Below are 56,841 nucleotides of genomic sequence, written 5' to 3'. Positions count from 1 at the left end.
GCCGATCTCGATACGCCAGGCGGCACGCTGGCTGCGGAACGGGCCATCGCGCATGTCTTCGATCCCCGAGCTGGACAACGGCCCGCGGAACGGGAACAGTGGCTTGCCTTCGGGCATCAGGCCCCAGGCCAGGTACACCGGGTGGTCGGCCAACGCCTGGCCGACCTGGCCGCTGTTGTTGGCGACCCCTTTAGGGCTGTGCGGGCCGATGGAGTTGAGCAGCAGCTTCGGCGTTTCGATCGCGTGGGCGGCGATCACGTAGCGCTTGCCCTGGGCCGTGCCGTTCTGGTGCGTGCCGTTGTTCTGGTACTGGATGAAATCGATACCCGTGACCCCGCTGGCATCGACCTGCACCTGGCTCGCCACGGCCTGGTAGAGGATACGCACGTTGCCGGTATCCAGTGCCTTGGCCATGGTCACGGTGGCATCGTACTTGGCCTGGATCGGGCAGATCGGCGTGCAGCTGGTGTTGCCGGCGCACACCCGGCGGCCGTTGTCGTTCTGCGAGTTGCGCCCGGCCGGAGTCTGCCGCACGTTGAGGGTGATGCCCAGGTACTGCGTGCCATTGATGCCCTTGCCCAGGCCCTGGTCGACCAACGACGGCGGGATGCCGTGCATGCTGTATTGATAGCCCTGGGGGAAGGTCACGCCCAGGTAGGTCTGCGAAGCGACATCGGCGGAGACGCCTATCTCTTGCTCGGCGCGGCAGTAGGCGGTTTGCAGATCGTCGTAGCTGATCGGCCAGTCGACCCCGACGTTGTACGCAGTGCGCATGCGAAAGTCGTTGGGCAACAGGCGCAGGGCCGTGCCCATCCAGTGCCACATGGTGCCGCCGCCCACCCGCTCGTAGGTGCTGGCGAACAGGTGCGGCCCCTTCTGTACCAGGTAGCTCTTCTGCACCTTGTTCGGGTCGTCGCTGCCGGCAGTGATCAAGTCCTGGATAGTCGCTCGCGGGGCGAACTGTTTGGCCGGGGTTTGCTCGGTCTGCTCCGGTGGGTAGGGCGACTCCGGCGACTTGAACACGGCAGTATAGAAACGCTCCAGGTACTCGCTGCGGTTAGGCGGAATCGCCGGGCCCGACTCGAGCACCAGCACTTTCAAGCCGGCCAGGCCCAACTGATAGGCCATGACGCTGCCGGCCATGCCGGCGCCCACGACGATTACATCGGCGGTTTCGATGTTCTGGGTGTGTAGAGTGCTCATGGCTGCTGCCCTTCCTTGGCGTCGACACCGGTGAATTGCTTGAGGGTCGGTGGCTGCTCGGCCCAGTAGCCGAAGTGGTACTGGCTGTAGCCCATGGGGTGGGATTGGGCGATCTTCCACGCCCAGCTTTCCTTGTAGGCCTGGTCGGAGACCACGCGGGTGTCACCCTTGTGGGCGGTGCCCTGGTCATAAGGTTGGTACCAGCTGCCAAGCAGCCACAGCTTCATGATCGAGCGGGCGCCCTGGGCGATCTGCGGGTCCGAGTTGCCGAGCACGGCGTTGGCGATTTGCGCAGGCGGTTGGTTCTTGATGCTGGCGTACAGCGTCAGCAAATTGCTGAACGCGGCGGTGCCCATGCCTTGCTGGGCCGTGGCGAAGAACAGCGGCGGTAGTTTGATCGGGTCGAGGGTCGGCGCGAGCAAGTCGGCGGCAAGGCCGGTGAGCACGGCGGACAGGTCGATGAAGTTTTGCAGGTTCGGGTCGCTCATGGCATCACTCCTTGGCGCCAGTGGATTGGGCACGTTCAAGCAGGAAGGTGAAATCGGCGAAGCTGGTGCGCGGGGACTGGGTCACCCGGGTGGTCGCGTTGTTGTGGCACTCCATGCAGCTGGACGAGGCCTGTGGTGTGGTGCCCTGGTTGTAGGTTTCCAGGGTGGCGTTGGCCAGGAAGGACGGGGCAGGCGTGCCCAGCGGGTTGGTTGGCGACGGCAGTTGGCAGTCATCGGCGGGGGCGGTTGGCCACTGGGTGCTGATCAGCTGGTAGTTGGCCCACACCGTGCCCTTCAGCGCGCCTTGCCACTGCGCGTTGAGCTGGTGGGTTGCGGCGGTGAGCGGAATTTCCCGCACGATCTGCGACGGCGTGGCTTTCTTCGATGGGTCCCACGGGCGCGCTGGCGGCTCGTTCACCGGGCGGTCGCTGGCCTGGGCGTCGTAGAACAGGTAGGGGCCCTTGCGCTCGTTCATCGGCGTGGTCTTTTCCGGCACGTTGCGCACGTGCTCGAAGGTCGACCATACCCACTGCGGCGCACCTTTGGTCTTGTGCACGATATGCAGGCCGACCAGCCCGACCTTCTGTGCGCTGCACGACTCGGGGATCACCGCGCCCGTGTTCGGGTCGGTGTTGCCGGGGGTGTAGACCAAGGCGTCGACGGCATGGAATTCCTGCGGGTTGTCGTTGCCGCCGAGTACCTTCCAGGCCGACTTGACCATGATCGCGCCGACCTGCTTGTCCTTCACGCCGCAGGAGAAGGCGATGCGGTTGTCGGCCTTGCCCAGGAACGCTTGCTGGCCTTCCTTGCTGTAGAGACCCTTGTTGACGATGTCGTCGAACATCGGCTGGTTGACCATGATCGCGTTGCGCGTGTAGGTGCCGTTCTGGTCCACCAGCGGGCCGGTCTTGAACGGCTGGATGAATTCGTCGAGCACACCGGCGACCTTGCCCATCTGTTGCAGTACGGGCAGGTTACCTTTGCCTTGGCAGGCGGCGGGCGGCGGCGTGGCCTGGTCCCAGGGGAGTGGCTTCTGGCCTTGTGGCAGGAAAATCGCGTAGCTCTCCTTCCACGACTCCCAAACCGTCTGCCCCGGCGTGCCGATTTTCACCGAGGTGTCGGCGCTGCCGTCGGCCTTTGCGGGCCAGTTCAGGGCGACGAAGGTCTGCCACGACAGCACGTCGAAATCGTGTTGCAGGTTGTCCAGGGTGAAGGGAGGGTTGGCGGTGACGTCGAAGGGGATCGCAGGTGACAGCACTGGCGGGCCGGCCGCATCGGCCATGGCGAGCGCGCTGGTGAAGCTTGCACCCAGGCACGCCAACCGTTTCAAGGTTATTTTCATTATCGTCTCCTCAGCAGATAAAGCGTCGGGACGACGAGGCGTACTGGCCCTTCATGGACCGAATGTTCAGCGTTATCCCTTACGCTAGGCTGAAGGCTAGCCGTTGCGTCAGTACCCTCAGATATATCCGACTAAAGGTAGGGATAAGCAGGATCGTCGCACGGCGTGGCTTGGCATTTTCGCGAGCAAGCTCGCTCCTACAAGTCCAGTAACGTGCCCAGTACGCCGCAACCTATCACCACCAGCCAGGGCGGCAGCTTCCAGGCCATCAGCGCGACCAGTGCGAGCACGGCCAGGGCAAAGTCATACCCGCTGAAAATCGCGCTGGTCCACACCGGCCGGTACAGCGCCGCCAGCAACAGCCCGACCACCGCTGCATTCACCCCGGCCAGGGCGGCTTGGGTGCGCGGGCTTGTGCGCAGGCTGGCCCAGAAAGGCAAGGCACCGCAGATCAGCAGGAACGACGGGGCGAAGATCGCCAGCAGGGCGATCATGCCGCCGAGCCAACCGCTGGGGGCGTGGGTCATCGAGGCGCCGAGGAAGGCGGCGAAGGTGAACAGCGGGCCGGGCACGGCTTGGGTGGCGCCGTAGCCGGCGAGGAATACGTCATTGCTCACCCACTGCGGCGGCACCACTTCGGCTTGCAGCAGCGGCAGCACCACGTGGCCACCGCCGAACACCAGGGCGCCGGTGCGGTAGAAGGCGTCCACCAGGGCGAGGGTGGAGTTGGGCAGCCCGTCGGCCAGGATCGGCAAGCCCACCAATAGCACCACGAACAGCGCCAGCCACATGGCCCCGGCGCGGCGGCTGATGGCGATGGGCAGGCTGTCGGGCTCTGTATGGGTTTGGGGCTTGAACAGCAGCAGGCCGGCCACGCCCGCGGCGGCGATCACCCCGACCTGGCTCCAGGCGGACGGCGCCAGCAGCACGATGCATGCGGCGATCAGCATCAGCGTGAGCTTCACGGCACCTCGGCATAGGTTGCGCGCCATGCCCCATACGGCCTGGGCGACGACGGCCACGGCGACGACCTTGAGGCCATGCAAGACTCCGCCAGGGATGGCGGTGCCGTAGCGCGAGAGGCCGACGGCAAAGAGAATCAAGGCGATGGCCGACGGCAAGGTAAACCCGGCCCAGGCCGCTGCGGCGCCGCCGTAGCCTGCACGGGACAAGCCCAGGGCAATGCCGACCTGGCTGCTGGCCGGGCCGGGGAGGAACTGGCACAAGGCGACCAGTTCGGCGTAGCTGCGCTCGCTCAACCACTGCCGCCGAGTGACGAACGCCTCGCGGAAATAGCCCAGGTGCGCAATCGGCCCGCCGAAGGAGGTCAGGCCCAGGCGCAGGAAGATCAGGAACACCGACCAGGGGCTGTCAGGATGATCGGTAGTGGACTTGGCCAAGGTCAGGCTCTCTGCTGTAGGGTAGGCTTAGCCGGCATTTTGCAGACCCTACCCAATTTTCATGACGCGCAGAAGAGAGGGTATTTTTTGGCGAATGCATTGAATTTATGCGCAGGTGTTTGAGTCACTCAAGCATAGCGTTGCTTTCTATATCACTCGACCTCAAGGACCGACCATGACCTTCTTTATCTTCCTCCTGGCCTGCGCCGCCGCCGCCAGCACCGGTGTGATCTTCAAGCCCGGCGCCTGGTACGAATCCCTGGTCAAGCCCAGCTTCACGCCGCCTAATTGGCTGTTCCCGGTGGCATGGACCATCATCTATCTGCTGCTGGCCTGGGCCGGTTATCGTTTGACCTTGATCCCCGGCAGCGAAATGGTGCTGGCGCTGTGGGCGGCGCAGATTGCCCTGAATACCTTGTGGACACCGGTGTTCTTCGGTGCCCACCGACTGCTGGCCGGGATGGTGATTATCGTGCTGCTGTGGCTCACCGTGGCGGCGATGGTGGTGCTGGCCGTGCGCCTGGACCTGATCACCGGTTTGATCCTGTTCCCTTACCTTGCGTGGTTGTGTGTAGCCGCGGCGTTGAACTTCTCAATCTTGCGCAACAATCGCTGATGGCTTACCAACATTGGCCCGCCAGCGAGTCCGAGCTGGTTCAGATGCGCCGCTTCAATCAGAAGCTTGGGTGGATGCCGCGCTTTAAAATCCGCAACCGCGTCACGCCGCGTTTGATCCAGGCGCTGTTGCGTGCCAGTCAAGCGCTGAAAAAGGCGCCGGTGGCAGAGCGCAAAAAGGTGGGCTCGGTGCCGGTGCGCATCCTGCGGCCCAGCGGCACGCCCAAAGGCGTGGTGCTGGATATCCACGGCGGTGGCTGGGTAATCGGCAATGCGCAGATGGATGACGACCTCAACCTCGGCATGGTCAACGCCTGCGGCGTGGCGGTGGTGTCGGTGGATTATCGGCTGGCGGTGGACACGCCGATAGAAGGATTGCTGGAAGACTGCCTGGTCGCTGCACGCTGGCTCCTGGGGGATTGCCCGGAATTTGCCGACCTGCCGGTGTTCGTGGTCGGCGAGTCGGCCGGTGGTCACTTGGCGGCGGCCACCTTGCTGGCGCTCAAGCAATGGCCCGAGTTGCTCGAGCGGGTAAGCGGCGCGGTGTTGTATTACGGCGTCTATGACTTGACCGGCACGCCAAGCGTGCGCACGGCGGGGCCGGACACCTTGTTGCTGGACGGGCCGGGCATGGTCCAGGCCCTGCGCCTGCTGACGCCGGGCATCACCGACGAGGCGCGCCGGCAGCCGCCGTTGTCACCGTTGTACGGGGATTTTGCAGGGTTGCCGCCAGCGCTGATGTTCGTGGGCGAGCTGGACCCGCTCAAAGACGACACGCTGCTGATCGCCGAGCGCTGGAGCGGGGCAGAAGCGCACCTGCTGCCGGAGGCGGCCCATGGTTTCATTCATTTTCCGCTGGAGATGGCAGGCAACGTGTTGGCCTATAGTCGCAAATGGATAACGCAGCATCTGCATCGAGTGGGAACTAAAAAACTGATCGCTGAGTCAGGTTAATCAGTTGCGCCTTCTCTCCCTACAAGGATTCCCGCATGCGTGCCTACACCCTGAACTACCTCTTCAATGATGAACCTCGTACTCACAGGTTTGACCTCAAGCAGACTGAATTGCCTGTGCATGAGGCGGCGATGCACCTGCTGGCGTTGCATTTCGGCGACGCGGAAAACGGCCTGATCATGCCGGCGGCAGATGCAACGCCGGAGGAGATCCTGGAGCAGGCGCAGGTGGTGGGGATTACCCGGATCGAGGTGGTATGAGGCCGAAAATCCAGGTCGTCACCCCGGCTGATCTGCCCGAAGTGCTCAGCTTCGCGTTGCAGGCGCGTGATGAACTGTTCCCAAAGCTCAGCGCAACCGGGGTACCGGATGACCTGGCGCAGTTCGAAGCCATTTACCTGCAGGGCGACGGGCAGTTTCTGATTGCTCGTGCCGAAGGCCAGGTCGTTGCGGCGGTGGGTTATCTGCCGTACGACGGCCGCTTTGCACAGTTGAACTACCAAGGCTGCAAGACAGTGGAGGTGGTGCGCCTGTACGTACATCCGGCATTTCGTCGCTGCGGTCTGGCGGGTGAGCTATACCGTTTGCTGGAAGCGCTGGCGCGGGCGGACGGGGTGGAAGTGGTTTACCTGCATACCCACCCGTTTCTGCCCGGGGCGATTGATTTCTGGATCCGGCAAGGATTCGAGGTGGTGGATGTGGAAGCTGACCCGGTATGGCAGACCACACATATGCACCGGTCTCTGTAGATCAAATGTGGCAGGGGCGGCGGCCTGGCTGACACCCCTGGGTCAAAAATGTGGGGGCTTGCACCCCGATGGCGGTGGGTCAGCCCCAGGTGTATTCATTGACACTCCCTCATCGGGAGCAAGCCCCCTCCCACATTTGGCTCAGGTGTGTCAGGTAGGGCGTCGCTGCGGTCTGGTGGGTGAGTTATACCGTTTGCTGGAAGCGCGGGCGCGGGCGGACGGGGTGGAAGTGGTTTACCTGCATACCCACCCGTTTCTGCCCGGGGCGATTGATTTCTGGATCCGGCAAGGATTCGAGGTGGTGGATGTGGAAGCTGATCCGGTATGGCAGACCACACATATGCACCGGTCTCTGTAGATCAAATGTGGCAGGGGCGGCGGCCTGGCTGACACCCCCTGGGTCAAAAATGTGGGAGGGGGCTTGCCCCCGATGGCGGTGGGTCAGCCCCAGGTGTATTCACTGACACTCCCTCATCGGGAGCAAGCCCCCTCCCACATTTGTCCCAGGTGTGTCAGGTAGGGCGCAGGCGCAGGATTTGCGCGCCGTCGAACGGGTCCGTGAGGTAATGCCCCTGTACCCCGAAGGTCTCTTGCAGGCGCTCCGGCGTCAGCACTTCCAACGGCGTGCCCAATGCCACCAACCGCCCGCGATCCAGCACGGCCAGGCGATCACAGGTCAGTGCCTGGTTCAGGTCATGCAGGGCAATCAAGGTGGTCACCGGCAAGCCTTGCACGCCTTTCAAGATCGCCAGTTGATGCTGGATATCCAGGTGATTGGTCGGCTCATCCAGCAACAGAATCCGCGGTCTTTGCGCCAGGGCGCGGGCGATGTGTACGCGTTGGCGTTCGCCGCCGGAGAGGCTGCGCCAGGCGCGGTGGCTCAGGTGGGTGGCGTCTACGTCGTGCAGGGCCTGGCGGACGATGGCGTCGTCTTCGCTAGACCACGGGCTCAGCGCCGACAGCCATGGCGTGCGGCCCAGGGCCACGGCGTCGAACACGCGGATGGCATCGTCGGTGTCGGCCTGCTGTTCAACCACCGCCAGCTGTTGCGCGATGGCGCGGCGCGACAGCTCACCCACGCGCTTGGCGCCCAGGCGTACTTCACCACTGGCCGGGGCGCGCAAGCCAGCGAGCAATTTGAGCAGGGTGGATTTGCCCGAGCCGTTGGGCCCGACGATGCCGAGGGTTTCCCCTTGCTGCACGTCCAGGTGAATATCGCGCAGCAACTCAGCGTCTCGCACCTTGAAACCCAGGCCGGTGCAACTGAGCACACTCATCGCGCGTTCCTGCGGCCAATCAGGATCAGCGCAAACACCGGTGCGCCCACCAACGCCGTGACCACACCTACGGGAATCACCTGGCCCTTGATCAAGGTGCGCGACAGCACATCGGCCGCAATCAAGAACAACGCGCCACCAAGAGCGCTCGCCGGCAGCAACCGCGAATGCCCGGTGCCCAGCAGCAGGCGCACCGCATGGGGAATCACCAGGCCGACAAAACCGATGGAGCCAACGATGGACACCATCACTGCCGTCACCAGCGCAGCGCAGGCCACCAGCACAAATTGCACGCGGCGCACCGGGATGCCCAGGGACGCCGCCGAGTCGCTGCCGAAAGTAAAGGCATCCAATGCGCGACGATGCCACAGGCACACCGCCAGCCCAACGATCGCCACCGGCACCGCCAGCCACACCGACGGCCAACGCACGCCGCTGAGGTTGCCCAGCAGCCAGAACATAATGCCGCGGGCTTGCTCGGAGCTGGCCGACTTGGTGATCAGGAACGCGGTCAAGGCATTGAACAATTGCGAGCCGGCGATGCCCGCGAGGATGATCTGCCCGGTGCCGCTGGACGAGCCACTGGCCCGCGCCAGCAGGATCACCAGCGCAAACGCCGCCATCGCCCCTGCAAACGCCCCCGCCGACAGCGACACCAGCCCGCCGCCGACGCCGATCAAGGCAACGAGGACCGCGCCGGTCGACGCGCCGGCGCTGATGCCGAGCAAGTAAGGATCAGCCAGCGGGTTACGCAGCAACGATTGCAGGATCACGCCACAGGTCGCCAACCCCGCACCGCAGGCAGCGGCCACCAGTGCGCGGGTCAGGCGATAGTTCCACACCACGCCTTCATCGATGGGGTCGAGCACGAAGCCCGCGGCGCACAGTTTGTTGGCGAGCACCTGGAGCACCACCTGTGGCGAGATGGCCGTTTCGCCGATGGCCACGCCGGCGAGCAGGGCGAGCAACAGCAGTGTGAGGGCGAGCAGGGTACGCATCATTTCGGCAGGTCATAGCCGTCGATGGCGGCGGCCAGTTGTTCCAGGCCATCGAAGGTACGCAGGCTGGCCTGCAACGCCAGGGCATCGAGGATGATGATGCGGTTGTGTTTCACCGCGTCCATGTTGCGGGTCACCGGGTCGCTGCGCAGGAAGGCGAGTTTCTTTTCATGGTCGTCGGCGGGGTAGCGGCGCCGATCCATGCGTGCGATCACCAGGAACGTCGGGTTGGCCTTGGCGATGGTTTCCCAGCCGACGGCGGGCCATTCTTCATCGGACTGCACCACATTGCGCAGGCCGAGGGTTTGCAGCATGAACTGGGGAATGCCCTTGTGCCCGGCCACATAGGGATCGCTGGCCATTTCGGCACTGGAGAACCACACCAGCGCGCTGGCTTGCTTCAAGCCTTTGCCTTGCGCGGTGGCGATGGACTTGACCAGGCGCGCCTGCAGTTCATCGTTGAGCTGCTGGCCGCGATCCTGGACGTCGAAAATCTGCGCCAGTTGGCGGATGCTTTTATAAATCGTGTCGATGCGGAACGGCTCCAGTCGCGTGCCGTCGGCACCCACCAGGTTGTCCTTGCCTTCGCAATCCGAGGGCAGCAGGTAGGTGGGGATCTGCAGCTCATGGAATTGCTCGCGGGTGCCGACCACGCCTTGGGGCCCCACCACCCATTCCAGCTCGGCGGCCACCAGTTGCGGGCGCTTGGCGATCACCGCTTCGAAGCTCGGCTCGTTGTTGGCCAGGCGCTCGATGGTGGCGTCCTGTGCCTTGTACTGCGCCAACACGTTGTTGAACCACAGCGAAGTGCCAACCACTTTATCGCCCACGCCCAAGGCATAGAGCATCTCGGTGGCGGCCTGGCCGATGGTGACGCTGCGTGCAGGCGCGTGCTGGAAGGTCAGGGTACTGCCGCAGTTTTCCAGGCTCAGCGGGTAATGGGTGGGCGTGGCCTGGGCCATTGCACAGGCACCCAAGCCTGCGATCAGGGCGGTAACGCGTGGCAGCATGGGGAGATCTCCGAGTGCAGCAGGGGCGGTACGGCTCGGAAATACAGCCTCGAACGCTGCCGATCAGGCAGGCAAGGATGTCCTTCCCGGACACCCCGCCGGTTAGTGGTTTTGCTGGGCCGGCAGGTCTCCTGACTGATGCGTCGTCACCTTGCTCCCGCCTTCCCGGACAGGGTCCAGTGGCAGTGGGGAGCAGGCTCGGCACCTACAGTTGCGGGGGCAGTTTCGATTGACGTCGCGGGCGGCGTTTCGAATTCCCTGTTAGTCCCATACGGGAACCGGCGGCGGTATGGTAGTCGATCACGCCCTGTAGGAGCGAGCTTGCTCGCGAAGGTCGTCAACGATGACGCGGGGAACCTGATGCTCCGCGGTGCGCTCAGGTGCTTCGCGAGCAAGCTCGCTCCTACAGAGGAATGGCTCAGAGTCGTATGTCTTGGGGGCCGCGAATCAGCGCCTCGATGCGCGTTCCTGTGGCGCGTTCTTCATTGCTGAACCCGTCATAGTCGGCCAGGTTGGCGAAGCGGATGCCGGTCAGTTGCTCGATATGGATCACGCTGCGCTGGTAGGTGCGAAGCTGGCCGAACACCAGGTCGAGCTGCCCCAGCTCACGGCTTTGGTCGATCATGTAGGCGCTGGCGGAGGGTTTGCCGTCGTCGCTGAGGTAAGCCACGACTTTCCAGAACGCCTTGGGGATTTTCACCCCACGATAAAGTCGGTCGTCATCGGCGAATACCGGGCCGGTAAACACCGTGGCCCGGGCTTCCCAGCGTTGGGTGTTGTCAAGAATGTAGTCTTCGAGTTCCAGCCAGGTCTTCTGGTTGAAGCCGCTCATTTGCGGCGAGCAGTTGGTGAAGTGGAAGGTGTCGAAGTTGGCGGTGTTGGCCTCGTCGCCCCAGTTGGGGTCCTGGCGCCGCACCAGGTGGCCGCGGTCCAGGCCATTGCCGGCGTAGAGGTCTTCACCTACCTGCGCATCCAGGGGCAGGCGACCATCGTAGGCCCAAGTGTCGTTGCTGCGCGTGATGTCCACATGCTTTGAACCGTCGATATTCACCCCCACGTAGAGCGCCAGTCGTCGGGAGCGCGACATAGTGATGGAGAAATGCGTGTAGTCCAGGCGCTTGGGTTGCACGTCGCCCGCCAGTGGCTGGTCAACCGTGGGCCATGGCACCACGAAGTCGTTGAGGAAGTCGTCGGCATAGCCAGCGCGGTTTTTGAGGTCCGTGGCCGCGGTGACGCGCGGCGTCGCGGTTCTGGCTTCCAGCAGGGTGGGGCTGAGCGCGACCAATGGGCGCAGGTCAGCAAGCCTGGGGCGGTGGGAAAGGTCGATTTTGGCTGTGCGGGCGGGCATGGGCATGTTCCTTATGGGCCTCGGATAAACACCACTGCAACACAAACTCATGACAATTTGGCCCAGGTGGCGAACACAGGGCTATCCTGAAACCGCTACCCGGACGTTCATCACACGCCAAAAAGGAGCCAGCTTATGTGTGTTCGCCAGCCGCGCAACCCGATTTTCTGTCTGATCCCACCCTACATGCTCGACCAGATCGCCCGCCACGGGGATAAAGCCCAACGGGAAGTCGCATTACGCACTCGCGCCAAGGACAGCACGTTCCGCTCGTTGCGCATGGTCGCTGTACCCGCCAAGGGCCCAGCCCGCATGGCGTTGGCCATGGGAGCCGAGAAACAGCGCTCGATCTACAGCGCTGAAAACACCGACAGCCTGCCTGGCAAGCTGATCCGCGGCGAAGGGCAACCGGCCAGTGGCGATGCCGCGGTGGACGAAGCCTATGACGGCCTGGGCGCCACCTTCGATTTTTTTGACCAGGTGTTCGACCGCAACTCCATCGACGATGCCGGCATGGCCCTGGACGCCACGGTGCACTTCGGCCAGGACTATAACAACGCGTTCTGGAATTCGAGCCAGATGGTCTTCGGCGACGGTGACCAGCAACTGTTCAATCGCTTCACCGTGGCGCTCGACGTGATTGGCCATGAGTTGGCCCATGGCGTTACCGAGGATGAGGCCAAGCTGATGTACTTCAACCAGTCCGGCGCGTTGAACGAGTCGCTGTCCGACGTGTTCGGCTCACTGATCAAGCAGTATGCGTTGAAGCAAACCGCCGAGGAGGCTGATTGGCTGATTGGCAAAGGGCTGTTTACCAAAAAGATCAAGGGCACCGCCCTGCGCTCGATGAAAGCGCCAGGCACTGCGTTTGATGACAAGCTGCTGGGCAAAGACCCACAGCCTGGGCACATGGATGATTTTGTGCAAACTTATGAGGACAATGGCGGGGTGCATATCAATTCCGGCATTCCCAACCACGCGTTCTATCAGGTGGCGACCCGGATTGGCGGGTTCGCCTGGGAGCGTGCAGGGCGTATCTGGTATGACGCATTGCGCGATTCGCGGTTGCGACCGAACTCGGGGTTCCTGCGTTTTGCGCGTATTACCTATGATGTGGCCGGGCGTCTTTACGGCGCGAACAAGGATGAACAGAAAGCGGTCAAGGAGGGGTGGAAAGCCGTGGGCATCAATGTTTGACCAGCCGCTTGGGCGGCGAGGAACAGCCATGCGAATCTCAATCAAGGAAAGCGGTGGGCCGGCGTTTTTTCCGGGGCTGGCCAAGCCGCGTACGGTAGAGCTGGAGAAGTTACCCGAGCCGGACCAGCAGGAATTGCGGCAACTGATCGAAGCTGCGGATTTTTTTCAGTTGCCACAAAGCACCGTGCCCGAAGCCGGTAACCCCGGCCGAGTGCACTACACCCTGACAGTGGTGGAGGGCGAGCGCGAGCACACGGTCTGTGTGCTCGCGCCGGTGAAGTCGCAGGCGCTGGAAGGGTTGGTGCAATGTGTGCGACGGCACATCCGCAGTTGATGCAGGACTCGGGGTGCTGCGCAGCCAGCGCAGCCGCCCCTGTCTGGCTATTTGCGATCCAGCCACACTGTCTGCGCATTGCAGAACTCGCGTACGCCGAAGTGCGACAGCTCGCGGCCGAAGCCGCTTTTCTTCACGCCGCCAAACGCCACCCGAGGGTCCGACACGCTGAACGCGTTGACGAATATCCCGCCTGTGTCCAATTGGTCGGCAATATCGCGGGCCTTCGCTGAGTCGGTGGTGAAGATGCTGGCGGTGAGGCCAAACTCGCTGTCATTGGCCAGGGCCACGGCATGCTCGGCATCGCGGGCGGTGATGATCGACGCCACGGGGCCAAACAATTCCTGCTTGAACGAGGTCATCTGGTCGGTGACGTCGGCCAATACGGTCGGTTCGTAGTAGTTGCCCGCGCCTGGGACTTTGTTGCCGCCCAGCAGCAGGGTCGCGCCTTCCTCCAGGGTCGCCTGGACCTGGCCGTGCAGTTCGTCGCGCAGGTCGAAGCGGGCCATGGGGCCGATATAGGTAGTGGTCGAGGTCGGCTCGCCCATCACCAGGGCACGACTGGCCTCAAGGAATTTGGCGGTGAAGGCTTCAACCACACCGGCTTCGATGATCAGGCGCTTGGCAGCGGCGCAGACTTGGCCGCTGTTCTGGAAGCGGCCGATCACGGCGGCTTGCACGGCGGCGTCGAGGTCGGCGTCGTTGAGCACGATAAGTGGGTCGGAGCCGCCCAGTTCCAGCACGCATTTCTTCAGCGCGGCCCCGGCCTGGGAACCGATGGCGATACCGGCGCGCACGCTGCCAGTGAGGGTCACGGCGGCGATGCGTGGGTCGGCGATGGCGCTGGACACGCCGTCCTGGGTCACGTTGATCACTTCGAACACGCCTTCAGCGAAACCGGCTGTGCGCAACGCTTGCTGGATCAGGTAGGCGCTGCCCATCACGTTCGGCGCGTGTTTGAGCACGTAGGTGTTGCCGGCAAGCAAGGTCGGCACGGCGCCGCGCAGCACCTGCCAGACCGGGAAGTTCCACGGCATCACCGCGAGGATCGGGCCCAGCGGGCGGTATTCGATCCGGGCGCTGCCGTTGTCCACCAGTGTCGGCTCCGGGGTGAGCATGGCCGGGCCGTGGGCGGCGTACCATTCGTTGAGTTGGGCGCATTTTTCGATCTCGGCGCGGGCCTGGGCGATGGGCTTGCCCATTTCCAGGGTGATCATTTGCGCCATGGCTTCGGCTTGCCCGCGCAAGGCGGCGGCCAGGGCCAGCAGCAATTCTGCGCGCTGACTGACCGGCTGGCGGCGCCAAGTGCGGTACGCGCTGGCCGAACGGGTGAGGGCGGCGTCCAACTGCGCCGCAGTTTCATAGGCGTAGCTGGCGACTGTTTCGCCGTTGGCGGGGTTGATCGACAAGGCGTGGGTCTGGTGGGTCATTGCGTTCATGGCACCGTCCGGCTGAATAAGTGGAATGGGACCAGCGTACGGGGCTGTATCTTTTCTGGAAACTGAATAATATTAAGCAATACGTTCACGATTGGAGAATGAAGTGGATCTGGTGCAGCTGGAAATTTTCAAGGCCGTTGCCGAGCAAGGCAGCATCAGCGCTGCCGCGCAGCTGATTCATCGGGTGCCGTCAAACCTCACCACGCGCATCAAGCAATTGGAACAGGACCTGGGCGTGGAGTTGTTTATCCGCGAGAAAAGCCGTTTGCGCCTGTCCCCGGCCGGTTGGAATTTCCTCGGTTATACGCGGCGTATTCTCGACCTGGTGCAAGAGGCCCGCGCTACGGTGGCGGGGGAGGAGCCCCAAGGTGCGTTTGCCCTGGGCTCCCTGGAGAGCACGGCGGCGGTGCGCATCCCCGCCTTGCTCGCGGCGTATAACCAGCAGTACACCAAGGTCGAGCTGGACCTGAGCACGGGGCCGTCGGGCACCATGATCGAAGGCGTGTTGTCCGGGCGCCTGACTGCGGCTTTCGTCGATGGGCCAGTGCTGCATTCCACCCTGGAAGGCGTGGCGGTGTTCGAAGAGGAGATGGTGGTGATTGCGCCGCTGCATCACGCGCCGATCACCCGTGGGCAGGATGTAACTGGCGAAAACATCTATACGTTTCGCTCCAACTGTTCGTACCGGCACCACTTCGAGCGCTGGTTCTCACAGGATGGCGCGATGCCGGGCAAGATCTTCGAGATCGAGTCCTACCACGGCATGCTCGCCTGCGTCAGCGCCGGGGCCGGGCTGGCGCTGATGCCGCGCAGCATGCTTGAGAGTATGCCGGGGTGTGCGGCGGTGAGTGTGTGGCCGCTCAGTGATACATTCCGCATCCTCAATACCTGGCTGATCTGGCGGCGGGGCACGGTGTCACAGAGCCTGAACAGTTTCGTAAAACTGCTGGAAGAACGCAATCTGCCAGCATCCTAGATCAAATGTGGGAGGGGGCTTGCTCCCGATAGCGGTGGGTCAGTCAGCTTATGCCCAGCTGACCCACTGCAATCGGGAGCAAGCCCCCTCCCACATTTTGTTCTTCATCAGCCGCCGAATTGGAAGGTGCCCATGGCCAATTTGGCCATGATCGCCGTCGCACCCAGTTGCACCAGCCACAACGCCAAACCACCGAGGAACACCCCCAGCGCCACTTGCAGCACCAAGCTCTTCTGGCGTTTGGCTTGCGGCGCACGTGGGGCGTAGTCGTGCAATTCGTCACGGTCGGCACGCAGGTCCAGGTCGTCGTTTCTCATAGGGCTCTCACAGCAAAGGGGCGGTCAAGGTTCAGTCTAGGGGCTGGACACAAAAAAGGGGAAGCCATGGCTTCCCCTTCTGTGCAACGCCAGCAGGTTTACAGCACCTGAACGATTGCTTGTGTGACCGCACCAATGTTCGACTGGTTCAGCGCCGCCACACAGATACGCCCGGTATCCAGTGCATAGATGCCAAACTCGGTGCGCAGGCGGGTGACTTGCTCAACGGTCAGGCCGGAGTAGGAGAACATCCCACGCTGGCGACCGACGAAGCTGAAATCATGACCTGGAGCCGCCTTGGCCAGCTCAGCCACCATCTGTTCGCGCATGCCGCGGATGCGCAAGCGCATTTCAGCCAGCTCGGCTTCCCACTGGGCACGCAGTTCAGGGTTGTTCAGCACAGCTGCAACGATGGCCGCGCCGTGGGTCGGCGGGTTGGAGTAGTTGGTGCGGATCACACGCTTGACCTGAGACAGGATGCGCGCGCTTTCTTCCTTGGACTCGCTGACAATCGACAGCGCGCCCACGCGCTCGCCGTACAGGGAGAACGACTTGGAGAACGAGCTGGACACAAAGAAAGTCAGGCCCGATTCAGCGAACAGACGTACGGCAGCGGCGTCTTCGTGGATGCCATCGCCGAAGCCCTGGTAGGCCATGTCGAGGAACGGCACCAGGTTCTTGGCCTTGACCACCTCCAGCACGTTTTGCCAGTCGGCCGGGCTCAGGTCGACGCCGGTCGGGTTGTGGCAGCAGGCGTGCAGCACCACGATGGACTGTGGCGGCAGGGCGTTGAGGTCTTCGAGCAGGCCGGCACGGTTGACGTCGTGGGTGGCAGCGTCGTAGTAGCGGTAGGTCTGCACCGGGAAACCGGCTTTTTCGAACAGCGCCTGGTGGTTTTCCCAGCTCGGGTCGCTGATGGCGACCACGGCATTGGGCAGCAATTGCTTGAGAAAGTCTGCGCCGATTTTCAGCGCGCCAGTGCCGCCTACCGCTTGGGCGGTGATCACGCGGCCAGCGCTGAGCAGGGGGGATTCAGCGCCGAACAACAGCTTTTGCACCGCCTGGTCGTAGGCCACGATGCCGTCGATCGGCAAGTAGCCTCGGGCGGCGTGTTGCGCCACGCGAATGGCTTCCGCTTCGGCAACGGCACGCAAGAGTGGAATTTTCCCCTCCTCGTTGCAGTAAACGCCCACGCCAAGATTGACCTTGGTGGTTCGTGTGTCGGCGTTGAATGCTTCGTTGAGGCCCAGGATTGGATCGCGTGGTGCCATTTCGACAGCGGAAAACAGGCTCATTTTTGCGGCAGCTCTATGGGGGAAGGGAGGGACGTGTCGCGCTCCAGCCGAATGCACTAGAGCGGTGCACAAACGGGGAGCTAGTATAGAGGCCATCACCGCTTAGGGCGACAACCGAAACGGCTTTTCGGCCATGTTTTTCGGTTTATTTGTTGACCGTTAGTCTTATTGCAACATTGAAGGCAAAGGTCATGTAGGACGATAGCCTTGAAACCCATCACATTCGTCTCCACTTCTACAGCTATCATGGTTTTTTCCTGCAACCGGCGATGATTAATCGCGGGTTGCTGAGCTATTTCGTCCCTGGCGGTGTTGAGTCTGGGGTGACTACACGAGGTACGTTATGTCGGATTTCCAGCTCGTCACCCGTTTTGAACCCGCCGGCGATCAACCGGAAGCCATTCGCCTGATGGTCGAAGGCATCGAGGCCGGTCTGTCCCATCAGACGCTGCTTGGGGTGACCGGTTCAGGCAAGACCTTCAGCATCGCCAACGTCATCGCCCAGATCAACCGCCCGACCCTGGTGCTGGCGCCGAACAAGACCTTGGCCGCGCAGCTGTATGGCGAGTTCAAGGCGTTCTTCCCGAACAACGCGGTGGAGTACTTCGTTTCCTACTACGACTACTACCAGCCCGAAGCCTACGTGCCGTCCTCCGATACCTTTATCGAGAAGGATGCATCGATCAACGACCATATCGAGCAGATGCGGCTGTCGGCGACCAAGGCTTTGCTGGAGCGCAAGGACGCGATCATCGTCACCACGGTGTCGTGCATCTACGGCCTGGGCAGCCCGGAAACCTATCTGAAGATGGTGCTGCACGTCGACCGTGGCGACAAACTCGACCAGCGCGAACTGCTGCGGCGCCTGGCGAGCCTGCAGTACACCCGCAATGACATGGACTTCGCCCGCGCCACCTTCCGGGTGCGCGGCGATGTGATCGACATCTACCCGGCGGAATCCGACCTGGAAGCGATTCGCATCGAACTGTTCGACGATGAAGTCGAAAGCCTGTCGGCCTTCGATCCGTTGACCGGCGAAGTGATCCGCAAGTTGCCACGCTTCACTTTCTACCCGAAAAGCCACTACGTGACCCCCCGGGAAACCCTGATGGGCGCCATCGAGGGTATCAAGGTCGAGCTGGCCGAGCGCCTGGAATACCTGCGTTCCAACAACAAACTGGTGGAAGCCCAGCGCCTGGAGCAGCGCACCCGCTTTGACCTGGAGATGATCCTGGAGCTGGGCTACTGCAACGGCATCGAAAACTACTCGCGCTACCTTTCGGGTCGCGAGTCCGGTGCGCCGCCGCCAACCCTCTACGATTACCTGCCGCCAGACGCCTTGCTGGTGATCGACGAGTCCCACGTCAGCGTGCCGCAGGTGGGCGCGATGTATAAGGGCGACCGTTCGCGTAAAGAGACCCTGGTGGAATACGGTTTCCGCCTGCCATCGGCGCTGGATAACCGGCCGATGCGCTTCGACGAGTGGGAGGCCATCAGCCCGCAGACCATCTTTGTGTCCGCCACGCCCGGTAACTATGAAGCCGAGCATGCTGGCCGCGTGATCGAGCAACTGGTGCGTCCGACTGGCCTGGTGGACCCGGAAATCGAAATCCGCCCGGCGCTGACCCAGGTCGATGACTTGCTCTCGGAGATCAACAAACGTGTCGCCCTCGAAGAGCGCGTACTGGTCACCACCCTGACCAAGCGCATGTCCGAAGACTTGACCGACTACCTGGCCGACCACGGTGTGCGCGTGCGCTACCTGCACTCGGACATCGACACCGTGGAGCGCGTGGAGATCATCCGCGACCTGCGCCTGGGTACCTTCGATGTGCTGGTGGGGATCAACCTGCTGCGCGAAGGCCTGGACATGCCGGAAGTGTCGCTGGTGGCGATTCTGGATGCGGACAAGGAGGGCTTCCTGCGCTCCGAACGCTCGCTGATCCAGACCATCGGCCGGGCGGCGCGTAACCTCAATGGCCGGGCGATTCTCTACGCGGACCGCATCACCGGCTCTATGGAGCGGGCGATTGGCGAGACCCAGCGGCGTCGCGACAAGCAGATCGCGTTCAACCTGGAAAACGGCATCATCCCCAAAGGCGTGTTCAAGGACGTTGCCGACATCATGGAAGGCGCCACCGTGCCCGGCTCGCGCAGCAAGAAGCGCAAGGGCATGGCCAAGGCTGCCGAAGAGAGCGCCAAGTACGAGAACGAACTGCGCTCGCCGAGTGAGATCACCAAGCGCATCCGCCAGTTGGAAGAGAAGATGTACCAGTTGGCGCGCGATCTTGAGTTCGAGGCGGCGGCACAGACGCGCGATGAGATTGGCAAGTTGCGTGAGCGGTTGCTGACGGTCTGATTTGCGCTGGCTTTACTGGCCTCATCGGGGGCAAGTCGAATCGTCGCACCGCCCCTCCCACATGTTGATTTGTGAATACAGTCAAATGTGGGAGGGGCTTGCCCCCGATGGCCACGCCGCGGTTTTCCAGAAATCCCCCAGGCTGTTACCATTCGCCCCTTGCTTCAATTTTCAGTTTTATCGCCCATTCGAGACCTGCCATGACCACCGTCCGCACGCGCATTGCGCCATCGCCTACTGGGGATCCCCACGTCGGTACTGCCTACATCGCCTTGTTCAACTACTGCTTTGCCAAGCAGCATGGCGGTGAGTTCATCCTGCGGATCGAAGACACCGACCAACTGCGTTCCACCCGTGAGTCCGAGCAGCAGATTTTCGACGCCTTGCGCTGGCTGGGCATTACCTGGGCGGAAGGTCCGGACGTCGGCGGGCCCCACGGCCCGTATCGCCAGAGCGAGCGCAGCGACATCTACAAGCAGTACACCCAGCAACTGGTCGACATGGGCCACGCCTTCCCGTGCTTCTGCACCGCCGAAGAACTGGACCAGATGCGCGCCGAGCAACAGGCCCGTGGCGAAACCCCGCGCTACGATGGCCGTGCATTGCTGTTGTCCAAGGAAGAAGTGGCTGCGCGCCTGGCCGCCGGTGAGCCTCACGTCATTCGTATGAAAGTGCCGAGCGAAGGCGTGTGCGTGGTGCCGGACATGCTGCGCGGCGACGTCGAGATCCCGTGGGACCGCATGGACATGCAAGTGCTGATGAAGACCGACGGCCTGCCGACGTACTTCCTGGCCAACGTGGTCGACGATCACTTGATGGGCATCACCCACGTACTGCGTGGCGAAGAGTGGCTGCCGTCGGCGCCGAAGCTGATCCTGCTCTACGAGTACTTTGGCTGGGAACAACCGCAGCTGTGCTACATGCCGCTGCTGCGTAACCCGGACAAGAGCAAGCTGTCCAAGCGCAAGAACCCGACGTCGGTAACCTTCTATGAGCGCATGGGCTTTATGCCTGAGGCGATGCTCAACTACCTGGGCCGCATGGGCTGGTCGATGCCGGACGAGCGTGAGAAGTTCTCGCTGCAGGAAATGGTCGATAACTTCGACCTGTCCCGCGTGTCCTTGGGCGGGCCGATCTTCGATATCGAGAAGCTGTCGTGGCTCAATGGCCAGTGGCTGCGTGACCTGCCGGTGGAAGAGTTCGCCAGCCGTGTGCAGCAGTGGGCGTTGAACCCTGAGTACATGATGAAGATCGCGCCATTGGTGCAGGGCAGGGTAGAGACCTTCAGCCAGGTCGCACCGTTGGCCAGTTTCTTCTTTGCCGGTGGTGTGAACCCGGATGCCAGGCTGTTTGAATCGAAGAAGCTTTCGGCTGACCAGGTTCGCCAACTGATGCAGTTGATCCTGTGGAAGCTCGAAAGCCTGCGCCAGTGGGAGAAGGACGCAATCACTGCGACGATCCAGGCGGTGGTGGAATCCCTAGAGCTGAAACTGCGCGACGCCATGCCCCTGATGTTTGCCGCGATCACCGGGCAGGCCAGTTCGGTGTCGGTGCTCGATGCGATGGAAATCCTTGGGCCGGACCTGACTCGTTTCCGTCTGCGCCAAGCCCTTGATTTGCTTGGTGGTGTGTCGAAGAAAGAAAACAAGGAATGGGAAAAACTGCTGGGCGCCATCGTGTAATCAGGCCGCTGCAGTGACAAAACCCCGGTTTTCCGGGGTTTTGTCGGTAAGTGATTGTTATCCCGGCAAAAAATTTTGGAAAATGTTGAAAATAAATTTGACACCTTTCCAAACCGCCATTAAGATTCGCCCCGTCCTCACCGATGAGGGGCTATAGCTCAGCTGGGAGAGCGCTTGCATGGCATGCAAGAGGTCAACGGTTCGATCCCGTTTAGCTCCACCAATCTACAGGTTCAAGGTCTGGCCACACCGTCCTTGAATCGATCAGGTCTCAGCCCTGATCAGTTGTACAGAAGGTTTTGTCCCCTTCGTCTAGTGGCCTAGGACACCGCCCTTTCACGGCGGTAACAGGGGTTCGAGTCCCCTAGGGGACGCCAGTTTCAACAAGCAGCTCGCAAGGTCTGCTGCGCCGCGAGGCGAAAAATCCGGGGCTATAGCTCAGCTGGGAGAGCGCTTGCATGGCATGCAAGAGGTCAACGGTTCGATCCCGTTTAGCTCCACCAATTTACAGGTTCAAGGTTTGGCCACACCGGCCTTGAATCGATCAGGACTCAGCCCTGATCTATGTACAGAAGGTTTGTGTCCCCTTCGTCTAGTGGCCTAGGACACCGCCCTTTCACGGCGGTAACAGGGGTTCGAGTCCCCTAGGGGACGCCACGATTACCCGCTCTGCGGGATTTTTAAGGGTCATTCAATTATTGAATGGCCCTTTTGTTTGTCTGGCGTTTGGCCAATCCTCTCCCTGATCCCATCCCTGTGTACTGACCAATGGTCATGCCGGTCGCTTGCCAAATATTATTATGGTAATAATATTCAACCCATGAGAGACGGAGGCAAGTATGAGCGATAAAAAAGCCCAGACCCGCGAGCGTATTTTGCAGGCTGCCAGTGCAGCATTGATCCAGCGTGGCCCGGCTGAGCCGAGCGTGGGCGAAGTCATGGGGGCGGCGGGGCTGACGGTCGGTGGTTTCTATGCGCACTTTGAAAGCAAGGACGCCTTGATGCTCGAGGCGTTCACCCAGCTGTTGGCCAAGCGTCGTGCGTCCATTGACGACATTGATTCGCAGCTGACCGGTGAGGAGCGCAGGGCACTGGTGGCGGCCTTTTATCTGTCACGCAAGCACCGCGACTCCACCACCCAGGCCTGCCCGATCCCGGCGACGGTGGGCGAGATGAGCCGCCTGCCCGATGAATTCCGCCAGGCCCTGAGTGAGCACTGTGAACTGATGGCTGCGCAGTTGGCCGCCAGCCCTGAGGACACTGACAAAGCCCTGGCGGACATGGCGCTGATGATCGGCGGCCTGGCTTTGGCCCGTGCCCTTGGCCCGGGTGAGTTGTCTGACCGTGTGCTGCGTGCCGCCAAGTCGGCCGTACGCTAGGGGAGGGCTGGATGATGGCCACGTTAACCTGGCTTCGTCGCTTCAACGGCACCCTGGGGCATCTGGCGCCGCAAACCGTGGCCAACAGGATGCGACGTGTGTTCATGACGCCGCGTGATCTGCCGCCACGAGCCTGGGAGCTGCCGCTGTTGGCGCAGTCGGAGCGCATTACTCTGCGCTTTGGCTTATCCGCCCTGCGCTGGGGCCAGGGCCCTGCGGTGTTGTTGATGCACGGCTGGGAAGGTCGGCCCACGCAGTTCGCCAGCTTGATCACTGCGTTGGTGGACAACGGTTATTCAGTGATTGCCCTCGATGGTCCCGCCCACGGCCGTTCACCGGGGCGTGAAGCCCATGTGCTGTTGTTTGCCCGCGCCATGCTCGAGGCCGCTGCCGAGTTGCCGCCGCTGCACGCGGTAATCGGCCATTCCATGGGCGGCGCCAGTGCGATGCTGGCGGTGCAACTGGGGCTGCGTACCGAGGCGTTGGTGAGTATTGCCGCGCCGTCGCGTTTTCTGGATGTGCTGCGCGGCTTCACCCACATGGTCGGTTTGCCGGCGCGGGCGCGGGCGGCGTTTATCCGGGAGGTGGAACTGACGTTCGGCATGCCGCTCAAGCATCTGGATGTGGCTCACTACCAGATGAATATCCCCGGCCTGATCGTGCATGCCGAAGACGACACCTTCGTGCCGGTCAAGGCGTCGCAAGCCATCCATGAGGCGTGGTTCGACAGCCGTCTGTTGCGTCTGGAGGCCGGCGGGCATCAGAAAGTGCTGGCCGACCCAAGGGTGATCGATGCGGTACTCGTGCTGTTGGCTGGCCGCCTACAGGAACGGCAAATCGCCTGATACACTGCCCCGCCGACATTAATCGACTGGAGCAAGGCATGGGCTGGGACCTGGCAACGCCGTTTATCATCGATCTGCAGGTCGCGCCAGAGGACATCGACGGCCTCGGGCACGCCAATAACGCGGTGTACGTGTCCTGGCTGGAGCGTTGTGCCTGGCGCCATTCTCAGCGCCTGGGGCTGGACCTCACCGAGTACCGGCGCCTGGATCGTGCCATGGCCGTGGTGCGCCACGAGATCGATTACCTGGCGGCCGGCTATGAAGGCGATGAGTTGCAACTGGCCACCTGGATCGTTGATTGGGACCAGCGCCTGAAAATGACCCGTCGTTTCCAGCTGGTACGCCCCCGTGATGGCGCGACCCTGCTGCGTGCGCAAACCACCTTTGTGTGCATCGAGCTGTCCAGCGGCAAGCCCAAGCGTATGCCCGCCGAGTTTATTGAAGGTTATGGCCCCGCCCTGACCGGGGGTTAACGGTTACCGCAGGAAACCCAGTAAACTGCGCCACGATTTTTGTTGAGTGTTTTCCATGCAAATTGCCTTGGCGCCCATGGAGGGGTTGGTCGACAACATCCTGCGGGACGTGCTGACCCGCGTGGGCGGTATTGACTGGTGCGTGACCGAGTTCATCCGCGTCAACGACCGCCTGCTCACCCCTGCCTATTTCCATAAGCTCGCTCCGGAGCTGCTGCACGGTGCCCACACGGCGGCAGGTGTGCCGCTGCGTGTACAACTGCTTGGCTCCGACCCGGTATGCCTGGCGGAAAATGCCGCACTGGCCTGCGAGTTGGGCTCGCAAGTCATCGACTTGAACTTCGGTTGCCCGGCAAAGACCGTGAACAAATCCCGTGGTGGTGCGGTGCTGCTCAAGGAGCCGGAACTGCTCAACCAGATTGTCGAACACGTGCGTCGCGCGGTGCCTGCCCACATTCCGGTCACCGCCAAGATGCGCCTGGGCTTCGACAGCCCGGACGGCGCGCTGGTGTGCGCCACGGCCCTGGCCGAGGGTGGTGCTGCGCATATCGTGGTGCACGCGCGCACCAAGGCCGATGGCTACAAGCCGCCGGCCCATTGGGAATGGATCCCGCGGGTGCAGGAAGTGGTCAAGGTGCCGGTGTTCGCCAATGGTGATATCTGGAGCGTCGAAGACTGGAAGCGTTGTCGCGAAATCAGTGGTGCCGAAGACATCATGCTCGGCCGTGGCCTGGTGGCTCGCCCTGACCTGGCACGGCAGATCGTAGCCGCGAAGGCGGGCGAGGACGTGGTCGAAATGACCTGGGCGCAGATGCAGCCAATGCTCCAGGAATTCTGGCGTCAATCGGTGGCACAACTGACTGAAAAGCAGGCGCCCGGCCGCTTGAAGCAATGGCTGGCGATGCTGACCCGTAACTACCCGCAGGCGGTGGAACTGTTCACGGCCCTGCGCCGTGAGACGCAATTGGAGCAGGTCAGTCGCCTGTTGGGCATGCAGCACCCCGTCACATTGAATTGAATCATTAATTAAGTTTTATATTTACCTGATAGGGCTCCAGTTGAGCCCTATCTTTCTCGTGCGCGAAATACCATAAAAACTCAGCTTGAAGTTGCTCGAATATTATCGGGTATTTACATGTAAGCAGTTTATTAACGTATGTAAGGATTGAGCTTGGTCAGCAGCAGCTTGGCGCAAGGGCTCAATGGGCGCAGGCAGGGAGTGGCGTCCTTGAGTACGTGTAGGTGTGGTTATATGAGAAACGATTTCGGGAACTCGATAGGCGGATTCTCCACGAATAGATGGACTGGGTGACGCTGTTGTTTCCAGTTCATAAAAATCAAATCAATACCCGCACTGGAACAGGGGCGCAAGAGCGCCCCGAGGCTGTGTATGCGCGGGCTGGTTTAAAATTTTAAGAAAAGCAGGCACCTTCGGCGACGTGTGTATTCGTGGGATGCCTGTGTGTGGAGAAGTATATGTCTATCCATTCAATTAATAATATTGCGCGTCTTGTAGATTTCAATAAGTTTGGTCCTCTGCTTGAGGCAAGTAATGAATCACGCCCGACACTATGGGGTGACAGTGGGCGTGTTAAACGCAATGTAAGTTTTCCTGTTGATACGGTGTCGGAAAGCAAAATCGAAACTGGCACGTTGCCGGAAGTTCTTACTGCGTTGCGTTCAATTTCTTTTCAGTTACAAGAATTGATATCTGATCGAAGAGAACGGGCCCGGGTACGTCCTGATGCACCTGCTCCTTCCGTAAAAGTTACCCCGCAGGTGACGCCAGAACCTGTCGCCCCCAAACCAGGTGCTGCACTGGAAATCCAGGGGCTTTCCAGCAAGCGAAATGGCGCCAAGCCTGACAACATCTGGAGCGGGTTTCGTCAGGGCCCCGATGGCAACTGTGTGACGGTATCGGCCATCAAGGCGGCGATGTATCGATTTGGTCAGAGCCCCACGGATATTTTCAAGGAAGTGACCAAAACCAGTAACGGCTACCAAGTGGTCATGCGGGATGACTTCCAGCTCACCCTGACCGACCGTGAGCTCGCCGAAGGGGCGAGAGCTGCGCGGTTTGTCGGCGCCGATAAGGGGATGCTCAAGGATGCGCAGTTCTTGTTTGCGGTCAGTGCCAAGCGTGCGCAGATGGAAAACAATGATCGTACGGCGGGCCGAAGCTTCCAGGCGGCGATCCGCAGTTTGAATAATGGCGAGGACGAGACCGGGCCGGGTGAAGGGTTCATGCGGCTGGGGTTGAAGAAGCATATGAAAAAGGTTTCTGTACGCGACCTTGCCAATGGGCAACTGGGTATGTGTAACCGGGCCATGCATTCGGTGGCGGTCATCAATGGCCGCGAAGAATTATGGGGGCGCCAAGGTTCGGCCCCCACGCGAGGTCAGGCCGTAGCGCTGATCTGATCGCTACTCCAGCAGCCGCCTGAACCCCTCTATCGGTAACGGCCGGCTGTGCAAATAACCCTGGAATAAATGGCAGCCCAACTGCTGCAGGAACGCCAGTTGTTCCGGGGTTTCCACGCCCTCGGCAATCACCTCCAGGTTCAAGCTGCGCGCCATGGCCACAATGGCGCGGATGATTTCCGCATCATTCGGGTCGTGGGTGGCATCGCGTACGAACGACTGATCGATTTTCAATGCATCCACCGGCAGGCGCTTGAGGTAGGTCAGGGATGAATAGCCGGTGCCGAAATCATCCATCGCGAAGCTCACGCCTAGCTTTTTCAGGCGGCGCATCTTCGCCACGGTATCGTCAAGGTTCTGGATGACAATGCCTTCGGTGATCTCCAGTTTCAGCAGACTGAAGGGCAGTTGGTGCTGTTTGAGGCTGCGTTCCACCCGTTCCACGAAATCATTCTGGCGAAACTGCCGCGGGCTGATGTTCACGCACAGGCTGAAATTGAGCGGGTCCACCAGGCCGTCGGCAATCAATTGTGCGAAGGCGCCGCAGGCTTCATCGAGAATCCAGGTGCCGACTTCCAGGATCAGGCCGCTGTCTTCCAATACCTTGATAAATTCCGTTGGCGACTGCGCGCCCAGTTGCGGATGCTGCCAGCGCACCAGGGCCTCGGCGCCGATAATCCTGTTGCCGCGCGCGTCTACTTGCGGTTGGTAATGCACGCTGAACTCGCCGCGTGACAAGGCCAGGCGCAGGTCGGTTTCCATACGCAGACGTTCGCTGGCGGTTTTTTGCATGCTGTTGTGGAACATCTGCGTGGTATTGCGCCCTGAGTCCTTGGCGCGGTACAGGGCGATGTCAGCGCGCTTGAGCAGGTCGGCCGGTGTGCTGCCATGGTCGGGAATCAGCGCCACACCGATGCTGGGCGTGACCTGCAGCCGATGGCCGTCGAGGAACATCGGTTCCGAAAGCAACTCGCGCAGGGTGTCGGCCAATGCTTGCACCTGGCTGCTGACGGCCTGGCGCGAACCCTCCAGGCCGCTGAGCAGCACCACGAACTCATCGCCGCCCAGGCGTGCCACGGTGTCTTCCATGCGTACGCTGGCTTCCAGGCGTGCGGTGACAATTTTTAGTACGGTGTCGCCCACCGGATGGCCGAGGGAGTCGTTGATGTGCTTGAAGTGGTCGAGGTCAAGAAACAACAGGGCGCCGCGCAAGTTGTGGCGCTTGAGCAAGGCGATCTGCTGGCTCAGGCGATCCATCAGCAGCGCACGGTTGGGCAGGTTGGTGAGCGGGTCGTGGTACGCCAGGTGACGGATCTGCGCCTGGGCGTTTTTCAACAGGCTGACGTCCCTTGCGGTCAGCAGCAGACATGGGGTTTCATTCAAGGTGATCGGCTCAACCGAAACCTCCACCGCCAACACCTCGCCGCGTTTGTTGTGCCAGAGCATTTCCAGATGATGAATGCGGCCCTTGACCTGCAACTCGGCCAGTAGGGCGGAGCGCTGGTTTTCATCGGCCCAGATGCCGATCTGGTAGAGGGTCAGGCCGATCACTTCCTCGGTGCGGTAACCGGTCAGGCGGCAAAAACCATCATTGACCTCCACATAACGGCCGCTGTCGCGTTCGGTGATGGAAATCGCGTCGGGGCTGGAGTGGAATGCCTTGGCGAATTTCTCTTCACTGGCCTTGAGTGCGGCTTCCGAGCGTTGCTGCTGGGTGATATCGCGCAGCGTGGTGACGATGCACGACTGGTCGCTGACCTTGATCAAGCGGCTGGAAATCACGCAGGTCAGGCTTTGGCCGTCCTTGTGATGCACTACGACGGCTACGTTGCTCAGGGCCTGTTCGCGAATCACCTGCTCGATGCGTTGCAGACGCTTGCTGGACTCGTCCCACAGGCCGATCTGTTCGGCGCTTTTGTCGATCACTTCGGCGGCGGTAAAGCCGAAGGTCTGGGTGAACGCGGGGTTGATCTCGATAAAGGCGCCGCTGTCCAGGTCGGTCACGCAGATCGGGTCGGGGCTGGCCTGGAACAAGCTGGCGAATTTTTCTTCGGAGGCTGTGAGCCGTTGCTCGCGCTCGACCTGGTCGGTGATATCCAGCAACGTGCCGGCCATGCGCAAGGGGTGGCCGGACTCGTCGCGATACAGGCGGGCACGGCTTTCCAGGTAGCGTGGGCTGCCGTCCTCCATCAGCACGCGATAGGTCAACTGATAGTTGCCACCCGGACCTTCGCGCAAGCTGCGGTAGGCGTTGCGCATGCCCTCGCGGTCTTCATCGGACATGCCTTCGAAAAACGCATCGAAGGATTCGTGGAACGGTGCGGGGTCCAGGCCGTGCAGTTGGGCGGCACGGGCCGAGCCGTAAAGCATGCCGCTGGGTATGTGCCAGTCCCAGGTGCCCAGCTGTGCCGAGTCCAGGGCCAGGTCCAGGCGTTCCTGGCTGTCCTTGAGCGCTTGTTCGGCATTTTTGCGCTCTGTGGTGTCGAGGAACGTGCTGATCAGGTAGGCCTCGCCGTCCAGCTCGACCTTCTGGGCGCTGAGCGTGCCATCGTGGATCTGGCCGTTGCTGGCGCAGAACTGCACCTCCATGGTCATGGGCTCGCCCTTGCGCTGGGTGGCCTTGACCAGCAGTGCGCGTTGTTCAGGGTCGCGCCACAAGCCCAGCTCCAGGGTGGTACGGCCAATGGCGTCGGCCACCGGCCAGCCGAACAGCATTTCGAAGTACTGGTTGGCCTCGCTGATCAAACCGTCGGCCTGGCGCGTCAGCAGCACCATGTTCGGGCACAGGTGGAACAGCGTGGCGAAGCGCTTTTCTGAATGACTGAGCGCGTATTCGCGTTCGCGCTGGTGAGTGATCTCACGAATCACTCCGATCATGCGGCGGCGACCTGCTTTGTCTGGCGCCAGGCTGCCGCTGATCTCCAGCCAGTGCAGGCTGCCATCGGGCCACTGGATGCGGTGGTGCATGGCGCGCTCGAATGGCTCCCCGGCGAGTACCGCGTGAAAACCGCGTATCACGCGGGTTCGGTCTTCCGGTGCGAGCAGATCGAGATAGTCGAGGTCCTTGGGCAGCGGCTGGCGAGGATCAAAGCCAAATAACGCCTGGGTGCCCCGTGACCAACTGATTTTTCCCGTATCGATTTCCCAGCACCAGGCACCCAGCCGGGCGGCATTGAGGGCCGCCAGCAATTGCGGGGCGCTGTCCCAGCTTTGCTCCGCCGCTTGAGGGTCCAGGGCGTAGATGCGGGGGAGGGGGGGCATCGGGTCGACGGGATTGCGCATTGTCAAAGGGCCTTGGCTCGTTGGGAAAACAGCGCGGTAGTAGTTAGAACCCGGGGCCGCACGGTGTCATGCCGGTAACCCTGGCAGATCGACCTGTGCATCCAATAGGCTCATGAAGGCCCGCGCAGCGTTCGACAGCGTCCTTTCGGTGTGCACGATATAGCCTAGCTGGCGACTGAGCTGTATGCCCGGCAAAGCGATACTTGCCACCTGGTCATCGAGCATGGTGCGCGGCAACACGCTCCAGGCCAGGCCGATGGAGACCATCATCTTGATGGTTTCCAGGTAATTGGTGCTCATGGCGATATTCGGCGCAAGGCCCTGGGCCTCGAACAACCGGCTGACAATGTGGTGGGTGAAGGTATTGCCCCCGGGGAACACTGCCGGGTGCGCGGCGATATCGGCCAGGCTGATGGAGCCGTTGCTGATCAGGCTGTGTTCGGGAGCCACCACGAAATCCAGCGGGTCATCCCAGACCGGCGTGGCGCGCACCAGGTTGTGCGGTTCGGGCGCCAGGGTAATCACTGCCACTTCGGCACGACCGTGGAGGATCTCTTCGTAGGCCACTTCCGAATCCAGAAACTGAATATCCAATGCCACGTTCGGGTATTGCCGCGTGAAGGTGCGCAGGATCGGCGGCAGACGGTGCAGGCCTATATGGTGGCTGGTGGCCAGAGTGAGTCGCCCGCTGACTTCGCCGGTGAGGTTGGTCAGGGCGCGACGGGTGTCGTCCAGCACATTGAGGATCTGATAGGCGCGAGGCAGCAAGGCTCGCCCGGCTTCGGTCAAACCCACTTCACGGCCCAGGCGATCGAACAGACGCACCTTCAGTTGTTGTTCCAGGCCGGCGATACGTTTGCTGATGGCCGGTTGGGTCAGGTGCAGGCGTTCGCCGGCACCCGAGAAACTGCCGGTTTCAGCGATGGCAATAAAGGCGTTGAGGTTGGCCAGGTCCATGGTGCTATTCCAGTTGGTAATCCAAAGCATAAAAAATATGAATTTGAGTTATTTAATGTAGCGCCATACCATCAGCCTCACAAGCCAAAGGGTTATTGAAAAGCCCGGCGTATAGAAGCACCGCTGATGAGGACCGACTGATGGCCGGCAAAACGCTTTACGACAAGCTTTGGGATTCCCATGAAGTGAAACGTCGCGATGATGGATCGTCGCTGATCTATATCGACCGTCACATCATCCATGAAGTGACCTCGCCCCAAGCGTTTGAAGGCCTGCGACTGGCCGGGCGCAAGCCCTGGCGCGTCGACTCGATCATCGCCACTCCGGATCACAACGTGCCGACCACGCCTGAGCGCAAGGGCGGTATCGAAGCCATTGCCGACCAGGTCTCGCGTTTGCAGGTACAGACCCTCGACGACTACTGTGACGAATATGGCATCACCGAATTCAAGATGAATGATGTGCGTCAAGGCATCGTCCACGTCATCGGCCCGGAGCAGGGTGCGACCTTGCCGGGCATGACCGTGGTCTGCGGCGACTCCCACACCTCCACCCACGGTGCGTTCGGCGCCCTGGCCCATGGCATCGGCACTTCCGAGGTGGAGCATGTGTTCGCCACCCAGTGCCTGGTGGCCAAGAAGATGAAGAACATGCTGGTGCGCGTCGAAGGCACCTTGCCGTTTGGCGTGACCGCCAAGGACATCGTGCTCGCCGTGATCGGCAAGATCGGCACCGCAGGTGGCAACGGCCATGCCATCGAGTTTGCCGGCAGCGCGATTCGCGACCTGTCCATCGAAGGCCGCATGACCATCTGCAACATGTCCATCGAAGCCGGTGCGCGCGTGGGCATGGTGGCGGCGGACGAGAAAACTGTCGAGTACGTCAAAGGCCGCCCATTTGCCCCGCAAGGTGCTGACTGGGATGCCGCCGTCGAAGCCTGGAAAGACCTGGTCTCCGACGCCGATGCGGTGTTTGACACCGTGGTCGAACTCGATGCCACGCAGATCAAGCCGCAAGTCAGTTGGGGCACCTCGCCGGAAATGGTCCTGGCGGTTGACCAGAACGTGCCGGACCCGGCGAAAGAGGCTGACCTGGTCAAGCGTGGCTCCATCGAGCGCGCCTTGAAGTACATGGGCTTGAAAGCCAACCAGGCGATTACCGACATCCAGCTGGATCGCGTATTCATTGGTTCCTGCACCAACTCGCGGATCGAAGACCTGCGCGCCGCGGCACTGATCGCCAAGGGGCGCAAGGTTGCCTCGACCATCAAGCAAGCCATCGTGGTGCCAGGTTCCGGTCTGGTCAAAGCCCAGGCCGAAGCTGAAGGCCTGGACAAGATCTTCCTCGAAGCCGGTTTTGAATGGCGTGAGCCGGGCTGCTCGATGTGCCTGGCAATGAATCCCGACCGCCTGGAGTCGGGCGAGCATTGCGCGTCCACTTCCAACCGTAACTTTGAAGGGCGTCAGGGCGCCGGTGGCCGTACCCACCTGGTCAGCCCGGCCATGGCTGCCGCGGCGGCCGTCAACGGTCGTTTCATCGACGTTCGCGAATTGATCTGAGGAATACCCGATGAGAGCTTTTACCCAACACACAGGCCTTGTCGCGCCGTTGGACCGTGCCAACGTGGACACCGACCAGATCATCCCCAAGCAGTTCTTGAAGTCGATCAAACGCACCGGTTTCGGCCCCAACCTGTTCGATGAGTGGCGCTACCTGGACGTGGGCTATGCCTACCAGGACAACTCCAAGCGCCCGCTGAACAAAGACTTTGTGCTCAACGCCGAGCGTTACCAGGGCGCCAGCGTGTTGCTGGCCCGGGAAAACTTCGGCTGCGGCTCCAGCCGTGAGCACGCGCCGTGGGCCCTGGAGGAATACGGCTTTCGCAGCATTATCGCGCCGAGCTATGCCGACATCTTCTTCAACAACAGCTTCAAGAACGGCCTGTTGCCGATCATCTTGAGCGACGCCGAAGTGGATGAGCTGTTCCAGCAGGTGGAAGCCAATGTGGGCTACCAGTTGACGGTGGACCTGGCCGCGCAGACCGTGACCCGTCCGGATGGCAAGGTGTATCACTTCGAGGTGGATGCGTTCCGTAAGCATTGCCTGATCAACGGCCTGGACGATATCGGCCTGACCTTGCAGGACGGCGATGCGATTGCGGCGTTTGAAACCAGGCACCGGGCGAGTCAGCCTTGGTTGTTTCGCGATGCATAGATTGATGTAGGCAGGGCCGCCGCTATCGGGAGCAAGCCCCCTCCCACAGGGGAACGCATTCCAAATGTGGGAGGGGGCTTGCTCCCGATAGGGCCAGAACAAACACCACAAGGTCCATTGAGGAATCCCCCATGACCACCACCGCCCACACCCAAGTCGTGCAAAAGCAATTCGGCGAACAAGCCTCGGCCTGCCTGAGCAGTGCCGTGCACGCCCAGGGCACCGAATTCGCACTGCTACAGGCCGAACTGGCCGGGCAGGGCGCTGCACGACTGTTGGACCTGGGCTGCGGCGCTGGTCATGTCAGCTTCCAGGTGGCGTCTCTGGTCAAAGAAGTGGTGGCCTACGACCTGTCCCAGCAGATGCTCGATGTGGTTGCCGCGGCTGCGGTTGATCGCGGCCTGGACAATATCCGTACGGTAAACGGCGCTGCCGAGCGCTTGCCCTTCGCCGAAGGTGAGTTCGACTTCGTGTTCAGCCGCTACTCGGCCCACCATTGGAGCGACCTCGGCCTGGCCCTGCGCGAAGTGCGCCGGGTGCTCAAGCCGGGTGGCGTGGCGGCGTTTGTCGATGTCTTGTCACCGGGCAGCCCATTGCTGGACACTTACCTGCAAACCGTCGAAGTGCTGCGCGACACCAGTCACGTGCGTGATTACTCCGCCGCCGAGTGGATGCAGCAACTCAGCGAGTCCGGTCTGCATGTGCGCAACAGCAGCCGCCAGCGTCTGCGGCTGGAATACACCTCGTGGGTCGAGCGCATGCGCACGCCAGAGGTGTTGCGCACGGCAATCCTTGAGCTGCAACAGGCGATGGGCCAGGAAGTGCGTGATTACTACGAAATACAGGCCGACGGCACCTTCAGCACCGACGTGCTGGTGGTGTTCGCCGAACGCTGATTGGATTTTTCCCGACCTGCCCGCGGGCGGGTCGCTTGATGAAATGAGGAACGCATGAGCAAGCAGATTCTGATTCTCCCTGGCGACGGTATTGGCCCGGAAATCATGGCCGAAGCGGTCAAGGTCCTGGAATTGGCCAACAGCAAGTACAGCCTGGGCTTCGAGCTGAGCCACGACGTGATCGGCGGCGCTGCCATCGACAAGCACGGCGTGCCCCTGGCCGACGAAACCCTGGACCGCGCCCGTGCGGCGGACGCCGTGCTGCTCGGCGCCGTGGGCGGGCCGAAATGGGACAAGATCGAGCGTGACATCCGCCCTGAGCGCGGCCTGCTGAAAATCCGTGCGCAACTGGGCCTGTTCGGCAACCTTCGCCCGGCGATCCTCTACCCGCAACTGGCTGACGCGTCGAGCCTCAAGCCGGAAGTGGTAGCGGGCCTGGATATCCTCATCGTGCGTGAGCTGACCGGCGGTATCTATTTTGGCTCGCCACGGGGCGTGCGCGAGCTGGAAAATGGCGAGCGCCAGGCCTACGACACCCTGCCGTACAGCGAGAGCGAAATCCGCCGTATTGCCCGGGTCGGTTTCGACATGGCTCGCGTGCGTGGCAAGAAGGTCTGTTCGGTGGATAAGGCCAACGTACTGGCCTCCAGCCAGCTGTGGCGCGAAATCGTCGAAGAGGTCGCCAAGGACTATCCGGACGTCGAACTGAGCCACATGTACGTCGACAACGCCGCCATGCAACTGGTGCGCGCACCCAAGCAGTTCGACGTGATCGTCACCGACAACCTGTTCGGCGATATCCTCTCCGACCAGGCCTCGATGCTCACCGGTTCCATCGGCATGCTGCCGTCGGCGTCCCTGGACACCAACAACAAGGGCATGTACGAGCCGTGCCACGGTTCGGCGCCGGATATCGCAGGCCAGGGCATTGCCAACCCGTTGGCGACCATTTTGTCGGTGTCGATGATGCTGCGTTACAGCTTCAACTTGAGTGAAGCGGCGGACGCGATCGAGAAAGCCGTCAGCCTGGTGCTGGACCAGGGCCTGCGTACCGGTGACATCTGGTCCCAGGGTTGCACCAAGGTCGGTACGCAAGAAATGGGCGACGCAGTAGTCGCCGCGCTGCGGAATCTGTAATCTCTCGGGCCCGCTTGCAGTTGTTGCTGCAAGGCGGCCCACTTTTTAACAAGGTGTAGTTGCGATGAAACGTGTAGGTCTGATCGGTTGGCGCGGTATGGTCGGTTCCGTGCTCATGCAGCGGATGCTGGAAGAGCAGGATTTCGATCTTATTGAGCCGGTGTTTTTCACCACTTCGAACGTAGGTGGCCAAGGGCCGTCCGTGGGCAAGGATATCGCCCCGCTCAAAGACGCCTACAGCATTGAAGAGTTGAAGAGCCTCGACGTGATCCTGACCTGCCAGGGTGGCGACTACACCAGCGAAGTCTTCCCCAAGTTGCGCGAAGCCGGCTGGCAGGGCTACTGGATCGATGCCGCCTCGAGCCTGCGCATGCAGGACGACGCAGTGATCATCCTGGACCCGGTCAACCGCAAGGTCATCGACCAGCAACTGGATGCCGGCACCAAGAACTACGTCGGCGGCAACTGCACGGTCAGCCTGATGCTGATGGGCCTGGGCGGCCTGTTCGAGGCTGGTTTGGTCGAGTGGATGAGCGCCATGACCTATCAGGCGGCCTCCGGTGCCGGCGCGCAGAACATGCGTGAACTGATCAAGCAGATGGGCGCGACCCACGCTGCGGTCGCCGATCAACTGGCCGACCCGGCCAGCGCGATCCTCGACATCGACCGCCGTGTGGCCGAAGCCATGCGCAGCGATGCCTACCCCACCGAAAACTTTGGCGTGCCATTGGCCGGCAGCCTGATCCCGTGGATCGACAAGGAACTGCCCAACGGCCAGAGCCGCGAAGAGTGGAAGGCCCAGGCCGAGACCAACAAGATCCTCGGTCGCTTCAAGAACCCGATCCCGGTGGACGGCATCTGCGTGCGTATCGGCGCCATGCGTTGCCACAGCCAGGCGCTGACCATCAAGCTGAACAAAGACGTGCCGATCGCCGATATCGAAGGGCTGATCAGCCAGCACAACCCTTGGGTCAAGCTGGTGCCGAACAACCGCGATATCAGCATGCAGGAGCTGAGCCCGACCAAGGTCACCGGCACCCTGAATGTGCCGGTGGGCCGCTTGCGCAAGCTGAACATGGGCAGCCAGTTCCTTGGCGCGTTCACCGTCGGCGACCAACTGCTGTGGGGCGCGGCTGAGCCGTTGCGTCGCATGTTGCGGATCTTGCTGGAGCGTTGATCGCTTGAGGTAGTAAGAGAAACCCGCGTTCTGGTGGCAGGCGCGGGTTTTTTGTTGGTCTTTCGGGCCCAATCGGGGGCAAGCCCCCTCCCACATTTGAATGCGTTCATACATCAACATGTGGGAGGGGGCTTGCTCCCGATAGCGCCATCAGCCCCACCACAAGGCCCAGGCTAATTGCCTCACCCCCAACCACCCGGTAAAGTGCCGCTCCCCCGTAACGCCCGAGGCAACCCCCCATGACCCAGACCTTTGAAATCGCCGTGATCGGCGCCACCGGCACCGTGGGTGAAACCCTGGTGCAGATTCTTGAAGAGCTGAATTTCCCGGTGGGCACCTTGTATTTGCTGGCGGGCAGCAACTCGGCGGGGGCTTCGGTACCGTTTCGTGGCAAGAACGTGCGGGTCAAGGAGGTCGACGAGTTCGATTTCAGCAAGGCGCAGTTGGCCTTCTTCGCGGCAGGCCCGGCGGTGACCCTGAGCTTCGCCCCGCGTGCCACGGCCGCCGGTTGTTCGGTGATCGACTTGTCCGGCGCACTGCCAGCCGAGCAGGCACCGCAAGTAGTACCGCAGGCTAACGCCCATGTGCTGAAGGGTTTGAAAAAGCCGTTTCAGCTCGGCAGCCCAAGCCCTTGCGTCGCCTACCTTGCGGTAGTGCTGGCGCCGCTGCGTGGTTTGGTGGACATCCAACGCGTCAGTGTCACCGCCAACCTGGCAGTCTCCGCCCAGGGCCGCGAAGCCGTCAGCGAGTTGGCCCGCCAGACAGCCGAGCTGTTGAACGTGCGTCCGTTGGAGCCGAAGTTCTTCGACCGGCAAATGGCTTTCAATCTATTGGCACAAGTCGGTACTCCAGACGCCCAAGGTCATACAGAGCTGGAGAAACGCCTCGTACACGAGTTGCGTGCCGTGCTGGAAACACCGTTGCTAAAGATTTCCGCCACCTGCGTTCAAGCCCCGGTGTTTTTTGGCGATAGCCTGACTGTGTCGCTGCAACTGGCCGCGCCGGTCGACTTGGCCGCGGTGAACCGCGCCCTCGACGCTGCGCCTGCTATCGAGCTGGTCGAGGAGGGCGATTACCCAACGGCTGTAGGCGACGCTGTCGGCCAGGACGTTGTATACGTAGGACGAGTTCGCGCAGGAGTCGACGACCCCGCGGAACTAAATCTGTGGCTGACGTCAGATAACGTACGCAAGGGCTCGGCCCTGAACGCTGTGGAGCTGGCGCAGTTGTTGATAAAAGGCCTTGTGTAAAAGATACTTGGCGGCAATTTGTAGATTGATTCTAGCCAGGCGCTATGCTTGGCCCCAAGTGGAACACAAGCGCGTCGGTAACCTATCGGCTCGCCATGCCTTATGGCAGCGGTTACCAACCTTCTCGCAGGGCGGGGAGTGTTCAAACAAAGGATGAGGCTATGGTTCAAGTTCGCAAACTGGTGTTAGCAATAGCGGCCGCCTCGGCGCTGTCCTCCGGTATGGCGCAGGCGCTGCAACTGGGGGAGATGACCCTCAAGTCGAAGTTGAACCAGCCGCTGTCGGTGGAAATCGAATTGCGCGACGTGGGCGGCCTCACCGCGTCTGAGATCACGCCAAGCCTGGCTTCGGCCCAGGCCTTCGTGGATGCGGGTGTCGACCGCCAGGCGTTTCTCGATGACCTGACGTTCACACCGGTGATCAACCCCGAAGGTCGCAGCGTGGTGCGGGTGACTTCCAGCAAGCCGCTGCCCGATTCCTATGTGCGTTTCCTGATGCAGGTGCAATGGCCCAACGGCCGCCTGATGCGTGACTACAGCGTGCTGCTCGATCCTGCCAAGTTCGACCAGCCGGCCCCGACTGCCAGCGCGCCGGCCAGCACTGCGCCCGTGGTCAGCCAGCCGGCCCAGCACACCACCACTTCCCGCGACACCTTATGGGAAATCGCAGCGAAGAATCGCAATGGTGCCTCGATCCAGCAGACGATGCTGGCCATTCAGGCGCTCAATCCTGATGCCTTTGTCGACGGCAACATCAACCGCCTGAAAACCGGCCGGGTCCTGCGCCTTCCGGATGCCACACAAAGCACTGCGCTGGCGCAACCGCAAGCGATTGCCGAAGTAAGCGCGCAGAATGCCGCCTGGCGCCAAGGCCGCCGTACCCCTCAAGGCCAAGTGGCCGGCAAGGCGCAGTTGGATGCGACCAAACGCACCCAGGCCGGCAATGCGCCGTCAAGCACCGCAGCCCAAGATAACTTGAGCCTGGTATCGGCCGAGTCCGCCAAAAAAGGCGTGAAGGGCCAGGCCGCTGATAGCCGTGCCCTGAGCGACAAACTGGCGATGACCCAGGAAGAGCTGGACACCACGCGCCGTGATAACGAAGAGCTGAAAAGCCGCGCCGCCGACTTGCAGAGCCAGTTGGACAAGCTGCAAAAGCTGATTCAACTGAAGAATGACCAGCTCGCCCGCTTGCAGGCTGAAAAAGGTGAGCCGGCAACGGCGGCCATGCCTGCGCAGCTGGCCGGCGAGCCCGAGGCAGCGCCGGCAACACCTGCTGCGCCCGTTGCGGCTCCGGCCCCTGAGCCTGCCCCTGAGCCGGTCAAGCCGGCTGCAGCGCCTGCCAGCACCGAAGGCAAGTTCAACGACCTGCTGACCAACCCGATTGTGCTCGGCATCCTTGGCGGCGCAGCCATCCTGGTGGTGCTGCTGCTCTTGCTGCTGTGGGCGCGGCATCGCAATGCCCGCCGCGAAGAAGAAAAACACCTGCGCATGGCCCGGGCGTTGGCCGAAGAGCCCGAGTTTGCCCCCAATATTGACCAGGACCTGCCGCCCGACAGTTTCGAAGGCCTTGAAGTGCCGCCGCCGAGCGTCAAGCTGGCGTCCGCGCCAGCGCCTGCCCCGGTGGTTGAGCCCGTTGTCGTGCCGACTGTCGCCTCTGTGCTCGCGCCGCTGGCTGTTGCCGTGGCCCAGGAGAACTCCAGCGATGCCCTGGCGCAAGCCCAGTCCCATATCGACCGTGGCCACCTGAACCAGGCGGCTGATGTGCTCGAACAAGCCATCAAGCACGAGCCCAAGCGTAGCGACCTGCGTTTGAAGCTGATGGAAGTCTACGGCCTGCAGAACGACAAGGATGGTTTCGTCACCCAGGAGCGCCAATTGGTGGCCAATGGTGAGAACCATGCCCAGGTCGAGCAGCTCAAGGCGCGCTTCCCGGCCATGGCCGTGTTGGCGGCGGGTGTCAGTGCCGCAGTGGCTGCGGCCGCGCTGGATGCGCAATACGTCAAGGACCTGCTCGACGATAAGCCGGCTCCGACGCCCGAGGCGGACACCGCTGCGTTCGACACCGATTTCGACCTGAGCCTGGATGATCTGGAAGCCGCTTCGCCGGCCGAGATCGCGCAAGACCAGCAAACCTTTGAAGCGCTGTTGCAGCAACAGACCGCAGCCAAGCCTGATGCTCAGGACCTGTCGGACTTCGACCTGGACCTGCAGCTGGAGCCGCCGGCGTCGCAGTCCGATGATGAGTTCCTTTCGGGGCTCGAAGGGCAGGTGGCGGATGTGCCGCCGGTAGAACCCCCCACCCTGACACCCGCCGCACTGGACGAATTCGAACTGCCGGAAGACTTCGACCTGTCTCTGGCTGATGAACCGAACGCCCCTGCAGCCAAGCCCGACGCCTTTTCGTCGGAGCTGGACGATGTCAACGCTGAACTGGACCGCTTGTCCCAGAGCCTGGAACATCCGCCCATCGAGCCTTCCTTCACCGCTGAAGACGCGGCGTTGGGCGGTGATGAGCCGGAATTCGATTTCCTTTCGGGCACGGATGAAGTCGCCACCAAGCTCGACCTGGCCCAGGCTTACATCGACATGGGTGATGCCGATGGCGCCAAAGACATCCTTAACGAGGTCTTGGTCGAAGGCAATGAAGGTCAGCGTAGCGAAGCCAAGGAAATGCTCGGCCGAATCTGAAGCCAGACGCTGTAACAGTGTGGGAGGGGGCTTGCTCCCGATAGCAGGGGTGATACCCCGCTATCGGGAGCAAGCCCCCTCTTATCAAACTACAAGTAAACTACTGATTTTAAAGAGTTAAAATTTAGTCCTAACGCCGGATATTTTGGCGGCGGTCCAAGTTGCTGCGCGACGGCGCCACGTCGACGATGTGACCGGGTTGTTGGGTTGTTGGGGCGAGTACATATCCGTTGCTTAGGTAACGGCCACTATAGGTTCCGCCCTTACGGCGGCTCACTTTGCAAAAGCGTTCAAAAGTGAGCCGCTGTAAAAGCGGAACCATAAGTGGCCGTTGCCCAAATAACGGATATGTACCCAGGACGAAAACCAACATCCTGCTCGGCTGTCAGGCTGCCACGGGAACAAGCTCCCTAGTTTGCGGCGCGACAGCGTCACATCGAAGAGGTGGTGGCGGCTCCCACATTTGTTTGGCATCGATCCATAACAAAACGCCCGCCACCCATCCGGCGCCTTTATAATGCCCGCCTTTGCGCAACTCATCAGGCTCTCAGTTCTTGGCAAATATAGATAACGCGGCCGCCGAAATGGCGGCCGCAGGCTTTTACCGCATCGCCCTGGGCGTGGAATACAAAGGCTCGCGCTATCGCGGCTGGCAGCGCCAGGCGTCTGGTGTGCCGACGGTGCAGGAAACCCTGGAAAACGCCCTGTCCAAAGTCGCTGATTCGCCGGTGTCGCTGATGTGTGCCGGGCGTACCGACGCGGGTGTCCACGCCTGTGGCCAGGTGGTGCACTTCGATACCCAGGCCGAGCGTTCAATGAAGGCGTGGGTGATGGGGGCTAATATCAACTTGCCTCATGATGTCAGTGTGAGCTGGGCCAAGGTCATGCCGGCGCATTTTCATGCGCGCTTCAAGGCCATCGCCCGGCGTTACCGCTACGTGATCTACAACGATCAGATCCGCCCCGCGCACCTCAATGAAGAAATCACCTGGAATCATCGCCCGCTGGACGCCGAGCGCATGGCCGAGGCCGCGCAGCACCTGGTGGGTGTGCATGACTTCAGCGCCTTCCGTGCCGGCCAGTGCCAGGCGAAGTCGCCGATCAAGGAGGTCCACCACCTGCGGGTCACCCGGCACGGCAAGATGATCGTGCTGGATATCCGCGCCGGGGCCTTCCTGCATCATATGGTGCGCAACATTGCCGGCGTGCTGATGACTATCGGCACCGGCGAGCGCCCGGTGGAGTGGGCCAGGGAAGTGCTGGAAAGCCGCATTCGCCGCACGGGCGGCGTAACGGCGCACCCGTTTGGCCTGTATCTGGTGGATGTGGAGTATCGCGACGAGTTCCAATTGCCGGAACGCTTTATCGGTCCACACTTCCTCACAGGTTTCAGCGAACTTGGCGGCTGACGCCCGGAAAAGCTTTTGTTACCATCCGGGACTTTCACGGTCCAAACCCTGAGGTTCCTACGATATGCCAGCCGTTCGCAGCAAGATTTGCGGGATTACCCGCATAGAAGACGCGCTCGCGGCAGTCGAGGCGGGGGCGGATGCCATCGGTCTGGTGTTTTATGCCAGGAGCCCGCGGGCGGTGAATGTGTTGCAGGCGCGGGCAATCATCGCCGCGCTGCCGCCATTCGTGACCACGGTGGGCTTGTTCGTCAATGCCAGCCGTTGCGAACTCAACGAAACCCTGGATGCCGTGCCGCTGGACATGCTGCAGTTCCACGGCGATGAAACGCCAGATGAGTGTGAAAGCTATCAGCGCCCTTACATCAAGGCGCTGCGGGTCAAGGCCGGCGACGATATCGCCGCTGCGTGTGCGGCATATAGCGGCGCTCGCGGGATTCTGCTGGACACCTACGTCGAAGGCGTGCCCGGTGGCACAGGCGAGGCGTTCGACTGGTCGCTGATTCCCGAGGGGCTGGACAAACCGATCATCCTGGCTGGCGGGCTCAACCCTGGGAATGTTGCAGCGGCCATCGAGCAGGTGCGGCCGTATGCCGTGGATGTCAGCGGGGGGGTAGAGCAGGGCAGGGGCATCAAGGATCACAGCAAGATTCGCGCATTCGTGCAGGCCGTGCGCAACAGCAGCGTTGGGATGTGACGGCTGGCAGTCTGCCGCCGTCCATAACTACCACTGTGTAAAACAGCCCGGCGCCGCCTGTGGTGGGCCGGAGATGAAGTGGCAACCCTGCGCTTGCAGGTTGTCTGGAAGGCTGAGGATGCAGGCAGGAAATGGCAGGTCGAACGTCTGACCCCGTCCCGCAGGTATCATCGCCACATATGAATTTAGCTCAAGGGCATACGCGGGGCTGTGTTCAAGCCACCGGTACTGGAGAAAGAAAGCATGAGCAACTGGTTAGTAGACAAACTGATCCCTTCGATCATGCGTTCCGAGGTGAAGAAAAGCTCGGTTCCTGAAGGTCTGTGGCACAAGTGCCCATCCTGCGACGCGGTGCTGTACCGCCCGGAGCTGGAGAAGACCCTGGACGTTTGCCCCAAGTGCAACCACCACATGCGTATCGGCGCGCGCGCGCGCATTGACATCTTTTTGGATGCCGACGGCCGCAATGAACTGGGCGCTGACCTGGAGCCGGTCGACCGCCTCAAGTTCCGCGATGGCAAGAAATACAAGGACCGCCTGACCGCTGCGCAGAAGCAGACCGGAGAGAAAGACGCGCTGATCTCGGTCAGCGGCAAGCTGCTGGGCATGCCCGTGGTGGTCTCGGCCTTCGAGTTCTCCTTCATGGGCGGTTCCATGGGCGCCATCGTCGGCGAGCGCTTCGTACGCGCTGCCAACTATGCCCTGGAAAACCGCTGCCCGATGATCTGCTTTGCCGCCTCCGGTGGTGCGCGTATGCAGGAGGCCCTGATCTCCCTGATGCAAATGGCCAAGACCTCGGCGGTATTGGCGCGTCTGCGTGAAGAAGGCATCCCGTTCATCTCCGTACTCACCGACCCGGTCTACGGCGGCGTTTCCGCCAGCCTGGCGATGCTCGGTGATGTGATCGTCGGCGAGCCCAAGGCGCTGATCGGTTTTGCCGGCCCGCGAGTGATCGAGCAAACCGTGCGGGAAAAACTGCCGGAAGGCTTCCAGCGCAGCGAATTCTTGCTGGAGCATGGCGCAATCGACTTGATCATTCCACGTGGCGAACTGCGCCCACGCCTGGGCAACCTGCTGGCGCAAATGATGGGCCTGCCGACCCCTGTGTACGTCGCGCCTAAAGTTGAGCCAATCGTCGTGCCGCCGGTGCCTGCAAACCTATGACCCAACGTACCCTGGGCGAATGGCTCGCCTACCTTGAGCAGTTGCATCCGTCCGCCATCGACATGGGCCTGGAGCGCTCGCAACAGGTAGCGGCCCGCCTTGGGTTGGGCCAGCCGGCACCGCGTGTGATCACGGTGACCGGCACCAACGGCAAGGGCTCCACCTGTGCCTTTGTCGCTGCGCTGTTGCAGGCCCAGGGCCTGAAAGTCGGCGTGTACAGCTCGCCGCACCTGCTGCGCTACAACGAGCGGGTGCAGCTCAATGGTGTCGAAGCCACCGACGAGCAATTATGCGAAGCCTTCGCTGCCCTGGATGCCGGGCGCGGCGATATTTCCCTGACCTATTTCGAGATGGGCACCCTGGCGGCGTTCTGGCTGTTCGAGCGTGCGCAACTGGATGTGGTGGTATTGGAAGTCGGCCTTGGCGGGCGTCTGGATACGGTCAACGTGGTGGATGCCGATCTGGCGCTGGTCACCAGCATTGGTGTCGACCACGCCGATTACCTGGGCGATAGCCGCGAGTCGGTGTCGTATGAAAAGGCCGGAATCTTCCGCCAGGGCAGGCCGGCGCTGTGTGGCGACCTGGATCCGCCGCAACCCTTGCTGGACAAGGTGCGCGAACTGGAGTGCCCGTTCTACCTGCGTGGTCGCGAATTCAATCTTGAAATCGGTGCTTCCCATTGGCAATGGCGCGGGCGTGATGCGCGTGGCAAGGCGGTAGAACTGCTGGATCTGCCACTGCTTAATCTGCCGATGGAAAACGCTGCGCTGGCGCTGCAAGCCTACCTCCTGCTGGACCTGCCTTGGGATGCCGGGCAGATTGCCGCGACGTTGCTGGCGACCAAAGTGGTGGGGCGCCTGGATCGCCGCGCCTTCGACTGGGCAGGCAGGCGCCTGAACCTGTTGTTGGATGTGGGGCATAACCCCCATGCTGCCTACTACCTGGCGCAGCGTCTGTCGCGCACGCCACCGGCCGGCCGTCGCCTGGCGGTGTTCGGGTTGTTGGCCGACAAAGACCTCGACGGCGTGGTTGCGCCGTTGCTGGGCAGCGTTCAGTCTTGGGCCGTTGCGCCGTTGGATACGCCGCGTAGCCGCCCGGCGGTTGAGCTGGAAGTTGCGTTGCAGAACCTTGGTGCGCCGGTGGCGTCGTATGCAAGCGTCACCGCTGCCCTCGAGGCTCAGTGTGCGGTAGCGACCGCCGACGACGAAATCCTGTTGTTCGGATCATTTTATTGTGTCGCCGAGGCGCTCGAATGGTTGGCCCGGCGCTCCACGGAGGAAGCTGCACATGGCATTACTGGATAGCGCATACAAGCAGCGAATGGTCGGAGCCCTGGTGTTGGTGGCATTGGCGGTGATTTTCCTGCCGATGCTGTTTTCCCGCCAGGATGAACAGCGCCAGGTCGTGGTTGAGGCGCCTGCTGCACCCCAGGCGCCTGTGGTGCCTCAGGTTCAGGTCGAGCCGGTGGTGGTGCCTGAGCCCCAGGCATTGCCAGAGGAAGAACCCGTGCCGACTGACGAGGAGGTCGCCGCGCAAGAGGCGCCTTCGATGCCGGTGCAGCCGAGTGTGCCGGTGGTCAAACCGACACCGGCCCCGACAGTCGCCGCCAAACCGGCTGCGCCTGCACCGGCGCCCAAGCCGGTAGCGCCGCAGCCTGCCGCGCCGGGTAAGCCGGACGTGGGCCAGAGTCGCATCGACCCCAATGGCCTGCCGATCAGTTGGTCGATCCAACTGGCCAGCCTGGCCAATCGCGAAAGTGCCGATGCCTTGCAGAAAAAGCTGCGGGCCCAGGGCTATAACGCTTATATCCGCAGCGCCGACGGCAAGAATCGCGTGTTTGTCGGGCCGCTGATCGAACGTGCCGAGGCTGATCGCCTGCGGGACTTGCTGGGGCGCCAGCAGAACCTCAATGGGTTTGTGGTGCGCTTCCAGCCTGAGCGCGGATGATTCAAGCAGGCATTAACGCAATCTAAGTGTGGGAGGGGGCTTGCTCCCGATAGCGGTGGGTCAGTCAGTACATCTGATACTGACACACTGCAATCGGGAGCAAGCCCCCTCCCACATTGGTTTATGCTGGGCTTGAAATCGCGTTCATACCGCCCAATCTATTGATTTGCAAAGCACCCGCAATCACAGCTTACCCATCGCTCGGCGCTCTGCTAAAATGCGCCGCCTTATCCGTACGTAGGCTGCACTGTGCCATTTACCTGGGTTGATTGGGCGATCGTTGCCATCGTCGCCATCTCCGCTTTGATCAGTCTGAGCCGCGGCTTCGTAAAAGAAGCACTATCGTTGCTGACCTGGATCATCGCAGGAGTCGTAGCCTGGATGTTCGGTGGTTCACTGTCGGTCTACCTGGCCGGATACATAGAGACACCTTCGGCTCGCGTCATCGCGGGCTGCGCCATCATGTTCATCGCCACGCTGCTGGTGGGGGCAATGGTCAATTATCTTATTGGCGAGTTGATACGTGTCACCGGCCTCTCCGGGACCGATCGATTTCTCGGCATGGCCTTCGGCGCTGCGCGCGGCGCGTTGCTGGTGGTCGTGGCAGTCGGGCTGTTGAGCCTGGGGCCGGTACAGCAGGATTCGTGGTGGCAGGAGTCGGTACTCGTGCCAAAATTTCTATTGGTTGCAGATTGGTCCAAGAACCTCATCCTGGGGTGGAGCAGTCAGTGGCTGGCCAGCGGAATCAGCGTACCCGCTGATCTTCCGTTCAAGGAACACCTCTTGCCGGCGCAAACGCCTCAGTAAGTTGTGTTCAGTCAAGATTCATTAAGTAGGGGTTGCGTCGCATGTGTGGCATCGTCGGTATCGTCGGTAAGTCGAACGTCAATCAGGCGCTGTATGACGCGCTAACCGTCCTCCAGCACCGCGGCCAGGACGCTGCCGGTATTGTGACCAGCCACGACGGCCGGTTATTCCTGCGCAAGGACAATGGCCTGGTGCGTGACGTGTTCCATCAGCGTCACATGCAGCGCCTCGTCGGGCACATGGGCATTGGCCATGTGCGCTACCCGACTGCCGGTAGCTCGACCTCGGCCGAGGCTCAACCGTTCTACGTTAACTCGCCTTACGGCATTACCTTGGCGCACAACGGCAACCTGACCAACGTTGAACAACTGGCCAAGGAGATTTACGAATCTGACCTGCGCCACGTCAACACCAGTTCCGACTCGGAAGTGCTGCTCAACGTGTTCGCCCACGAGTTGGCCCAGCGCGGCAAGCTGCAGCCGACCGAAGAAGACGTGTTCGCCGCCGTGACTGACGTACACAACCGTTGCGTCGGTGGCTACGCGGTAGTGGCGATGGTCACCGGTTATGGCATCGTCGGTTTCCGCGACCCCCACGGCATCCGCCCGATCGTGTTCGGCCAGCGTCACACCGACGAAGGCGTCGAGTACATGATCGCGTCCGAAAGCGTGTCCCTGGATGTGCTGGGCTTCACCCTGATCCGCGACCTGGCGCCGGGCGAGGCTGTCTACATCACCGAAGACGGCAAGCTGCACACCCGCCAGTGCGCCGTGGCGCCGAAGCTCACCCCGTGCATCTTCGAACACGTCTACCTGGCGCGTCCGGATTCGATCATCGACGGCGTTTCGGTCTACAAGGCGCGTCTGCGCATGGGCGAGAAGCTTGCCGAGAAGATTCTGCGCGAGCGTCCTGAGCATGATATCGACGTGGTCATCCCGATTCCGGACACCAGCCGTACCGCTGCCCTGGAACTGGCCAACCACCTGGGCGTCAAGTTCCGCGAAGGCTTCGTCAAGAACCGCTACATCGGCCGTACCTTTATCATGCCGGGCCAGGCAGCCCGCAAGAAGTCGGTGCGCCAGAAGCTCAACGCCATTGAGCTTGAGTTCCGTGGCAAGAACGTGATGCTGGTAGACGACTCCATCGTACGTGGCACCACCTGCAAGCAAATCATCCAGATGGCCCGCGAAGCCGGGGCGAAGAACGTGTATTTCTGCTCCGCAGCGCCTGCGGTGCGTTACCCCAACGTGTACGGTATCGACATGCCGAGCGCCCATGAGTTGATCGCTCATAATCGTTCGACCCAGGATGTGGCCGACCTGATCGGCGCCGACTGGCTGATCTACCAGGACCTGCCGGACCTGATCGAAGCGGTCGGCGGTGGCAAGATCAAGATCGACCAGTTCGACTGTGCCGTGTTCGACGGCAAGTACGTGACCGGTGATGTCGACGAGGCATACCTGAACAAGATCGAGCAGGCGCGCAACGACTCGTCGAAGATCAAGACCCAGGCGGTCAGTGCGATCATCGACCTGTATAACAACTGAGTAACAACCGGCCCTGAGGGGCCGGTTTTGTATCTTAAATAAAGTATTGAGTAAGGAGTCGCAGCATGAGTCAGGAATGGGATGCCGGTCGGTTGGACAGCGACCTCGATGGCGTAGCTTTCGATACCCTGGCTGTGCGCGCCGGCCAGCACCGTACCCCGGAAGGTGAGCACGGCGACCCGATGTTCTTCACCTCCAGCTACGTGTTCCGTACCGCCGCTGACGCTGCTGCGCGGTTTGCCGGCGAAGTGCCGGGTAACGTGTATTCGCGCTACACCAACCCGACTGTGCGTGCGTTCGAAGAGCGCATCGCGGCCCTGGAAGGCGCTGAGCAGGCCGTGGCGACCGCCACCGGCATGGCGGCCATCCTGGCGGTGGTGATGAGCCTGTGCAGCGCTGGCGACCATGTACTGGTATCGCGCAGCGTGTTTGGCTCGACCATCAGCCTGTTCGAAAAGTATTTCAAGCGCTTCGGCATCGAAGTGGACTACGTGCCCCTGGCAGATCTGTCCGGCTGGGATGGGGCCATCAAGGCCAATACCAAACTGTTGTTCGTCGAGTCGCCCTCCAACCCGCTCGCCGAGCTGGTCGATATCGCCGCGCTGGCCGAGATCGCGCACGCCAAGGGCGCGATGCTGATCGTCGACAACTGCTTCTGCACCCCGGCCTTGCAGCAGCCGTTGAAGTTGGGTGCGGACATCGTGGTGCATTCGGCGACCAAGTTCATCGACGGCCAGGGTCGTTGCATGGGCGGCGTGGTGGCTGGCCGCAGCGAGCAGATGAAAGAAGTGGTGGGCTTCCTGCGCACCGCCGGCCCGACCCTGAGCCCGTTCAACGCCTGGATCTTCCTCAAGGGTCTGGAAACCCTCAGCCTGCGTATGAAGGCCCATTGCGCCAATGCTCAGGCCCTGGCCGAGTGGCTGGAGCAGCAGGACGGTATCGAAAAAGTGCACTACGCCGGGCTCAAGAGCCATCCGCAACACGCATTGGCCCAGCGCCAGCAGCGTGGTTTCGGCGCGGTGGTGAGCTTTGAAGTGAAGGGCGGCAAAGACGGCGCCTGGCGCTTTATCGATGCGACGCGCCTGATTTCCATCACTGCCAACCTGGGCGACAGCAAGACCACCATCACTCACCCGAGCACCACCTCCCACGGGCGCCTGGCGCCGCAGGAGCGTGAAGCCGCCGGTATCCGTGACAGCCTGATCCGTATCGCGGTGGGCCTGGAAGATGTCGCTGACTTGCAGGCAGACCTGGCCCGCGGGCTGGCGGCCTTGTGATCGAGTGGTCCATGGAGGCTGCAGCGGCCACTAACGGGCGCGTTGCGCTGGTAACGGGGGCGGCGCGCGGCATTGGGCTCGGTATTGCCGCGTGGCTGATCAGCGAAGGCTGGCAGGTGGTATTGACTGACCTGGACCGCGAGCGCGGTTCCAGGGTGTCCAAGGTGCTGGGCGAGAATGCCTGGTTCATCACCATGGACGTGGCTGACGAGAAGCAAGTCGCCCAGGGTGTCGCCGAGGTGCTGGGGCAGTTCGGGCGCCTGGATGCGCTGGTATGCAATGCGGCTGTGGCCGATCCGCGCAATATCACCCTGGAAAGCCTCGATCTGGCCCACTGGAATCGCGTACTGGCGGTGAACCTCAGCGGGCCGATGCTGCTGGCCAAGCATTGTGCGCCTTACCTGCGGGCCCACGGCGGTGCCATAGTCAACCTGGCGTCGACCCGGGCCCGTCAATCGGAGCCGGACACCGAAGCCTATGCGGCGAGCAAGGGTGGCCTGCTGGCCCTGACCCACGCCTTGGCCATGAGCCTGGGCCCGGAAGTACGGGTCAATGCGGTCAGCCCCGGCTGGATCGATGCGCGTGATCCTGCTGCGCGCCGTGCCGAGCCGCTCACCGACGCCGATCATGCCCAGCACCCTGCGGGCAGGGTCGGTACGGTTGAGGACGTGGCGGCGATGGTAGCCTGGTTGCTGTCGCGTCAGGCCGGGTTTGTCACCGGGCAAGAGTTTGTGGTGGACGGTGGCATGAGCAAGAAGATGATTTATAGCGAGTAGGGCGGGGTAGCTGTCTTGAAGTGATTTTGTCTTTTTCAGAAAAACTTCAAGCGGGCTATTGACTTAGGTCCGCTACCTGCGTAAATTTCGCGGCCTCAACGAAGCAAAGGGTGATTAGCTCAGCTGGGAGAGCATCTGCCTTACAAGCAGAGGGTCGGCGGTTCGATCCCGTCATCACCCACCACTTCTTGAGAGTCTTGCTTCAGGGCAAGACGCAACGTTAAAGGTTGCACCGACGCGCAGCGGTAGTTCAGTCGGTTAGAATACCGGCCTGTCACGCCGGGGGTCGCGGGTTCGAGTCCCGTCCGCTGCGCCATATTTTCCAGGTTCGATGTATCGGGCTTGAGATTGAACAACCCAGGTTGATCGATCAGATGTTTAAAGGTGGTTGAGGCTTTACGCTCAATCAGCCAAGCGATACGCAGCGGTAGTTCAGTCGGTTAGAATACCGGCCTGTCACGCCGGGGGTCGCGGGTTCGAGTCCCGTCCGCTGCGCCATATCTGCCTCAAGGCCCACTGAACGCCTTGAAGCACAAGAAAGCCACTGGCTGACTTGATCTGATAGCAAAGACCCTGGTCGAAAGACCGGGGTTTTTTGTGTCTGGCGTTTGTAAAACCTCACCATCGTGTTCGCAGCAGCCAACGCCCAATTTCTTGAGCTGCGCCAATATCCCGCATTCACAGGCAAACGGCCGACAGATCGTATCGATCTTGCCGGCCGTTTTGCATTGTTGTGTCAAAAAATTTCCATGTGGTTATTTGCCGCAGGCGCAGAAACCTTTAAAGTTAACCCTTCGGTCAACTTTGAACTGTCATCATGGCCTTTTAGTTCGTCCAGAAAGGCTTCTGCAAGTCTCCAGATTCGCTGCACTTAACCATAAGGGCGGATGTATAACCGCTCAGAGGATGATCCATGTCCAACCGTGAAATAACCCGGCGCTCGTTCCTCCAGGGCGGGCTGGTGGCGGGTGTGAGCGTCACGCTCACGCCGCTCAGCACCCAGGCGCTGGCGGCCTTGATGGAAAACAGCGTCACCGTGCCCTCCGAAAAATGGCTGGGCAATAACGGCAAGGCGCGCCAGCGTAACGATGCCTTGTCGAAAGTCTGTGGCAGTAAAGTCTTCGCCCGCGACATCCGTTCCAAGGACATGCCCGGCTGGCCTGTGCAGCAAGGTCACGCCATGCTGCTCAAGACCACCAAGGCCGACCATATCTATGCGGGCTACGACCTGGCGTGGCTCGGCGCCGGCCTGCAGCCGGACCGTATTGTTACCGCTGCCGACCTGGACAACGACGGTATCGTGTTCCCGGAAGAACATGCTCCGGATCCACTGTTGCCGGAAGGCAAGGTGCCGATGTTCATCGGTCATCCGGTGGCGATCCTGATCTGGAACGATTTCGAGCGGTTCCGTCAGGCAAAAAACAAACTCAAGTTCAATGACAAGGCGATTCGTTACGGCGCCAAAGTGCCGTACTACGAAGGCGACCCTTACGGTAGCTTTCGCTACGTGCGCGTTGGCGGCCCGACCTCGGCAGATGAGGATGAATTCGCCAGTCTCAAGGATTCGATCCTGTTCCCGATGCTGAAAAACCGGCGCCCGGTGTGGAATTCCCAGCCGAACCTGCACGGCAACCTGACCGAGCGCGGTCTGTTCTACGCCGACCGCATGAAGAGCCAGCTCAACACGCCGCCGGATAACTGGTTGGTGTTCGACGAGCGCTACAAAACCCCATCGATCGAACCGGCGGCCATGGAGCCGGATAACGGCAACGGCTGGTACGATCCAGCGACCAAGACCCTGCACTTTGTGGTGGCCACCCAGTGCCCATTGGAAGTTGCGACCGAGACCGCAAAAATGATCTCGCCGTCGCGCTTCGGCCTGGCCAACCTGAATATGCACCCCGGTTATACCGTGGGTTACGGCTCCAAAGACCACAATATCTTTGTCTACTACGCAGCCCTCGCAGCCTTGTATGGCGGCGGCGTGCCGGTGCGCCTGGCCAATGACCGTTACGAGCAGTTCCAGAGCGGCATCAAGCGTCACCCGTTCGACATCCGCTACCAGTTGGCTGTCGACAAGAACGACCACAGCTTCAAGATCTTCCTGGCTGATATGAGCGTCGATGGCGGTGGCCGGGTCAACTACAGCCCCTCGGTCGCCGCAGTAGGCGCCACGGCTGCGCAATCGATCTACTACATGCCGCAGAACGACCTGCAAGTCACCGCCTATCACTCGCGGGGCGTTGAAGCCGGTTCGATGCGCGGGTACGGCACCCTGCAGAGCATGGCCGCGACGGAAATGATGGTCGACGAAATCGCCGGTCGTCTCGGTGTGGATGCCATCGAGCTGCGTCGCAAGAATGCCCTGCGTTCGGGCATGAAGAACACCCAGGGCGCCATTCCTGCCGGTGCCTTGCGCCTGCACGAAATTCTCGACAAAGCCGCTGTGCACGACGTGTGGAAGAACCGCGACGCGATCAAGAAACAACGCGAAGCCGCTGACCCGGACAACTGGTACGGCGTCGGTTTTGCCATCTGCCAGAAAGACTTCGGTACCGGTTCCGAAGCGCCGATGGCCAGTATCGAGTTCAGCGCAGACGGTCGCATCAGCCTGCGCCACATCGGTATCGAAATCGGCACCGGCATGTCTACCTCGCAGTCGCTGGTGGTGGCTGATTTCCTCGGCAGCCCGGCACACGAAGTGAAGACCGGCGAAACAGAATGGAAGGAGATGCAGCTGATCACCAGCGGCAACCCTTACATCATGAGTCAGGCCGAGCAGGACAACCTGCTGCGCAACCCGCGTTGGGTAGGCAAGCTCGCTTCGGCGTCTTCGGCCACCAACTCGGCGTATTACTTCAGCCATGCCACCCGTGAAGCGGCGCGCGTGCTGTTCAACCACGGATTGTGGCCGGCGGCGTTGGAGATCTGGCGTCAGGGTCCGTTCGGCGGCCAGGCCAACCCCTATGTGGTACGCCGTGAGGATGCGCATTGGGTCGACGGCAAGCTCACCGCCAACGGCATGCAACCGTTGAGCTTCGAGGTGTTGGCCAAGCACGCCCACGAGCGTGGCCTGGTCACCGCTGCCACTGTCCACGGGTTCAACCGCTGGAGCTGGGCAGAGGCTGAATACAGCATCGACGGCGTTCGCGAGCGCCTGCCCCTCGACGGTCTGGCGGTGAAGTACGGCGACGGTGCGCCGAAAGCCAAGCAAGCGCTGATGAGCACCGCCGGTTTCCACCTGTTGGACCGCCAGAACATCAGCTACCCCGCGACGCAGTTGAACAACGCTGCCGTGACTTACTACAGCCCGGTGGCCACATTGGTCGAGTTGAAGGTCAACAAGGGCTCGGCGCAGGTCGAAGTGCTCAATCACCATTCGTGGATCGAGTGCGGCCGTGTGTTGGTGGAGGAATTGGTTAAAGGCCAGCTAGAAGGCGGTGTCGCCATGGGTATCGGTCACGCGTTGATGGAGGAGATGCCGCTGTACGAAGGCGGGCCGGGGGAGGGCGACTGGAACTTCAACCGTTACCGTCTGCCGATGGCGCGTCACGTAGCCGTGTGGAAGCAAACGTCGGAGATTCTGCCGGCGCTGTCGCCAAGCGACCCGTCCAAGGGGATCGCTGAAGTGGTGATGATCCCGATCGTCGGGGCCATCGGTAATGCCGTGGCCCACGCCATCGGTAAACGTGTTCGCGACCTGCCAATCACGGCTGCGCGCATCAAGGAGGCCCTCAATGGCTGACCGTCCGCTTCAACTGACCCTCAATGGTCAATCCGTCGGCCCGGTGGACATCCCTGATGACCTGCCGATGATCGATTACCTGCACGAATACAAAAACCTTACCGGCTCGCGTCTAGGCTGCGGCCAGGGTATTTGCCACGCTTGCGTGGTGATCGTCGACAACCCGGACGGCACCAGCGAGGAAGTGCGCACGTGCATCACTGGCGCGCATTACTTTGAAGGCAAGAAAGTGCGCACCATCGAATCCCATGCCAAGCGCGACGAGTCGGGGCAGGTCACAGAGCTGAACCCGATCCAGCAGCGCTTTGTGGACGAGTTCGCGTTCCAGTGCAGCTACTGCGCACCGGGCTTCGTCAACGCGGCGACGGTGCTGGTGGAAAAGCTGCAACGCCAGCCGATTGTGCAAAGCCAGCTGGAACAGGTTATCGAAGACAGCCTGGGCCATCACATCTGCCGGTGCACCGGGTATGTGCGTTACTACAACGCCACCCGCAACGTGCTGAACGATCTCGGTCTGGTCAAGGAGGGTTAAGCATGAAGCTATTTCTGACCCGCCTGACCCTGGCGGTCGGCCTGGCTGCGCCAGTGTTGTTTGCCCATGCCGATGATCAGGTCAAGCGCGGTGAATACCTCGCCCGCGCAGCTGACTGCATGGCGTGCCACACGGCACCGGGCGGCGCGCCGTTTGCGGGCGGCTTGCCGATCGTCTCGCCGTTCGGCACGATCTATGGCACCAATATCACGCCGAGCAAAGAGCACGGCATCGGTTTGTACAGTGATGAGGAGTTCTTCGCTGCGCTGACCGAAGGCAAGCGTCGCGACGGTGCACATTTGTATCCGGCGATGCCATACACCTCGTACCACCTGATGCCCCGTGAGGATTCGGACGCGATTCACGCGTACCTGAAAACTATCGAGCCTATCGAGCGCGCCGCGCCGGAGACCCGCCTGAGCTTTCCGTTCAACGTGCGCCTGGGCCTGATCGGTTGGAACCTGCTGTACGGCAAAGCCCTGAAACTGGAGCCGGCCGAAGGCAAAAGCGATACCTGGAAACGCGGCCAGTACATGGTCGAGGTACTCGGTCATTGTGGCGAATGCCACACACCCCGCGGCCTGCCGGGTGCGATGCAATTGGACAAGCGCCTGACCGGCGGCATTCTCAACGGGTATCTGGCGCCGAGCCTGCTCGCTACTGACCTGGCGGCTCGCGGCTGGAATGAGCAGGACCTGGCCACATTCCTCAAGCACGGCATGAGTGCCCAAGGCACGATGTTCAACGAGATGTTCCCGGTGTTCCATAACAGCACCCAGGGCTTGAGCGATCCGGATCTGGCGGCGATGGCGACGTTCCTGCTGGGCGATAAACCGCCGGCCGCCAAAGCGCTGGTCGAAGTGCCGATGGATCAACTCAGCCCGAGCGCTCAGCGCGGCCGCCAGGAATACCTGAACGTCTGCGCCGGTTGCCATGCCGCAGGTGGCGAAGGCAAGCCGCACATCGCAGTGGCCATGCGCGGTAACACCACGTTGCGCCTGGAAGACCCGCGCAACCTGCTGCGCGTGATCGAGGACGGTATCGGCGAACAGAAATTTTCCGGGTTCGAGCACATGCAACCGATGCCGGGGTTTTCCGACAAGCTCAATGCACAACAGCTGACCGATCTGCTCAATTACCTGCGCCAAGGCTGGGGCGGCCAATCGGCTGAGCTGGCCGTGAACGATGTGCAGAAGCTGCAAGCCCAGGCGCCGTCCGCAGAACACGAGGCGCATTGACGGCAGTGTAGAAAGCGCTCAACCAGTGTGGGAGCGAGCAAGTCGCTCTCACACCGGGTGTGTGTCTACATTCCGAATTTATCCCGCAGGCCGTAATACCAAGCCCCCAGCGCCGCAAATGGCGTGCGCAACAGCTGCCCACCCGGGAACGGGTAATGCGGCAGGTCGGCAAACGCATCAAAGCGCTCTGCCTGACCTCTTAGCGCTTCTGCCAGCACCTTGCCTGCCAGGTGCGTGTACGTCACGCCATGGCCGCTGCAACCCTGTGAGTAATAGATGTTGTCACCAAGACGGCCTACCTGCGGCAAGCGCGACAGCGTCAGCAGGAAGTTGCCGGTCCAGGCGTAATCGATCTTCACATCCTTCAACTGCGGGAATGCCTTGAGCATTTTCGGCCGGATGATTGCCTCGATATTCGCCGGGTCCCTGGCGCCATACACCACGCCGCCGCCGAAGATCAGGCGCTTGTCACTGGTGAGGCGGTAGTAGTCGAGCAGGTAGTTGCAGTCCTCGACACAGTAATCCTGCGGCAACAAGGTCTTGGCCAATTCGTCGCCCAGTGGTGCGGTGGTGATCACCTGCGTGCCACACGGCATCGATTTGGCTGCCAGCTCCGGCACCAGGTTGCCCAGATAGGCATTGCCGGCAACGATGATGAATTTGGCCCTGACCCTGCCTTCGGCGGTGTGCACCACGGGGTTGGCGCCGCGTTCGATACGCACCGCTGCCGATTGCTCATAGATCGTACCGCCCAGCGACTCAACCGCGGCCGCTTCGCCCAGCGCCAGGTTGAGCGGGTGGATGTGCCCGCCGCTCATATCCAGCAAGCCGCCGACATAGTTGTCACAGGCCACCACCTCGCGGATGCGGCGTTCGTCCAGCAACTCCAGTTGCGTATGGCCGTAGCGTTCCCACAGGCGCTTCTGCGATTCCAGGTGGCCCATATGCTTACTGTTGAGCGCGGCAAACACACCGCCGTCCTTCAAGTCGCACTGGATCTGGTACTTGGCCACGCGCTCGCGAATGATCCTGCCGCCTTCAAAGGCCATCTGCCCGAGCAATTGTGCTTGCTTAGGGCCGACGCTGCGCTCGATCACGTCGATATCGCGGCTGTAACTGTTGACGATCTGCCCACCGTTACGGCCCGAGGCACCAAAGCCGACCTTGGCTGCTTCCAGGACGGTCACGCGAAAGCCGTTCTCCAGCAGGAACAGCGCGCTGGAAAGCCCGGTATAACCGGCACCAATCACGCACACATCGGTTTCGACTTCACCTTGCAGTGTCGGGCGAGGCGGAACTGCATTGGCGGAAGCGGCGTAATACGACTGGGGGTAGGGGGTGTTCGCCATCCTGGAACCTCTGTTTTATATTTTTTACGAGTGCGGCGATCCTACCTGAGTTGAAAATTGCCTGCCAGCCACCGGGAAATCACAGGCGTGCCCGGCGCAAATAAAAAATTCGCATATTCATAGGCTTAGCTGCAAAAAAGATGTTGACACCCCTCCGGAATTCCGTAGAATGCCGCCTCACAGCAGGCACGTAGCTCAGTTGGTTAGAGCACCACCTTGACATGGTGGGGGTCGTTGGTTCGAGTCCAATCGCGCCTACCAAACAAAATCCGCTCTGCTGGGCGGTCTGGAAGGGCTCACCGAAAGGTGGGCCCTTTTTTGTTACCTGGAATTTGGGCAATGGTCACCCACAGACGCCTCGCGGCGTACTTCGGGGTTTGAAGGGTGGGTCAGCAGAACAGCGTAGCCACCGACAGCAGGCAGATTATCTGGACGAACACTTGGCAGCGTATCTCGCCAATCGTGGTCGCCATATCACTCATTTGTCCGGCATACATAGCGCGAGCCCTCATTGTCGGCATAACACCGTGAACGAACTGCAGGTACACACAGCTGCATTGTGGAGTATAGGTTCTGTTTGGGAATCCATATGGCTGAACCGATGATCAGTTCCTCTTCGGGAATCCATACATCTTTTTTCAAAAAAACCGGGT

General features: G+C 61.5%; 47 protein-coding genes, 8 tRNA genes, 1 pseudogene and 1 riboswitch (1 of these 57 running past the window's edge). Of the genes and pseudogenes, 42 read left to right on the top strand and 14 right to left on the bottom strand.

What is annotated here, in order from left to right; genetic code table 11:
- The 4 genes from QYQ93_RS19605 to chrA form a co-directional block, all read right to left on the bottom strand.
- Window positions 1-1,203 carry the 5' portion of a GMC family oxidoreductase gene (locus QYQ93_RS19605; RefSeq protein ID WP_338475290.1) on the bottom strand. The gene continues 1,020 nt to the left of window position 1, outside the view, so the window shows 1,203 of its 2,223 coding nt (coding positions 1-1,203); its start codon is at window positions 1,201-1,203; its stop codon lies beyond the left edge, outside the window.
- Window positions 1,200-1,691, bottom strand: coding sequence for a sorbitol dehydrogenase (locus QYQ93_RS19600; RefSeq protein ID WP_338475289.1), 492 nt, complete (start codon window positions 1,689-1,691; stop codon window positions 1,200-1,202). The genes QYQ93_RS19605 and QYQ93_RS19600 overlap by 4 nt, the downstream gene beginning before the upstream one ends.
- Before the next feature lie 4 nt (window positions 1,692-1,695).
- Complete coding sequence (locus tag QYQ93_RS19595) at window positions 1,696-3,033, bottom strand: cytochrome C (protein WP_338475288.1); 1,338 nt, start codon at window positions 3,031-3,033, stop codon at window positions 1,696-1,698.
- A gap of 197 nt (window positions 3,034-3,230) precedes the next feature.
- The gene (gene chrA / locus QYQ93_RS19590) at window positions 3,231-4,433 is read right to left on the bottom strand and encodes a chromate efflux transporter (protein WP_338475287.1); all 1,203 of its coding nucleotides are present in this window, start codon (window positions 4,431-4,433) and stop codon (window positions 3,231-3,233) included.
- A gap of 175 nt (window positions 4,434-4,608) precedes the next feature.
- Between chrA and tspO the strand changes: the two genes are divergently transcribed.
- From tspO to QYQ93_RS19565, 5 genes and pseudogenes are all read left to right on the top strand, one after another.
- Window positions 4,609-5,049 (top strand): tryptophan-rich sensory protein TspO, encoded by a 441-nt coding sequence (tspO, locus tag QYQ93_RS19585; RefSeq protein ID WP_338475286.1) that lies wholly within the window; start codon window positions 4,609-4,611, stop codon window positions 5,047-5,049.
- On the top strand, window positions 5,049-6,002 hold the full coding sequence (locus QYQ93_RS19580) for an alpha/beta hydrolase (RefSeq protein ID WP_338475285.1): 954 nt from the start codon (window positions 5,049-5,051) through the stop codon (window positions 6,000-6,002). Before tspO ends, QYQ93_RS19580 begins: the two co-directional genes overlap by 1 nt.
- A gap of 35 nt (window positions 6,003-6,037) precedes the next feature.
- Window positions 6,038-6,262: a hypothetical protein gene (locus tag QYQ93_RS19575; protein ID WP_043047527.1), complete on the top strand. Its 225-nt coding sequence runs from the start codon at window positions 6,038-6,040 to the stop codon at window positions 6,260-6,262.
- The gene (locus QYQ93_RS19570) at window positions 6,259-6,750 is read left to right on the top strand and encodes a GNAT family N-acetyltransferase (protein WP_338475284.1); all 492 of its coding nucleotides are present in this window, start codon (window positions 6,259-6,261) and stop codon (window positions 6,748-6,750) included. Before QYQ93_RS19575 ends, QYQ93_RS19570 begins: the two co-directional genes overlap by 4 nt.
- 160 nt (window positions 6,751-6,910) lie before the next feature.
- Window positions 6,911-7,108: pseudogene (locus QYQ93_RS19565) on the top strand (GNAT family N-acetyltransferase); the annotation flags it as partial.
- A 154-nt stretch (window positions 7,109-7,262) separates the two neighbouring features.
- Here QYQ93_RS19565 and QYQ93_RS19560 read toward each other — a convergent pair.
- The 4 genes from QYQ93_RS19560 to QYQ93_RS19545 form a co-directional block, all read right to left on the bottom strand.
- Window positions 7,263-8,027, bottom strand: a complete 765-nt coding sequence (locus QYQ93_RS19560; RefSeq protein WP_338475283.1) for an ABC transporter ATP-binding protein — start codon at window positions 8,025-8,027, stop codon at window positions 7,263-7,265.
- A complete protein-coding gene (locus tag QYQ93_RS19555; RefSeq protein ID WP_043047524.1) occupies window positions 8,024-9,028 on the bottom strand; it encodes a FecCD family ABC transporter permease in 1,005 nt (334 codons plus the stop codon). The genes QYQ93_RS19560 and QYQ93_RS19555 overlap by 4 nt, the downstream gene beginning before the upstream one ends.
- On the bottom strand, window positions 9,025-10,035 hold the full coding sequence (locus QYQ93_RS19550; protein ID WP_043047523.1) for an ABC transporter substrate-binding protein: 1,011 nt from the start codon (window positions 10,033-10,035) through the stop codon (window positions 9,025-9,027). The genes QYQ93_RS19555 and QYQ93_RS19550 overlap by 4 nt, the downstream gene beginning before the upstream one ends.
- 104 nt (window positions 10,036-10,139) lie before the next feature.
- Window positions 10,140-10,333: riboswitch (cobalamin riboswitch) on the bottom strand.
- Window positions 10,334-10,453: 120 nt separating this feature from the next.
- The gene (locus QYQ93_RS19545) at window positions 10,454-11,383 is read right to left on the bottom strand and encodes a DNA/RNA non-specific endonuclease (RefSeq protein WP_043047522.1); all 930 of its coding nucleotides are present in this window, start codon (window positions 11,381-11,383) and stop codon (window positions 10,454-10,456) included.
- A gap of 135 nt (window positions 11,384-11,518) precedes the next feature.
- Between QYQ93_RS19545 and QYQ93_RS19540 the strand changes: the two genes are divergently transcribed.
- Both QYQ93_RS19540 and QYQ93_RS19535 read left to right on the top strand, forming a co-directional pair.
- Window positions 11,519-12,580, top strand: coding sequence for a M4 family metallopeptidase (locus QYQ93_RS19540; protein WP_043047521.1), 1,062 nt, complete (start codon window positions 11,519-11,521; stop codon window positions 12,578-12,580).
- A 28-nt stretch (window positions 12,581-12,608) separates the two neighbouring features.
- Window positions 12,609-12,914, top strand: coding sequence for a protealysin inhibitor emfourin (locus QYQ93_RS19535; RefSeq protein ID WP_043047520.1), 306 nt, complete (start codon window positions 12,609-12,611; stop codon window positions 12,912-12,914).
- A gap of 47 nt (window positions 12,915-12,961) precedes the next feature.
- Here the strand turns inward: QYQ93_RS19535 and QYQ93_RS19530 are convergent, their stop codons facing one another.
- Window positions 12,962-14,353, bottom strand: coding sequence for an aldehyde dehydrogenase family protein (locus QYQ93_RS19530; protein ID WP_043047519.1), 1,392 nt, complete (start codon window positions 14,351-14,353; stop codon window positions 12,962-12,964).
- 103 nt (window positions 14,354-14,456) lie between these two features.
- Here QYQ93_RS19530 and ptrR point away from each other — a divergent pair, with 103 nt between their 5' ends.
- The gene (gene ptrR / locus QYQ93_RS19525; protein ID WP_043047643.1) at window positions 14,457-15,329 is read left to right on the top strand and encodes a putrescine utilization regulator PtrR; all 873 of its coding nucleotides are present in this window, start codon (window positions 14,457-14,459) and stop codon (window positions 15,327-15,329) included.
- A 107-nt stretch (window positions 15,330-15,436) separates the two neighbouring features.
- On the opposite strand, the gene QYQ93_RS19520 is transcribed toward ptrR, so the two are convergent.
- A complete protein-coding gene (locus QYQ93_RS19520) occupies window positions 15,437-15,646 on the bottom strand; it encodes a hypothetical protein (RefSeq protein WP_043047518.1) in 210 nt (69 codons plus the stop codon).
- Window positions 15,647-15,744: 98 nt separating this feature from the next.
- Window positions 15,745-16,941, bottom strand: coding sequence for an amino acid aminotransferase (locus QYQ93_RS19515; protein WP_043047517.1), 1,197 nt, complete (start codon window positions 16,939-16,941; stop codon window positions 15,745-15,747).
- Between the two features lie 343 nt (window positions 16,942-17,284).
- Between QYQ93_RS19515 and uvrB the strand changes: the two genes are divergently transcribed.
- The 11 genes from uvrB (at window position 17,285) to QYQ93_RS19460 (ending at window position 26,100) form a co-directional block, all read left to right on the top strand.
- Window positions 17,285-19,300, top strand: a complete 2,016-nt coding sequence (gene uvrB / locus QYQ93_RS19510; protein ID WP_043047516.1) for an excinuclease ABC subunit UvrB — start codon at window positions 17,285-17,287, stop codon at window positions 19,298-19,300.
- A 200-nt stretch (window positions 19,301-19,500) separates the two neighbouring features.
- Window positions 19,501-20,982: a glutamate--tRNA ligase gene (gltX, locus tag QYQ93_RS19505; protein WP_043047515.1), complete on the top strand. Its 1,482-nt coding sequence runs from the start codon at window positions 19,501-19,503 to the stop codon at window positions 20,980-20,982.
- 147 nt (window positions 20,983-21,129) lie between these two features.
- Window positions 21,130-21,205, top strand: a tRNA-Ala gene (locus tag QYQ93_RS19500).
- 78 nt (window positions 21,206-21,283) lie between these two features.
- Window positions 21,284-21,359, top strand: a tRNA-Glu gene (locus tag QYQ93_RS19495).
- Window positions 21,360-21,409: 50 nt separating this feature from the next.
- Window positions 21,410-21,485 (top strand) — tRNA-Ala (locus tag QYQ93_RS19490).
- Window positions 21,486-21,563: 78 nt separating this feature from the next.
- Window positions 21,564-21,639: transfer RNA gene (locus QYQ93_RS19485), tRNA-Glu, on the top strand.
- A 182-nt stretch (window positions 21,640-21,821) separates the two neighbouring features.
- Complete coding sequence (locus QYQ93_RS19480) at window positions 21,822-22,361, top strand: TetR/AcrR family transcriptional regulator (protein ID WP_043051277.1); 540 nt, start codon at window positions 21,822-21,824, stop codon at window positions 22,359-22,361.
- A 14-nt stretch (window positions 22,362-22,375) separates the two neighbouring features.
- Complete coding sequence (locus tag QYQ93_RS19475) at window positions 22,376-23,206, top strand: alpha/beta hydrolase (protein ID WP_338477278.1); 831 nt, start codon at window positions 22,376-22,378, stop codon at window positions 23,204-23,206.
- 38 nt (window positions 23,207-23,244) lie between these two features.
- Window positions 23,245-23,679, top strand: a complete 435-nt coding sequence (locus QYQ93_RS19470; protein ID WP_005789778.1) for an acyl-CoA thioesterase — start codon at window positions 23,245-23,247, stop codon at window positions 23,677-23,679.
- A gap of 55 nt (window positions 23,680-23,734) precedes the next feature.
- Window positions 23,735-24,697, top strand: a complete 963-nt coding sequence (locus QYQ93_RS19465) for a tRNA dihydrouridine synthase (RefSeq protein WP_043051276.1) — start codon at window positions 23,735-23,737, stop codon at window positions 24,695-24,697.
- Window positions 24,698-25,155: 458 nt separating this feature from the next.
- On the top strand, window positions 25,156-26,100 hold the full coding sequence (locus QYQ93_RS19460) for a CsgG/HfaB family protein (RefSeq protein WP_235387867.1): 945 nt from the start codon (window positions 25,156-25,158) through the stop codon (window positions 26,098-26,100).
- A 3-nt stretch (window positions 26,101-26,103) separates the two neighbouring features.
- Here QYQ93_RS19460 and QYQ93_RS19455 read toward each other — a convergent pair whose 3' ends face one another.
- Window positions 26,104-29,382, bottom strand: coding sequence for a sensor domain-containing protein (locus QYQ93_RS19455; protein WP_338475282.1), 3,279 nt, complete (start codon window positions 29,380-29,382; stop codon window positions 26,104-26,106).
- A gap of 66 nt (window positions 29,383-29,448) precedes the next feature.
- On the bottom strand, window positions 29,449-30,339 hold the full coding sequence (locus QYQ93_RS19450; protein WP_043051274.1) for a LysR family transcriptional regulator: 891 nt from the start codon (window positions 30,337-30,339) through the stop codon (window positions 29,449-29,451).
- A gap of 140 nt (window positions 30,340-30,479) precedes the next feature.
- Here QYQ93_RS19450 and leuC point away from each other — a divergent pair, with 140 nt between their 5' ends.
- The 22 genes from leuC (at window position 30,480) to QYQ93_RS19340 (ending at window position 54,839) form a co-directional block, all read left to right on the top strand.
- A complete protein-coding gene (gene leuC, locus QYQ93_RS19445; protein WP_338475281.1) occupies window positions 30,480-31,898 on the top strand; it encodes a 3-isopropylmalate dehydratase large subunit in 1,419 nt (472 codons plus the stop codon).
- 10 nt (window positions 31,899-31,908) lie between these two features.
- Window positions 31,909-32,553 (top strand): 3-isopropylmalate dehydratase small subunit, encoded by a 645-nt coding sequence (gene leuD / locus QYQ93_RS19440; RefSeq protein ID WP_014719160.1) that lies wholly within the window; start codon window positions 31,909-31,911, stop codon window positions 32,551-32,553.
- Window positions 32,554-32,684: 131 nt separating this feature from the next.
- Window positions 32,685-33,449, top strand: a complete 765-nt coding sequence (locus QYQ93_RS19435) for a class I SAM-dependent methyltransferase (protein WP_338475280.1) — start codon at window positions 32,685-32,687, stop codon at window positions 33,447-33,449.
- 54 nt (window positions 33,450-33,503) lie between these two features.
- Window positions 33,504-34,586 (top strand): 3-isopropylmalate dehydrogenase, encoded by a 1,083-nt coding sequence (leuB, locus tag QYQ93_RS19430; protein WP_021491199.1) that lies wholly within the window; start codon window positions 33,504-33,506, stop codon window positions 34,584-34,586.
- 64 nt (window positions 34,587-34,650) lie between these two features.
- Window positions 34,651-35,763: an aspartate-semialdehyde dehydrogenase gene (asd, locus tag QYQ93_RS19425; RefSeq protein WP_003192554.1), complete on the top strand. Its 1,113-nt coding sequence runs from the start codon at window positions 34,651-34,653 to the stop codon at window positions 35,761-35,763.
- 239 nt (window positions 35,764-36,002) lie between these two features.
- Entirely contained in the window at window positions 36,003-37,013 is a 1,011-nt protein-coding gene (locus QYQ93_RS19420) for an aspartate-semialdehyde dehydrogenase (RefSeq protein ID WP_043051271.1), read from the top strand.
- Window positions 37,014-37,174: 161 nt separating this feature from the next.
- A complete protein-coding gene (locus tag QYQ93_RS19415) occupies window positions 37,175-39,700 on the top strand; it encodes a FimV/HubP family polar landmark protein (RefSeq protein WP_338475279.1) in 2,526 nt (841 codons plus the stop codon).
- A gap of 584 nt (window positions 39,701-40,284) precedes the next feature.
- A complete protein-coding gene (gene truA / locus QYQ93_RS19410) occupies window positions 40,285-41,109 on the top strand; it encodes a tRNA pseudouridine(38-40) synthase TruA (protein WP_043051724.1) in 825 nt (274 codons plus the stop codon).
- Between the two features lie 64 nt (window positions 41,110-41,173).
- Entirely contained in the window at window positions 41,174-41,806 is a 633-nt protein-coding gene (locus QYQ93_RS19405; RefSeq protein WP_043051725.1) for a phosphoribosylanthranilate isomerase, read from the top strand.
- 243 nt (window positions 41,807-42,049) lie between these two features.
- The gene (gene accD, locus QYQ93_RS19400) at window positions 42,050-42,970 is read left to right on the top strand and encodes an acetyl-CoA carboxylase, carboxyltransferase subunit beta (protein WP_032888267.1); all 921 of its coding nucleotides are present in this window, start codon (window positions 42,050-42,052) and stop codon (window positions 42,968-42,970) included.
- Complete coding sequence (folC, locus tag QYQ93_RS19395; RefSeq protein WP_338475278.1) at window positions 42,967-44,274, top strand: bifunctional tetrahydrofolate synthase/dihydrofolate synthase; 1,308 nt, start codon at window positions 42,967-42,969, stop codon at window positions 44,272-44,274. Before accD ends, folC begins: the two co-directional genes overlap by 4 nt.
- Complete coding sequence (locus QYQ93_RS19390) at window positions 44,258-44,917, top strand: SPOR domain-containing protein (protein ID WP_043051727.1); 660 nt, start codon at window positions 44,258-44,260, stop codon at window positions 44,915-44,917. The genes folC and QYQ93_RS19390 overlap by 17 nt, the downstream gene beginning before the upstream one ends.
- Before the next feature lie 249 nt (window positions 44,918-45,166).
- Window positions 45,167-45,724, top strand: a complete 558-nt coding sequence (locus QYQ93_RS19385) for a CvpA family protein (protein WP_005789751.1) — start codon at window positions 45,167-45,169, stop codon at window positions 45,722-45,724.
- A gap of 41 nt (window positions 45,725-45,765) precedes the next feature.
- Entirely contained in the window at window positions 45,766-47,271 is a 1,506-nt protein-coding gene (gene purF / locus QYQ93_RS19380) for an amidophosphoribosyltransferase (protein ID WP_015884965.1), read from the top strand.
- A gap of 65 nt (window positions 47,272-47,336) precedes the next feature.
- The gene (locus tag QYQ93_RS19375) at window positions 47,337-48,548 is read left to right on the top strand and encodes an O-succinylhomoserine sulfhydrylase (protein ID WP_043051728.1); all 1,212 of its coding nucleotides are present in this window, start codon (window positions 47,337-47,339) and stop codon (window positions 48,546-48,548) included.
- A gap of 11 nt (window positions 48,549-48,559) precedes the next feature.
- A complete protein-coding gene (locus QYQ93_RS19370; protein WP_043051729.1) occupies window positions 48,560-49,324 on the top strand; it encodes an SDR family oxidoreductase in 765 nt (254 codons plus the stop codon).
- A gap of 108 nt (window positions 49,325-49,432) precedes the next feature.
- A tRNA-Val gene (locus QYQ93_RS19365) sits at window positions 49,433-49,508 on the top strand.
- Between the two features lie 55 nt (window positions 49,509-49,563).
- Window positions 49,564-49,640, top strand: a tRNA-Asp gene (locus QYQ93_RS19360).
- 105 nt (window positions 49,641-49,745) lie between these two features.
- A tRNA-Asp gene (locus tag QYQ93_RS19355) sits at window positions 49,746-49,822 on the top strand.
- Between the two features lie 415 nt (window positions 49,823-50,237).
- The gene (locus QYQ93_RS19350; protein ID WP_338475277.1) at window positions 50,238-53,069 is read left to right on the top strand and encodes a xanthine dehydrogenase family protein molybdopterin-binding subunit; all 2,832 of its coding nucleotides are present in this window, start codon (window positions 50,238-50,240) and stop codon (window positions 53,067-53,069) included.
- Window positions 53,062-53,601 (top strand): (2Fe-2S)-binding protein, encoded by a 540-nt coding sequence (locus QYQ93_RS19345; RefSeq protein WP_043049549.1) that lies wholly within the window; start codon window positions 53,062-53,064, stop codon window positions 53,599-53,601. Before QYQ93_RS19350 ends, QYQ93_RS19345 begins: the two co-directional genes overlap by 8 nt.
- A gap of 2 nt (window positions 53,602-53,603) precedes the next feature.
- Window positions 53,604-54,839 carry a cytochrome c gene (locus tag QYQ93_RS19340; protein WP_338475276.1) on the top strand — a complete coding sequence of 412 codons (1,236 nt, stop codon included), beginning with the start codon at window positions 53,604-53,606 and terminating at the stop codon, window positions 54,837-54,839.
- Window positions 54,840-54,904: 65 nt separating this feature from the next.
- Here QYQ93_RS19340 and QYQ93_RS19335 read toward each other — a convergent pair whose 3' ends face one another.
- Window positions 54,905-56,188: an NAD(P)/FAD-dependent oxidoreductase gene (locus QYQ93_RS19335; RefSeq protein WP_043049551.1), complete on the bottom strand. Its 1,284-nt coding sequence runs from the start codon at window positions 56,186-56,188 to the stop codon at window positions 54,905-54,907.
- Between the two features lie 184 nt (window positions 56,189-56,372).
- On the opposite strand from QYQ93_RS19335, the gene QYQ93_RS19330 reads away from it, so the two are divergent.
- Window positions 56,373-56,449 (top strand) — tRNA-Val (locus QYQ93_RS19330).
- Window positions 56,450-56,841: the final 392 nt, after the last annotated feature.

The sequence above is a fragment of the Pseudomonas khavaziana genome (assembly GCF_036704165.1).
Classification (GTDB): Bacteria; Pseudomonadota; Gammaproteobacteria; order Pseudomonadales; family Pseudomonadaceae; genus Aquipseudomonas; species Aquipseudomonas khavaziana.
Note: the sequence above shows the minus strand (reverse complement) of the source record. Positions and strands in the feature narration are given on the sequence as shown.

What these genes read in the sequence shown, in the direction of transcription:
- QYQ93_RS19600 (WP_338475289.1), bottom strand. Translation starts at nt 1,691, where the DNA reads ATGAGCGACCCGAACCTGCAAAACTTCATCGACCTGTCCGCCGTGCTC.
- QYQ93_RS19595 (WP_338475288.1), bottom strand. Translation starts at nt 3,033, where the DNA reads ATGAAAATAACCTTGAAACGGTTGGCGTGCCTGGGTGCAAGCTTCACC.
- tspO (WP_338475286.1), top strand. Translation starts at nt 4,609, where the DNA reads ATGACCTTCTTTATCTTCCTCCTGGCCTGCGCCGCCGCCGCCAGCACC.
- QYQ93_RS19580 (WP_338475285.1), top strand. Translation starts at nt 5,049, where the DNA reads ATGGCTTACCAACATTGGCCCGCCAGCGAGTCCGAGCTGGTTCAGATG.
- QYQ93_RS19575 (WP_043047527.1), top strand. Translation starts at nt 6,038, where the DNA reads ATGCGTGCCTACACCCTGAACTACCTCTTCAATGATGAACCTCGTACT.
- QYQ93_RS19570 (WP_338475284.1), top strand. Translation starts at nt 6,259, where the DNA reads ATGAGGCCGAAAATCCAGGTCGTCACCCCGGCTGATCTGCCCGAAGTG.
- QYQ93_RS19560 (WP_338475283.1), bottom strand. Translation starts at nt 8,027, where the DNA reads ATGAGTGTGCTCAGTTGCACCGGCCTGGGTTTCAAGGTGCGAGACGCT.
- QYQ93_RS19555 (WP_043047524.1), bottom strand. Translation starts at nt 9,028, where the DNA reads ATGATGCGTACCCTGCTCGCCCTCACACTGCTGTTGCTCGCCCTGCTC.
- QYQ93_RS19550 (WP_043047523.1), bottom strand. Translation starts at nt 10,035, where the DNA reads ATGCTGCCACGCGTTACCGCCCTGATCGCAGGCTTGGGTGCCTGTGCA.
- QYQ93_RS19545 (WP_043047522.1), bottom strand. Translation starts at nt 11,383, where the DNA reads ATGCCCGCCCGCACAGCCAAAATCGACCTTTCCCACCGCCCCAGGCTT.
- QYQ93_RS19540 (WP_043047521.1), top strand. Translation starts at nt 11,519, where the DNA reads ATGTGTGTTCGCCAGCCGCGCAACCCGATTTTCTGTCTGATCCCACCC.
- QYQ93_RS19535 (WP_043047520.1), top strand. Translation starts at nt 12,609, where the DNA reads ATGCGAATCTCAATCAAGGAAAGCGGTGGGCCGGCGTTTTTTCCGGGG.
- QYQ93_RS19530 (WP_043047519.1), bottom strand. Translation starts at nt 14,353, where the DNA reads ATGAACGCAATGACCCACCAGACCCACGCCTTGTCGATCAACCCCGCC.
- QYQ93_RS19520 (WP_043047518.1), bottom strand. Translation starts at nt 15,646, where the DNA reads ATGAGAAACGACGACCTGGACCTGCGTGCCGACCGTGACGAATTGCAC.
- QYQ93_RS19515 (WP_043047517.1), bottom strand. Translation starts at nt 16,941, where the DNA reads ATGAGCCTGTTTTCCGCTGTCGAAATGGCACCACGCGATCCAATCCTG.
- uvrB (WP_043047516.1), top strand. Translation starts at nt 17,285, where the DNA reads ATGTCGGATTTCCAGCTCGTCACCCGTTTTGAACCCGCCGGCGATCAA.
- gltX (WP_043047515.1), top strand. Translation starts at nt 19,501, where the DNA reads ATGACCACCGTCCGCACGCGCATTGCGCCATCGCCTACTGGGGATCCC.
- QYQ93_RS19480 (WP_043051277.1), top strand. Translation starts at nt 21,822, where the DNA reads ATGAGCGATAAAAAAGCCCAGACCCGCGAGCGTATTTTGCAGGCTGCC.
- QYQ93_RS19475 (WP_338477278.1), top strand. Translation starts at nt 22,376, where the DNA reads ATGGCCACGTTAACCTGGCTTCGTCGCTTCAACGGCACCCTGGGGCAT.
- QYQ93_RS19470 (WP_005789778.1), top strand. Translation starts at nt 23,245, where the DNA reads ATGGGCTGGGACCTGGCAACGCCGTTTATCATCGATCTGCAGGTCGCG.
- QYQ93_RS19465 (WP_043051276.1), top strand. Translation starts at nt 23,735, where the DNA reads ATGCAAATTGCCTTGGCGCCCATGGAGGGGTTGGTCGACAACATCCTG.
- QYQ93_RS19460 (WP_235387867.1), top strand. Translation starts at nt 25,156, where the DNA reads ATGTCTATCCATTCAATTAATAATATTGCGCGTCTTGTAGATTTCAAT.
- QYQ93_RS19455 (WP_338475282.1), bottom strand. Translation starts at nt 29,382, where the DNA reads ATGCGCAATCCCGTCGACCCGATGCCCCCCCTCCCCCGCATCTACGCC.
- QYQ93_RS19450 (WP_043051274.1), bottom strand. Translation starts at nt 30,339, where the DNA reads ATGGACCTGGCCAACCTCAACGCCTTTATTGCCATCGCTGAAACCGGC.
- leuC (WP_338475281.1), top strand. Translation starts at nt 30,480, where the DNA reads ATGGCCGGCAAAACGCTTTACGACAAGCTTTGGGATTCCCATGAAGTG.
- leuD (WP_014719160.1), top strand. Translation starts at nt 31,909, where the DNA reads ATGAGAGCTTTTACCCAACACACAGGCCTTGTCGCGCCGTTGGACCGT.
- QYQ93_RS19435 (WP_338475280.1), top strand. Translation starts at nt 32,685, where the DNA reads ATGACCACCACCGCCCACACCCAAGTCGTGCAAAAGCAATTCGGCGAA.
- leuB (WP_021491199.1), top strand. Translation starts at nt 33,504, where the DNA reads ATGAGCAAGCAGATTCTGATTCTCCCTGGCGACGGTATTGGCCCGGAA.
- asd (WP_003192554.1), top strand. Translation starts at nt 34,651, where the DNA reads ATGAAACGTGTAGGTCTGATCGGTTGGCGCGGTATGGTCGGTTCCGTG.
- QYQ93_RS19420 (WP_043051271.1), top strand. Translation starts at nt 36,003, where the DNA reads ATGACCCAGACCTTTGAAATCGCCGTGATCGGCGCCACCGGCACCGTG.
- QYQ93_RS19415 (WP_338475279.1), top strand. Translation starts at nt 37,175, where the DNA reads ATGGTTCAAGTTCGCAAACTGGTGTTAGCAATAGCGGCCGCCTCGGCG.
- truA (WP_043051724.1), top strand. Translation starts at nt 40,285, where the DNA reads ATGGCGGCCGCAGGCTTTTACCGCATCGCCCTGGGCGTGGAATACAAA.
- QYQ93_RS19405 (WP_043051725.1), top strand. Translation starts at nt 41,174, where the DNA reads ATGCCAGCCGTTCGCAGCAAGATTTGCGGGATTACCCGCATAGAAGAC.
- accD (WP_032888267.1), top strand. Translation starts at nt 42,050, where the DNA reads ATGAGCAACTGGTTAGTAGACAAACTGATCCCTTCGATCATGCGTTCC.
- folC (WP_338475278.1), top strand. Translation starts at nt 42,967, where the DNA reads ATGACCCAACGTACCCTGGGCGAATGGCTCGCCTACCTTGAGCAGTTG.
- QYQ93_RS19390 (WP_043051727.1), top strand. Translation starts at nt 44,258, where the DNA reads ATGGCATTACTGGATAGCGCATACAAGCAGCGAATGGTCGGAGCCCTG.
- purF (WP_015884965.1), top strand. Translation starts at nt 45,766, where the DNA reads ATGTGTGGCATCGTCGGTATCGTCGGTAAGTCGAACGTCAATCAGGCG.
- QYQ93_RS19375 (WP_043051728.1), top strand. Translation starts at nt 47,337, where the DNA reads ATGAGTCAGGAATGGGATGCCGGTCGGTTGGACAGCGACCTCGATGGC.
- QYQ93_RS19370 (WP_043051729.1), top strand. Translation starts at nt 48,560, where the DNA reads ATGGAGGCTGCAGCGGCCACTAACGGGCGCGTTGCGCTGGTAACGGGG.
- QYQ93_RS19350 (WP_338475277.1), top strand. Translation starts at nt 50,238, where the DNA reads ATGTCCAACCGTGAAATAACCCGGCGCTCGTTCCTCCAGGGCGGGCTG.
- QYQ93_RS19345 (WP_043049549.1), top strand. Translation starts at nt 53,062, where the DNA reads ATGGCTGACCGTCCGCTTCAACTGACCCTCAATGGTCAATCCGTCGGC.
- QYQ93_RS19340 (WP_338475276.1), top strand. Translation starts at nt 53,604, where the DNA reads ATGAAGCTATTTCTGACCCGCCTGACCCTGGCGGTCGGCCTGGCTGCG.
- QYQ93_RS19335 (WP_043049551.1), bottom strand. Translation starts at nt 56,188, where the DNA reads ATGGCGAACACCCCCTACCCCCAGTCGTATTACGCCGCTTCCGCCAAT.